This window comes from Thalassovita litoralis, from assembly GCF_900182725.1.
GTDB classification, from domain to species: domain Bacteria; phylum Pseudomonadota; class Alphaproteobacteria; order Rhodobacterales; family Rhodobacteraceae; genus Thalassobius; species Thalassobius litoralis.
Genome location: NZ_FXTO01000006.1, coordinates 115116 through 167912, shown reverse-complemented (window position 1 = coordinate 167912; position 52797 = coordinate 115116). Strand labels below are relative to the sequence as shown.

Below are 52797 nucleotides of genomic sequence, written 5' to 3'. Positions count from 1 at the left end.
GGGAAAGAACGGTCGCAGCCGCGCCATCTGTTCGTCGGTCAGCCAAAATAGATTGCTCATGATACCCCCTGAAAGTTTGGGGATTTGAAGCATGCGACCAATGCGATCTCAAGCCGATTAATGGGTCCTGAGCCTAGATTGACGGGAATATTGCCATGTCTAATGTTACAAATACTCTGGCCTCCGATTTAGACGGTCTGTCTCTTGCGGAACTAAAAGCGCTGGAGAAGAAGATCGCCAAGGCGATTGCCAGCTACGAAGACCGCCAGCGCGCCACCGCTTTGGCCGCGCTAGAGATGAAAGCCAAGGAAATGGGGTTTTCTTTGGCGGAATTGACCGGGGTGGCTGGTGTCCGTCGGGCCAAGTCTAAATCTGCCGGCATTCCCAAATACGCCAACCCGGCAGACCCCGCGCAAACCTGGACCGGCAAAGGCCGACGCCCCGATTGGTTCGTGGCTGCCGTGGCATCTGGAAAATCACCCGAAGATCTGGAGATTTAAGACCAATACCCAATTGGTTTTCAGGATTGCCCCCTATCAAAGGCGCGCTGCCATCGCAGCCCGCCTTTTTTATATTCAGATTATCAACGCACCGGGTCAAACAGCGCGTCTTTTTGTCGGCAATCCCGCACCGCATCCCGCCCACACGGAACCGGACGCAAATCTTTGGACAAACACAGCCGCGCTTCCTGAATGCGGCCATCCCGGCAGGTAATCGTCAACATATCCGGTTCCCAGCCCGGATTGGCCTTTAGGAATGCTTCTTCGACGACACTGGCGGGCAATTTCACGGCCCGGTCCAATTTGCGGAAAATCTGGGGGCGATTGACTTGCTCATAAGCCTTCCGCGCCAATGCGAAATATTGGGGGGCCGTCAATCCCGAACAGGTGCCGTGCTTTTCCCATTGATACCAAGCCAATCCCGCACTGCCCATAATGTCTTCCATATCGTTGGTCATGCGGCGGGTCGGTTCCAATTCAGTGGTCCGGCAAAATGCAGGCCAACCCCGGTGATATTGCGGCCACAGCCCATGCAGCACCCAACCATAGTCATGCCGCGCGTCACATTGCGGTGATTTCCGCGCATCCCCTTCCAGCGCACACCAATTGGGCGACCAGCTAAGCGACAGAACATAATAATCGAACTGCCCGGCCTTCTCTCCATCCGCACGCAACGCGGCGGGGGCGGCAAAACACAGCGCTAAAACAAGGGTTTTCAGGGCAAATCGCATAAACTCTTTCCTTCTGTCTTTATCCGCACTATATAGGCGCCAAGTTCCCCGACAACGGTAACCCGCCCGAAAAGGGCAGCCTGTTTCAGGCAACGGGGAAGATTTGCGTCAAGGAGAGATGACATGGCCAAACCCATTATGGCGAAAGCAACCGCCGTTTGGCTGATCGACAACACCACGATCAGCTTCAAGCAGATCGCCGACTTTGTCGGCCTGCATGAACTGGAAATTCAGGGCATCGCCGATGGCGACGTGGCACCGGGGGTCAAAGGGTTCGATCCGGTCGCCAACAACCAGCTGGACGAAGGCGAAATCGCCAAAGCGGAAAAAAACCCACTGCATAAGCTGAAGCTGAAAATCAACCCCGCCGCCGCAGGCGAGGAAAAACGCCGTGGCCCGCGCTATACCCCGCTGTCCAAGCGTCAGGACCGCCCGAATTCGATCCTGTGGCTGGTCAAGTTCCACCCGGAACTCAGCGATGGCCAGATTGCGAAACTGGTTGGCACGACCAAGCCAACGATCCAGTCAATCCGCGAACGCACCCATTGGAACATCGCCAACATGCAGCCGATTGATCCGGTCGCCTTGGGGCTGTGTAAACAATCCGAACTGGATGCCGCCGTTCAAAAAGCCGCAGCCAAACGGGCTGCCGATGGCGAAGCGATGTCGGACGATGACCGCCGCAAGCTGCTGTCGACCGAACAAAGCTTGTCGATGGACGCGGAACCCAAAATCCCGACCGCTATCGAAGGGCTGGAAACGTTCAGCCTGAAAGACGACAGCGACGAGGACGAAAAAGAAGTGGATTTCTCGGACGCCGACAGCTTCTTCAATCTGCCCGGCAGCGACTCGGGCGACGAACAACCCTGATCGTCATAAAGAAGACAGACACAAAAGGCCCGGACCATCGCGTCCGGGCCTTTTGCGTTCCGCCTGCCACCCGTCCGGTGCAGTGAGTATTTTTGGCAAGATGAAACAGATGGAATGCGTTCAACAAGCAAGGCCGCATTTGCCCGATGCCGCCTTACTTGCGCCCTTAAAACCTCAGAAGAAGCCCAGCTTGTTCGGGTTATAGCTAACCAGCATGTTCTTGGTCTGCTGATAGTGATCCAGCATCATCTTATGGGTTTCGCGCCCGATGCCCGACTGTTTATACCCGCCAAAGGCCGCATGGGCCGGATAAGCGTGGTAGTTGTTCACCCAGACGCGGCCCGCTTCGATATTGCGACCAAAGCGATAGGCGCGGGTGCCGTCGCGGGTCCAGACACCGGCCCCAAGCCCGTACATCGTGTCATTGGCTATCGCCAAGGCTTCGGCTTCGTCCTTGAAAGTGGTCACAGACACCACGGGACCAAAGATTTCCTCTTGGAAAACCCGCATTTTGTTGTGGCCTTTCAGGATGGTCGGCTGGATATAGAACCCATTCGCCAGATCGCCGTTGAACCGCGCGGCATCGCCGCCGATCAGCACCTCGGCCCCTTCTTCGACACCGATCGTCAGATAGGACATGATCTTGTCCTGCTGTTCCTGACTGGCCTGTGCGCCCACCATCGTGTTGATATCTCGCGGGTCGCCCTGTTTGATCGCCTTCACCCGCTCGATACAGCGGGCGATGAATTCCTCGTAAATGTCTTCCTGAATCAGCGCGCGGCTGGGGCAGGTGCAGACCTCGCCCTGATTAAAGGCGAACAGCACGAAGCCTTCGACCGCCTTGTCCAGAAACGCATCGTCCTGCGCCATCACATCGCTGAAAAAGATATTGGGCGACTTGCCCCCCAGTTCCAACGTCACCGGGATCAGGTTCACCGTAGCGGCTTCCATGATCTTGCGCCCCGTCGCGGTGGACCCGGTAAAGGCGATCTTGGCAATGCGTGGGCTACGTGCCAGCGGTGCACCCACTTCGGCACCATAGCCGTTCACCACGTTCAGCACACCAGCGGGCAGAAGATCAGCAATCAGCTCCATCAGAACCATGATTGCAGCCGGGGTTTGTTCTGCCGGTTTCAGCACGATGCAATTGCCCGCTGCCAATGCCGGGGCCAGTTTCCACGCCGCCATCAGGATAGAAAAATTCCACGGGATGATCTGCCCCACCACACCCAGCGGTTCATGGAAATGATAGGCCACGGTATCGTGGTCGATTTCCGACATCGTGCCTTCTTGCGCGCGCAGGACACCCGCGAAATAGCGGAAATGATCCACCGACAGCGGAATATCCGCCGCAGTGGTTTCACGGATCGGCTTGCCGTTATCCCATGTTTCCGCCGTGGCGATCAGGTCCAGATTGGCCTCGATCCGGTCCGCGATTTTCAGCAGGACATTCGCCCGCTCGGCCGGGCTGGTTTTGCCCCAAACATCTTTGGCGGCATGGGCAGCATCCAGAGCCAGTTCAATATCCGCCTCGTCCGAGCGGGCCACTTCGCAAATCTTTGCGCCGGAAATCGGGGTGATGTTGTCAAAGTAGCGGCCATTCACCGGGGCCACGAATGCGCCACCGATGAAATTGTCATAGCGGGCTTTGAAGGGCGATACGTATTGCGCCGCTTCGGGGTTGGTCATCTCGTTCATTCTGGTTTCTCCTCCTCACAGGCCGGTCCACCCGGCGATGCAAGAAAGGTCAGCCGATTCCGCGATGAAAACAGCCCCACCGGATCAGACTGCGCCCACAATCTGTCTCAGGACTGAGACAGATGGGACAGATCAGTTCAGCCCCACACGCTTCATCCGGCGGTACAGCGTCGCCCGGCCAATTCCCAGTTCGCGCGCCGCAGCACTGGCATTTCCCCCGGACCGCGCCAAGGCCCGGCGCAGGGCGGCGCGTTCAGCCTGTTCCAACCCGCTGTCATCCTGCGCCATGCCCAGCAGATCGGCCGCGGGCAATGGATCGGACAGGTTTGCCGCCTCCAGCCCCAGCTTACGACGGGCCGCACGGGTGGCCCCGATCACCAGATCGTCGCCATCCACCGCCAGCAGCAATGCCTCGGACGGGCGGTCTTCGCCGACATCCACAAACCGCGCACCCGGAAATGCCGCGCGAAAATGCGCGGTTTCAATCTGCCGCGCGGTCTGCGCCACGGCCCCGGCAATCAACCGGGTAAATCCTTCGGTCTGATCCGCCCGGCACGATGACACGTCCAACGCGGCCACGATCTCGCCCTCGGCACCGTAAATCGGGGCGTCCATGCAGCTCATCGCGGTGTTGCGGCTGTGGAAATGATCGTCGCGGTGGATAATGACCTGCCGCTTTTCCGCCAGACAGGTGCCAATGCCATTGGTGCCTTCGGTTTGTTCGCTCCAGACAGCGCCAGGCCACAGCCCCCAGCTTTCAAATACGCCCCGATCCGCGTCCGAGCAGCGTTCTTCCAACACGACACCTTCGGCGTCGGTCAGCAGAACGCAGCACCCGGTTGCCCCGACCATACGAAACAACTGATCCAACTGCGGGGTCGCCAGCGCCAGAAACGCGCCCATCGCATCGCGGCGTTGCGCGATTTCGGGCATCGCAATCCGTTCCGGGGCGCGACTGTTGCGCGGGTCCAGCCCATACGTCACCGCCGAACGCCGCCACGACGCCGCCAATCGCGACGTTGCCGCAGCACGAGGCGAAAGCGCACCCTCTAATATCTTGTCAGCGTGATGAAGCCACATCTGCCGGACCCTCCCTTGCCTGCCAGCGGACCGCGCGTTCCGCATCAGCCTGTGCCGCCCGTCACACCCCGTCTAGATAGACCAACGTCGTACCGCCCGCGCAATCCGCTGCCCGAACCGATGCGCCGTTTCCAAATCGCCCTGCGACACCATCAGCGTTTTGTCCCGCACCGTGGTGGCCGCCAGCCCCAACCATGTGCCGCTGGCATTGATCCCTTCGGCATCGGCATTCACCGGCGCACCAATCTGATCTTGCCCGACCCAGATCATCCCATGCTGCATGGCGAAGATGTTCAACTGCATCAGCGACGACAGCTTATCGCCCCCCGGAAAGGTCGCCACGGTAAACCCCGCAGCCAGCTTATCCGCCCAAAGCTGTTCAGACCAAATATCGCTGGTGGCATCCATGAAGCTTTTATATTCGGCGGCAATACTGCCCATATACGTCGGCGCACCCAACAGGATTGCGTCCGCCGCTTCCATCGCCTGCCAATCCGTCTGGGACAGGTCCGTGACATCAATCAGACGCGCGGCGCACCCTTCCTGCCCCAATGCCACGGCAATCTTGTCCGCCAGCTTGCGCGTGTGTCCACGTCCTGAAAAATAGGTGATCGCTACATTGCCCATGCCACTGCCCTTTTGCGGTTTTCCCCAAAGATGACAGAGGCCGGGGCCGCATTCCAGCCCGGATTATCGCCCTTATCGCGCTACCGCCAAAATCATATCGCTGGCTTTTTCTGCAATCATGATCGTGGGCGAATTGGTGTTGCCGCTGGTAATTGTCGGCATGATCGACGCATCGACGACTCGCAGCCCACCAATTCCGCGCAGCCGCAATTCGGCATCCAGCGGCGCGGCATGATCCGGCCCCATCCGTACCGTTCCGACAGGGTGGAAAATCGTGGTCCCCACATCGCCCGCCGCCTTGGCCAGATCGGCATCGCTATCGCCGACGATACCGGGTTTCATTTCCTCGGGGGTGTATTTCGCCATCGCGGATTGCCCCATGATCCGCCGCGCCAGCCGGATCGAATCCGCAGCTACCTGCCGATCGCCATCCGTTGACAGATAGCGCGGGGCGATACGCGGTTTCGCCTTGGGGTCTGGCCCCGTGATTTCCACCACGCCACGGCTTTCGGGACGCAAATTACAGACCGAGGCCGTCATCGCCGGGAAATCATGCAACGGCTGGCCGAAGGCTTCTAGTGTCAGGGGTTGGACGTGAAATTCCAGATCAGGGGTCGCCAGATCGGGCCGCGACTTGGCAAACGCCCCCAGTTGCGATGGTGCCATCGACATCGGGCCGGATCGTTTCATCACATACTCCAGCCCGATCATCGCCTTGCCCCACAGGCTGTTCGCCATCGTGTTCAGCGTTTTGGCGCCCTGTAGCTTCCACGCGCAGCGCAATTGCAGATGGTCCTGCAAATTCGCACCGATACCGGCCATGTCGTGCTGTACGCTGATCCCGTGCTTTTGCAGCAAAGCACCCGGCCCAATCCCGGACAATTGCAAAATCTGCGGCGAGCCGATGGCCCCGGCGGACAGGATCACCTCGCCCGCCGCGCGAGCGGTTTTCACCTGCCCGTTCTGTTCGTACTCCACCCCCACACAGCGCCCGTTTTCCAACAGCACGCGCCGCGTATGGGCGTGGGTTTCGACCTTCAGCGCCTGCCCCTTGCTGGTGCGCAAAAACGCCTTGGCCGTATTCATCCGCCAACCGCCCCGTTGGTTGACCCGGAAATAACCGACCCCTTCGTTATTCCCGCGATTGAAATCCGTAACCTTGGGCAGCCCTTCTTGTGCGGCGGCTTCCATCCAATCGTCCAGCACATCCCAATGCAGACGTTGATTATCCACCCGCCATTCGCCGCCAACCCCATGCAAGTCCGAAGGACCATCGACGTAATCCTCGGATCTCATGAAATAGGGCAGCACATCGTCCCAGCCCCAGCCGGTATTGCCCATTTGACGCCAACCGTCATAATCTGCGGCTTGCCCGCGCAGATACAGCATCCCGTTGATGGACGAACACCCGCCCAGCACCTTGCCACGCGGATACAGCAATTCGCGCCCGTTCAGGCCCGGATCGGCCTCGGTTCGGAACATCCAGTCCGTGCGCGGGTTGTTGATGCAGTACAGATAGCCCATCGGAATGTGGACCCAGTGATAGCTGTCGCTGCCCCCGGCCTCTAGCAGCAACACCTTCTTGTTGGCATCTGCCAACCGCTTTGCCAGAACACAGCCCGCGCTGCCCGCGCCGACGATGATATAATCCCACTGCATTGCACCCCTCCCGATTGGCGACGTATGCCGTGCAGAAACGTAGCCTTAAATGTCTGACATTTGCAAGACCCGGCATTCCGGCGCTCAGACCGGCAGGGCAGTCGTCTTGAACACCGTGCGCAGCGCGAACGAAGATTGCATCTGCGCCACCCCCGGCAACCGCGTCAGATGTTGGCGGTGGATACGGGCGAAATCTTCGGTATTTTCGGCCACCACTTTCAGGATGTAGTCCGCCGTCCCTGCCATCAGGTGACATTCCAACACATCGGGAATGCGCGAAACCGCCTTCTCGAACGCTTCCAGAATTTCGTCTGCCTGCCCTTGCAGGGTGATTTCCACGAAAACCGTGGTCGGGACGTTCATTTTGCGTGCATCCAGCAGCGCCACATAATCGCGGATATACCCGTCAGATTCGAGCCGCTGCACCCGCCGGTGACAGGCCGAGGGCGAAAGGTTCACCTGTTCGCTCAGGTCTGCATTGGACATCCGCCCCTTGCGTTGCAACACCCGCAGAATCCGCCGATCCGTGTCATCCAGCGCCATTTACGCAAAATCCTTCGAAGTTTTTCCCATTCTTGCGCAGGTTATTCACAAAAATCCAAGAATTGCGACCCAATTTTCAAAGCACTTGCGCCCAGCCAGCGACATTCTGATTAAAAAAGCATCAGGGAGAATTCACCATGAAAATCGGTTGTCCAAAGGAAATCAAACCGCAAGAATTCCGCGTTGGCATGACGCCCATCGCCGCACACGAAGCCGTAGCACACGGCCATCAGGTGTTCATCGAAACCGGCGCGGGCGCTGGGGCGGGGTTTGACGATGCGACCTATGTCGCCGCCGGTGCCATCATCCTGCCCACCGCAGCAGAGGTATTCGCCACTGCCGACATGATCGTAAAGGTAAAGGAGCCACAGGCCGCAGAACGCAAAATACTGCGCGAAGGGCAGCTTTTGTTCACCTACCTGCACTTGGCCCCCGATCCCGAACAAACCCATGATCTGTTGGCATCCGGTGCGACCTGCATCGCCTATGAAACCGTGACAGACCGGAACGGCGGCCTGCCCTTGTTGGCCCCCATGTCCGAAGTCGCGGGCAAACTGGCCCCGCAGGTCGGCGCATGGACCCTGCAAAAAGCCAATGGCGGGCGCGGCGTGCTGTTGGGCGGCGTCCCCGGCGTTGGACCGGCCAAGGTGGTCGTGATCGGTGGCGGTGTCGTCGGCACCCATGCCGCCCGCGTGGCCGCCGGGATGGGCGCGGATGTGACCGTTTTGGATATGTCCCTGCCCCGCCTGCGCTATCTGGACGATGCGTTCCGCAATGAATTCAAAACCGGCTATGCCTCCAAAGGGAACACTGCCGAGCTGATTGCTCAGGCCGATATGGTTGTGGGCGCGGTACTGATCCCCGGCGCGGCGGCGCCCAAGCTGATCAGCCGTGCGCAACTATCCACCATGAAACCCGGCGCGGCGCTGGTGGATGTCGCCATTGATCAGGGCGGCTGCTTTGAAACGTCGCGTGCAACCACCCATGCCGACCCGATTTACGAGGTCGATGGCATCATGCACTACTGCGTTGCCAACATGCCCGGCGCGGTTGCCCGCACGTCCACCATTGCGCTTGGCAATGCCACCATGCCGTTCATGCTGGCGCTGGCAAACAAAGGCTGGAAACAGGCCTGCGCGGATGATCCCCACCTGCTGAACGGCCTGAACGTCCATGCCGGTCAACTGACCTATGCCGCCGTGGGCGCGGCCTTGGGTATTGATGTGGTGTCACCCCAAACGCTGATCCAATAACCATTCGGGGTGCGGCCAGCCCGCCCCCCGTTCCGTGGGCGCTGCCATTTTCCGATTGCAGGCGGCGTCCCGATCCCCCGCACTTCGGTGCATCCTCCCTAGGCCCGGTGCTATCCCCTTGGATGCGCCGGGTTCTTTTTTTGCGAAGCAACCGATTGATTTTCCCACCCTCAGCGCCTACTGAATGCAGGCCGAAAAATGACAGACCGGTTCGGTTATTCCGGTCCTTGCAACGCAAGAATTAGTCCCTTGGGAACCCACGGCACCCTGACCCCAATCCAGCGGGAGGGTGCCTGATCATGGCCCCTTTTCGCGTTCTTGTGAAAGAATATCCCAATGCAGGACAAAAAGATCGTGATCGTTGCGCAAATTTTCATCTCGGGCATGATGGCCTTTTTGATGACCGGATTTTTCGGTGCGCTGAATATGGGGCTAACACGGGATTGGCTAAGCCATTGGCCGCTGGCATTTCTGACTGGCTGGCCCGTGGCTTTTGCCCTGTCCCTAATCGTCAGCCCCATCGCCTTTGGCCTGTCATGGCGGGTCAACCGCCTGCTGGGCCAAACGGATTGATCCCAATGCCCCCTCTGATCCCGCCAGAGGGGGCATTTTCCTATCTTACCCTTTTTTCAGGGCGTCACGAATTTCCAGCAGTACATCCAACTCGCTTGGGCCTTTCGGGGCTTCGGGGGCCGGGGCTGCCTCTTCCTCTTTCATTGCCGCGTCTTTGGCCCGATTCACGGCCTTCACCAGCAGGAACACGACAAACGCAATGATCAGGAAATTGATCACCGCCATCAGGAAACTACCATAGGCAAAGATCGACGCCCCGGCCTCGCGTGCGGCATCCAGGCTGGCACCATCCGGCACATCACCGGACAGCACCGCATAATTGTTCGTGAAATCAATCCCGCCGGTAAAAAGCCCGATGATCGGGTTAATCAGGTCTTTGACGACCGATTGCACAATGGCCGTAAAGGCCGCCCCGACGATAATCCCCACCGCCATATCCATCACATTGCCCTTGGCAATGAATGTCTTAAATTCCTGAAGCATCTGTCCCTCTTCCTTTAATAGCGCTGTCAAACGCCTGTTGTTCGCGCTGCGTCACAGCCATTCTGCAATTTTCCACAAAACCAAGCCTGTTGTATCGGGAAAAATCCGCTAATTTCCCCCCAAGGTGGATATAAGGAGCAAGCATGACTTTCCCTCAGGATTTCCCGATCAATACGCGCTGGCCTGCCAAAGACCCTTCGGTGTTGCAGCTATATTCTTTTCCCACACCCAATGGGATCAAAGTGTCGATCATGCTGGAAGAAACCGGCCTGCCCTACGAAGCGCATACCGTGACGCTGGCCGATAAGGATGTGAAGTCACCCGAATTCCTGTCCCTGAACCCGAACAACAAAATCCCCGCAATCATTGATCCCAATGGGCCGGGGGGCAAACCCCTGCCGCTATGGGAATCCGGTGCGATCCTGATCTATCTGGCGGAAAAAACCGGCCAGTTCTTGCCCACTGATCCAGCCGAACGCTACAAGGTCATTCAATGGGTGATGTTCCAGATGGGCGGCGTCGGGCCGATGTTTGGGCAACTGGGCTTCTTCTATAAATTCGCAGGCAGCGCCGTCGAAGACCCGCTTCCGCGTGAACGCTACATCACCGAAGCCAAGCGGCTTCTGGGCGTAATCGAACGGCAACTGGACGGGCAGAACTGGCTGTGCGGCGACTATTCGATTGCTGACATCGCCTTGGGCGGTTGGCTGCGGGCGCTGGATTTCTATGGCGCGAAAGAGGTGGTTGGCTGGGATAACTTCCCCAACACTGTCGCCTATCTGGATCGCTTTCTGGCCCGCCCCGCCGTACAGCGTGGCCTGAATATCCCTCCGCGCGAAGGATAATTCCCCCCGCAACCGTCCCCCAAGGGGATAGTGCGGGATTTGGATATTTGAACCAAGAAAGAGCAGCAGGGGCGTAATCACCCAACCGGCGCCCCTGCCGTGAACGATGACCTTGGGCGGCTTAGCCCGGTAATTGCCCTGTCAGCACATAGCGCAGGATTTGCACCACCTGTTGCGGGTCTTCCGCCACAGCCAGCGCGGCAGCGTCCACCTCTTTCAGGGCGTGCTGATGATCCGGGCCATGCAGCACGATCAGGGATTTACCCAAGGCCGCTGCATAACCGGCATCAAACGCCGCGTTCCATTGTTTGTATTTGTCACCAAAGCGCACCACCACGACATCCGCTTGTTCGATCAGGCGGCGGGTGCGGATGGCATTCAGCTTTGCACCTTTGTGATCGTGCCAGAATTTATTTGGCTCTGCCCCAAGGATCGCAACCCCGCAATCGTCGCTGGCATCGTGATCCGTGACCGGGGCTGAAAACGCAACCTCCAGCCCGGTCGATCCTGCGATGATCTGGTCGCGCCAATCGGTGTGAATTTCCCCTGACAGGTAGACGTTCAGCAATTCCTGTTCCTTTCCGGCCATGAAAAAGGGGCGTATCTCGCCCCTTTTTGGTTTATACGATATCGCCCCAGACCTTAGCCGCGCAGCACGCCGCCCGTGGCTTTGCCAACCTTTTCAACGATCTTGGCGGCGACCGCCTCGATGTCTTTTTCGGTCAGGGTCTTTTCGGTCGGCTGCATCCGCACGGTGATGGCGATGGATTTCTTGCCTTCGCCCAAGCTGCCACCGATGAACTGGTCAAAGACGCGCACATCTTCGATCAGCGCCTTGTCCGATCCAGCCGCCGCGTTGACCAGTGTCAGCGCCTCGACCTGTGTATCGACGACAAAGGCAAAGTCCCGTTCGACCGCCTGCAAGTCGCTGATCGTCAGCGCCGGGCGGGTCGATCCCACCTTGCGCGGCTCTGGCACCTCTTCGGGCCACAGGGTAAAGGCCACAACCGGCCCTTTTACGTCCAGCGCGGTCAGCGCCTTGGGGTGTACCTCGCCAAAGGTGCCCAGCACCTTTTTCGGACCCAGACAGATTTGCCCGTGCCGCCCCGGATGCCACCAGCCAGCGCCGTTGCGCATGACCTGCACCTTGGCGGGTGCGCCGATGGCGGCCAGCAGCGCCTCGGCATCTGCCTTGGCGTCGAACAGGTCCACCGGACGGGCCGCGCCATGCACGTCTTTCGGGCCAGTCCGACCCACCAGAATGCCCGCGATTTGCAACCGCTGTTCGCCCGGTTCCCCGCCGCTGAACACCGGGCCAACCTCGAACAGGGCCATATCCATGAAACCGCGTGCCTGATTGCGGGTCGCCGCTTGCAGCAGACCGGCCAGCAGATCGGGGCGCATATGGCTCATTTCCGAAGAAATCGGGTTTTCCAGCATCGTCGCATCGGTGCCACCGCCGAAAACCGCCGCGCTGGCCTGATCAATGAACGAATAGGTCACGCATTCATTATAGCCCAAGGCCGCAGCCGTGCGCCGTGCGATCTGTTCGCGTTTCTGACGGGTGGACAGGATCGGCGCGGGAACACCGGCCTGCGCACGCGGCAGCGGTTTACCCTGCAACTTGGTCAAGGATGCGACACGCGCCACTTCTTCGACCAGATCAGCCTCGCCCATCACATCGGGGCGCCATGACGGGACATAGGCCATGTCGCCGTCCAGCCGGAATCCCAGACTGGTCAGGATACGGCGCTGTTCGTCCTCGGGGATGTCCATGCCCACAAGCGACTGAATGCGCTGCGCGTCCAGACGATAGGCGCGGCTGACATCCGGCACCTGACCGGCCACCGTCACATTCGACGGCTCGCCCCCGCACAGATCAAGGATCATCTGCGTGGCATCATCCAGCGCCTGCATGTTATAATCCGGGTCGATCCCGCGTTCGTTGCGATAGCGGGCATCGGTGTTGATCTTCAACGCGCGGCCCGTGGTGGCGATCTGGATACGGTCCCAAACCGCCGCTTCAAGGAACACGTTCACGGTGTCATCGGTACAGCCCGACACTTCGCCGCCCATAATCCCGCCGATGGATTCCACGCCAGCATCATCGGAAATCACCACCTGACCCGCGCCAAAGGTGTAATCCTTTTCATCCAGGCCCAGCATGGTTTCGCCGCCCTGCGTGCGGTGGACGCGCAGATCGCCCTTTACCTTATCCGCATCGAACACGTGCAGCGGGCGGTTGCGGTCATAGGTGAAGAAGTTGGTCACATCCACAAGGCAGGAAATCGGGCGCAAGCCGATGGCTTTCAGCCGCGCCTGCAACCACGCGGGGCTGGGGCCGTTTTTCACGCCCTTGATCAGACGGCCCGCGAACACCTCGCAGCCGTTTTCACGAGTGTCTTCGTCAATCGTGACAGTGATCGGGCAGGCGAAGCCGCCGTCAATCTGTGCGGTTTTGGCGGGTTTCATTACACCCAAACCACGCGCCGCCAGATCCAGCGCCACACCACGCACGCCCAAGGCATCGGGACGGTTCGGGGTGATGGCGATTTCAATCACCGGGTCCACCTTGGCCGGATCGTTTTCCGCCAGCCAATCGGTGAATTTCTGGCCGACCTGACCGCTGGGCAGTTCGATAATACCGTTATGTTCGTCCGACAGTTCCAGTTCACGTTCCGAGGCCATCATCCCGTGGCTTTCGACGCCGCGAATGTTGCCAACGCTCAGCGTGACATCAATACCGGGGACATAATCGCCGGGTTTACACAGAACCACGGTGATCCCCGCGCGGGCGTTCGGCGCGCCGCAAACGATCTGTTTGTCGCCTTCGTCGGTTTCCACGGTACACACGCGCAGACGATCCGCATCGGGGTGCTGTTCGGCATGTTTGACCTTGGCCAAGGTAAAGCTGGACAGCTTCGCGGCGGGGTCTTCGACCCCTTCCACTTCCAGACCCAGATCGGTCAGGGCGTCAAGGATGTCATCAAGGCTAGCCTGAGTATCCAGGTGCTCTTTCAGCCAGGAGAGGGTGAATTTCATTTAATATCCCCTTCATAAGAATTTGGGAAAAACGCGGATACCGCTTGATCGTTTCCACTATTTTCGAAACCCAAAAGGTCACTTCGAATAGCAGATATTGTATTCGCCCGCGCCCGTTCGGTCGCTTTCTTTGCCTGTTGGACACCCTCATCTTTCCAAGAGACAAGGCTTCCATTGACTTTTTTAAACCGCTTTTGCCTGTAGTCCTGCATACAGTCTAAATAGTGGCGAGCGGAGGCCGCTACTTCCGGAGATGCGAAACACAAGAAATCACTACCCAAGGCGTGCAGTTCATGCGTGTTTAGCTTAGCTTTCTCAAAATCGGTTTGAACAATTGCCGTAAAAACGGCGTTCATTCCGCCGAGAAACTTCCTGTAAGCCTCCCGCTTTTCTTTAAGCATGTCATTTGCATGGTCTATCCGCTTTTGCTCTGGATATACCCGTTTCGCGACATAGAGAGCCGTTACAGAGGCTATGATCGCAGCCAGAACTGTTAGCAAACCCTGCAACACGCGTGGATCCGAGAGTAGTGTGAGTTTTAGATCGCGGCACACGTTTTCACATGCCGTGATTGTCTCGTGAGTACTCACCGCGACAGCCCACCATGCAAGGTCGGCACGTCCAGCGAAGCAAAGCCATAGTGGCGCAGCCAGCGCAGGTCGGAATCGAAGAAGGCCCGCAAATCAGGGATGCCGTATTTCAGCATCGCCAGACGGTCGATCCCGATGCCAAAGGCAAAGCCCTGATATTCGTTCGGGTCAATCCCGCCCGCTTCCAGCACCTTGGGATGCACCATGCCGGACCCCAGTACCTCTAGCCAGTCATCGCCTTCGCCGACTTTGACAGACCCGTTTTCCCAACGGCACTGAATATCCACCTCGGCGGACGGTTCCGTGAACGGGAAATGCGAGGCGCGGAACCGGGTTTTCACATGGGTTCCGAAGAAGGCCGAGAAGAATTCCTCTAGCACCCATTTCAGGTTCGCCATCGAGATATTCTTGTCCAGCGCCAGCCCTTCGACCTGATGGAACATCGGGGTGTGGGTCTGGTCATAGTCACAGCGATACACGCCACCGGGGCAGATGATGCGGATCGGCGCGCCCTGTTTTTCCATCGACCGGATTTGAACCGGGCTGGTATGCGTGCGCAGCACATGCGGCGGGCGATCGTCGCCTTCCGCGCGGTGCATATAGAACGTGTCCATTTCCGCCCGCGCGGGGTGGTGGCCCGGAATATTCAGCGCGTCAAAGTTATACCAATCGGTTTCCACGCGCGGGCCTTCGGCCACGCTGAACCCCATATCGGCAAAAATCGCGGTCACTTCCTCGGTCACTTGGCTGACCGGGTGAATCGTGCCCTGACGCCGCTGACGACCCGGCAGGGTCACGTCCAGCCATTCGGTGCGCAGGCGTTCATCCAGCGCGACATCGGCCAGCGCAGTTTTCTTGGCCGACAGCGCCGAGTTAATCTCGTCCTTCAGCGCGTTCAGCTTCGGCCCCATGACCTGCCGTTCCTCGGGGGTCATTTTGCCCAGTTCACGCATTTTCAGCGCGACTTCGCCCTTTTTGCCGACGGCTTGCAGACGAATGTCTTCCAGCGCGTTTTCATCCCCGGCGCCAGCAATCGCGCCCAGATACTTGTCTCTCAGATCGTCCATCCGACCCTCCGTTTCCGTTGGAACCCTGCTACCCAGCGCAGGCCCAAAACGCAAGAAGCCGCGAGACCCCAAAAGGTCCGCGGCTTCAATACTGTGTCACCCAGATTGGGCTTACGCGAGCGCGGCCTTCGCCTTTTCGACGATGGCTTCAAACGCGGCAGGTTCGTGTACGGCCAGATCGGCCAGAACCTTACGGTCGACTTCGACGCCAGCCAGATTCAGGCCGTTGATGAAGCGCGAGTAGGTCAGCGATTCATCATGCGCACGCACAGCCGCGTTGATCCGCTGAATCCACAGCGCGCGGAAATTCCGCTTGCGGTTCTTACGGTCACGGGTTGCGTATTGGTTTGCCTTGTCAACAGCCTGACGCGCCACCTTGAAGGTGTTCTTGCGGCGGCCATAATAGCCTTTTGCGGCCTTGATGACTTTCTTGTGACGGGCGTGGGTCGTGGTTCCACCTTTGACGCGGGACATTGATCAATCTCCTCTTAGCGGTCGTAGGGCATGTAGCCCTTGACGATCTTGGCGTCGGGTGCGGACAGCGTGGTGGTGCCGCGAGCGTCGCGAATGAATTTCTTGTGGCGTTTGATCATGCCGTGGCGCTTGCCGGCCTGACCAGCGATGACTTTACCAGTGGCCGTCACCTTGAAGCGCTTTTTGGCGCTCGATTTGGTCTTCATCTTGGGCATTTCCGTCTCCTTGTCTTTTTCAACGGTGAACACACGACTCGGCATGCCTCTTAGGCCGGTCGCGCAGACAGGGGGTGCGTATACTGGCGCTTTCCCCCTGTGGCAAGAGCAATTCAGATGAATTTTCCCGCAACTTTCACGATCAGATCGGGAATTTCATCGAAACTATAGCCGCCAACCTTCTGGGAATGCGCCCACACCATCATGGCACCCCCCAGAATCGCCACCACGGATGCCACGCGAGGCACATGCCCGTCGCTCCATGCTGACACCATCGACGGAACCGAAAAGATAGCGATAAACAGCCCCATTACAAAAACCGTATCCGGGTCCATAACTCTTACTCCCACATTTAAACCAGCGCAGGTTACTCTGGGTCAGAGGCGTAAATCAAACGTTCCTCGCATGGGGCAACGCGCAGGATATTCGTGGTCCCCGGCACGTTGAACGGCACACCCGCCACCACAAGAATCTGATCCTCGGCGGTGGCGAACCCTTCGGAGCGGGCCGCGCGGGCGGCGCTGACGACAGCCTGCTTAAACCGCGTCACCTCCTCCGACATGACGCAATTGGTGCCCCAGCTTAGTGCCAACCGCCGCGCCGTGCGCCGCAGGCTGGTCATGGCAATGATCGGCACGCGGGGGCGTTCCCGCGCGGTCAACAGCGCCGTAGTGCCGGATTCGGTGTAGCAGCAAATCGCTTTGATGTCGGTCGTTTCCGCAATCTCGCGCGCGGCGGCCACGATCCCGTCCGCCACCGTGCTGCGCTTGGCATGGCGCGAGGCTTCGATGATCTCCGTATAGGTCGGATCGCTTTCCACCTCGGTCGCGACATTGCTCATCGTGGTTACGGCTTCGATGGGGTATTGGCCCGCGGCCGATTCCGCGCTCAGCATCACCGCATCCGCGCCTTCGTAGATCGCGGTTGCCACATCGGACACTTCGGCCCGCGTGGGCATGGGTGATTCGATCATGCTTTCCAACATTTGCGTGGCCACGATCACCGGCTTTGCCGCCGCCCGGCATTTACGCACCAGCCGTTTCTGGATTGGCGGGACATGGCTGACAGGCAATTCCACCCCCAAATCGCCCCGCGCCACCATAACGCCATCACTGACCGCCAGAATATCGTCAAAACATTTCACCGCCGACGGTTTTTCAATCTTCGACAGGATCGCCGCCCGGCCTTTGGCCAGCGCCCGCGCTTCCTGCACATCCTCGGGGCGCTGCACAAAGGACAGCGCCAGCCAATCCACCCCTAGGTCGCAGACAAATTCCAGATCGGCGCGATCCTTGTCCGACAGCGCGGCCAGCGGCAGCACCACATCAGGGACATTTACGCCCTTGCGGTTGGAAATCGTTCCACCCGTGACCACGGTGCAATTGGCGTAATCCGCGCCGCAATCCGTGACCTTCAGGCGGATTTTCCCGTCATTCACCAACAGCGATGCCCCCGGTTCCAATGCAGCGAAAATCTCGGGGTGGGGCAGACAAACCCGCTGGCCATCCCCGTCAGCTGTATCCAGATCCAGCCGGAATGCAGCGCCTTCCGCCAATTCCTCGGACCCGTTGGCGAAAACACCTACCCGCAGCTTCGGCCCCTGCAAATCGGCCAAAACACCGATGGGGCTGCCCAAATCCTGCTCAACCTGGCGGATCATCGCGTACCGTTCGCGAATTTCGTCATGGCTGCCGTGGCTCATGTTCAGGCGGAACACGTCTGCCCCGGCCTCGTGCAGCGCCCGGATCATATCATATGTATCCGAGGCTGGCCCCAACGTAGCCACGATTTTCACATTCCGATGCCGCTTCATCCTGTTTGTCCGTCCTGGTGGCGCATGGCGCGCGTTTTCTTCTGTTACCGCTAACTTATACCCGCTGTATCCGCAGGAACAATTCCATTCCCGGCAAATTTATCCTAAAGCGTCAGGGAAACGTGTGAAATCATTATGACCTACGAACCCTATGAAATTATCGGGGCTGATCGCCCCTCGCGCTGGCTGGTCACATGTGACCATGCCGCCAACACCGTACCGCCCTTTGTCAACAACGGGTCGCTGGGGCTGGCCTCTGGCGATATGAACCGCCACATCGCCTTTGATCCCGGCGCGGCGGGCGTATCCAAGGCACTGGCACAGGCGCTGGATGGCCCCGCGATCCTGTCCAACTTCTCGCGCCTTGTGATCGACCCGAACCGGGGCGAGGATGATCCGACCCTGCTGATGAAGCTGTATGACGGCACCATCATCCCCGCCAACCGCCACGCCGGTCCAGAAGAATTGGAAAAGCGGCTGAACGCCTGTTATCGCCCCTATCACACGGCGCTGACAAAACTGGCGGCACGGCGGGACGATACCGTGATCGTATCCATCCACAGCTTCACCCGGCAACTACAGGGCCGCGAACCGCGCCCGTGGCACATCGGCATCCTCTATGCCGCCGATACGCGACTGTCCAAACCGCTGATCCAGCGGTTGCACGCCGAACCGGACCTGTGCGTTGGGGAAAACGAGCCTTATGGGGGCCACCTGCCCGGTGACGCCATCGCCCGCCACGCAATCGCATGGCAGCGCCCGAATGTGCTGATCGAACTGCGAAATGATCTGATCGAAACCCCGCAGCAACAGGCCGATTGGGGCGCACGTCTGGCCCCCATCCTACAAGCCGCGCTGCAAGATTGCGGAGCCTGAGCAAGTGCCCCATGTCATCATCGACCACGCCGCCGGATTGGAAAACAGCCACGATTTCCCGGCTCTGTGCCGCGCACTATTCGATGCGCTGGCGGCCCACCCGGCCATTCCGCATCCCGAAAGCCTGAAAATCCGCACCCGTCCGCATGATTGCTTTGTCATCGGCACCGAACCCCAAAGCTTTGCCCACGCAGATTTGCGCCTGCTGCCGGGCCGCGACGATCAGACAAAGGCGGACCTGACCGCACTTGTGCTAAACGTCATGAATGACGCCCTGCCCGACGTCGGCAGCCTGACCGTGGAATGCAACGACATGCACGGTCCCAGCTATGCCAAACGCGTGCTGTAAGGAGACAGATATGGACGACCAAACCCGGATTGAAATCGAAGCCGCCGCCTTTCGTGCGCTGCGCGAACACCTGATGGAAAAACGCACCGATGTTCAGAATATCGACCTGATGAACATGGCGGGCTTCTGCCGCAACTGCCTGTCCCGCTGGTATCAGGAAGCCGCCAATGCCCGCGGCATCGACATGACCAAGGACGAGGCCCGCGAAATCTATTACGGGATGCCGTATGACGACTGGAAGGCCCAATTCCAGACCGAGGCGGACGCCGATAAACAGGCCGCATTCAAAAAGGCCTTCGCCGAAAATGTCGGGGAACCGAAATAACGGCACCGCCCTGATTGGTGCGTGACCTCACGCACCAAACCACCCGGCGCGCAGAAACATTCAGCAAATTCGCACATGCCCTGTGGGTGCGTGTCCCTATGTAAACCTCCGCATTTCGCTTATCTTCCGTGTCAGACAAACGTTCCTCATTTCACCCAGAGGCCCAAATGACACAGACGCTTCCGACCTACTTTATCTCGCATGGTGGCGGCCCGTGGCCGTGGATTCCGCAAATGGCACAGGCCTTGGACCCGCTGGCACAATCGCTGGCCGCAATGCCCGCCGAAATCGGCACCACGCCCAAGGCAATCCTGATGATTTCCGGCCACTGGGAAGGCCCGGACTATGCCGTAATGCACTCTGCCCAGCCGCCGATGGTCTATGACTATTCCGGTTTTCCGCCTGAAACCTATCAGATCAAATACCCTGCCCCCGGCGCGCCGCAAATCGCTGAGCAGGCGGCTGACCTGATCCGCGCCGCCGGTCTGCCAACCCGGCTGGATGACAAACAGGGCTTTGATCACGGCACCTTTGTGCCTGCCTATGTGATGTATCCGCAGGCCAATATTCCGCTGTTTCAGGTGTCCATGCGGTCACATTACGATCCGGCGGAACATTTTGAACTGGGCCGCGCCCTAGCCCCGCTACGCGATCAGGGCGTGCTGATTGTCGGTTCGGGCCTGTCCTATCACAATCTGGGCCTGTTCGGACCGGGGGCCAAGGTTCCGTCAGATGAATTTGACAAATGGCTGACCACCACGCTGGCCCTGCCCCCCGCGCAACGGACCGAAGAATTGATGGGGTGGGAACTGGCCCCCTATGCTCGCACCTGTCACGCCCGCGAAGATCACCTTGTCCCGCTTTTCGCGGCCCTTGGCGCAGCGGAAAACGACCAGATGACCCAGACCTACCACCAGAAAGACATTTTTGGCGGCGTCACCGCATCCAGCTTCCGGTTCGATACCGCCCCGGCGGCCTGACCCCAAATACAAAAGGGCGCCCGCACCACGCGGACGCCCCTTTTTTCAAATCTACAGCAGACGATCAGATACCGGCCTTGCGGCTTTCATCCAGATAGATTTCGCGCAGGCGCGTTGCCACAGGGCCAACCTTGCCTTCGCCTACTTTCACGCCGTCCACTTCGATCACCGGCATCACGAATGCCGACGCCGAGGTAAAGAACGCCTCCTCCGCGCCTTGGGCTTCTTCGATGGTAAAGGGCCGCTCTTCGACCTCCATCTGTGCCTCGCGGGCGAATTTCAGCACCGCCGCGCGGGTGATCCCATGCAGAATGTCATTCGACAGGTTGCGAGTGATGATCTTACCGCCCTTGACAATATAGGTGTTGTTGCTGGTGCCTTCGGTCACGAAACCATCCTCGACCAGCCACGCATCATCGCAGCCCGCTTTCTTGGCCATCATCTTGCCCATCGACGGGTACAGCAATTGCACCGTCTTGATGTCCCGACGACCCCAGCGAATATCCTCGATCGAGATCACCTTGATCCCCTGCTTGGCCACAGGGTTATCGGCCAGACCGGGTTTGTTCTGGGTGAACAGCACCAGCGTCGGGCGGGTGGTTTCCGGGTCGGGGAATACGAAATCCCGGTCCCCCGGCGATCCGCGCGTGATCTGAAGGTAAACCATACCTTCCTCGATCCCATTGTCGGCCACCAGCTTGCGGTGAATTTCCAGCAGGTCGTCAAACTCGGCAGGCTTCTGAATGCCCAGCTCGTTCAGCGACCGCTCCAGCCGTTTCAGATGCCCATCAAAGTCGATCAGCTTACCGTCCAGCACGCTGGTCACTTCGTACACGCCGTCCGCCATCAGGAAGCCACGGTCGAAAATCGAAACCTTTGCTTCGGTTTCAGGCAGGTATTCACCGTTGACGAAAACGGTCCGGGTCATGGGCTTTCTCCTTATCCCCACAGGGCCGAAACAGGGGGATGGACCCCGTCGGCATCGAATTGCAAAGCATTATCGCGGTCTTCGGCCAACAAAAGCGGCCCGTCAAGGTCTGTTACCATCACACCCTGCGCCACCAGCGTCGCCGGGGCCATCGCCAGCGACGACCCGACCATGCAGCCCACCATCACCTTGTAACCCTCGCGCAGCGCCTGTTCGCGTAGCGCCAATGCCTCGGTCAGGCCGCCGGTTTTGTCCAGCTTGATGTTGACCACATCGTACTTGCCCTTCAGATGCGGCAGGCTGGCCCGGTCGTGACAGCTTTCATCGGCACATACCGGCACAGGCCGGTCCATCCCGATCAGCGCCTCGTCCTCGGATGCGGGCAGCGGCTGTTCCACCAAGGCCACCCCCAAACGCACCAGATGCGGAGCCAGATCGGCATAGACATCCGCGCTCCAGCCTTCATTCGCGTCTACGATGATCTGTGATTTCGGCGCACCCGCGCGGACCGCTTCCAGTCGGGGCATATCGTCCGGCGTCCCCAGCTTGATCTTCAACAGCGGGCGGAACGCGTTCTTTTCCGCCTGCACCCGCATCGCTTCGGGCGTGTCCAGCGACAAGGTATAGGCCGTGATCTCTGGTCCCGGCACCGGCAGCCCGGCCAGTTCCCAGACCCGCTTGCCTGTTTGCTTGGCTTCCAGATCCCACAAGGCGCAATCCACAGCGTTCCGCGCCGCGCCTGCGGGCAGCAATTCCTGCAACATGCCGCGCGTCACCTCTGACGGCAGGCCCAGAATTTCCTGCGTGACCGAATCCAGTGTTTCGTCATAACGCGCATAAGGCACACATTCGCCCCAGCCCGTCACGCCATCCCGCGTGATCCGAACCGTCAGCACCTGCGCTTCGGTCCGGCTGCCCCGGCTGATGGTGAACACCTGCGCCAGACGGAAAATATCGCGCTCCACGGTAATCGTCATGACACCGCCCCCTGCTTCTTTCTGATTCCAAATACTCAAACGGCCGAACCGCGCCCCGCGCGATCCGGCCGCCATTTCATCAGATCGCTTCCAAAGCGTCCACCAGCTTGCCTGCGCCAAACCGGAACGGATCGGTCGCAGGCAGGCCCAAGTCAGCCTCGACGCTTGCCAGATAAGCCTTGGCCTCATCCTCGGCCATGTGCTGCGTGTTGATCGCATAGCCCACCACAACACAGGCCGGGTTCGCCACCTGTGCCAGTGTCAGCGCCATATCACGCACAGCCGTCAGGCTGGGCAGGCGATAGCCCGGCAAACCGCGCATGTGGTCGCGGGTCGGTTCGTGGCACACGATCAGCGCATCGGGTTGACCGCCATGCACCAGCGCCATCGTCACACCGGAATAGGACACATGGAACAGGCTGCCCTGACCTTCGATGATATCCCAGTGGTTCGGATCATTATCCGGGGTCAGATATTCGATGGACCCGGCCATGAAATCCGCGATCACGGCATCCAGCGGCACGCCATCGCCAGTGATCAGAATGCCGGTCTGGCCGGTGGCGCGGAAATCCGCATCCATACCGCGGGCGCGCATTTCTTTTTCCACGCACAGCGCGGTGTACATCTTGCCAACCGAACAATCGGTGCCAACGGCCAGACAGCGCTTGCCGGTGCGCTTCACACCATTGGCGATCGGGTATTTCACCGACGGAATACGCACGTCATGCAGGGTCCGCCCGCAGGCTTCGGCCACGGCCACCAGATCGGGTTCGTCGCGCAGCAGGTTGTGCAGGCCCGATGCCAGATCGAAGCCTTCTTCCAGTGCTGCCACCAGCACTTTTTTCCACGCCGGGCTGATAATGCCGCCCCGGTTGGCCACGCCGATCACCAGCGTTTTCGCGCCTGCGGCTTTGGCCTCTTCCAGCGTCATATCGGTCAGTTTCATGTCGGCCTTGCAGCCTTCCATGCGGAACTGGCCTACGGCAAATTCAGGGCGCCAGTCCTTGATGCCCTGCGCCACTTTGGCCGCCAGTTGGTCGGGCGCATCGCCCAGAAACAGAAGATACGGTGTCTCGATCATGTCACGCCCTCAGCTTTGTGTGTCAGGCATCAGTCTTCCGCAGATTCTCTGGAAAATGCTTGCAAAAGCGACGATTGCGCCGCGCTGCACGCACATTTCTTCGAACATTACCTGATTTTTGCGCAGTTTCTTCCGTTCATGTCATGAATGCTGCCTCATATCTGCCGCGCCGCAGCAGGTCTTGCCGCAACCGCAAAATTCACTTGCGAACATTCACGCAATTTAATAACCCTCACCCCCAGAAAATCGTAATTTCCTTACCCAAGAGGACCGATCATGAGCTTCCGCCTTCAGCCCACGCCGATTGCCCGCCCGAACCGCTGCCAATTGTTCGGACCGGGGTCGAACACCAAACTTTTCGCGAAAATGGCCGCCTCGGCTGCGGATGTGATCAATCTGGATCTGGAAGATTCGGTCGCCCCCACGGACAAGGACATGGCCCGCGCCAATATCATTCAGGCGATCAGCGAATATGACTGGGGCAACAAAACCCTGTCGGTGCGGATCAATTCTTTGGACACGCCCTATTGGTACAAGGACGTGGTGGACCTGCTGGAACAGGCGGGCGAACGTCTGGATCAGATCATGATCCCCAAGGTTGGCTGCGCCGAAGACGTCTATGCCGTTGATGCGCTGGTGACTGCCATCGAACGCGCCAAAGGCCGCACCAAGAAAATCAACTTCGAGGTGATCATCGAATCCGCCGCCGGTATCGCCCATGTCGAAGAAATCGCTGCCGCGTCGCCCCGTCTGGTGGCGATGTCGCTGGGCGCGGCTGACTTTGCCGCTTCGATGGGGATGCAGACCACCGGCATCGGCGGCACGCAGGAAAACTACTATATGCTGCGCGAAGGCGCGAAATACTGGTCCGATCCGTGGCACTGGGCGCAGGCCGCCATCGTCGCCGCCTGCCGCACGCACGGCGTTCTGCCCGTAGACGGCCCGTTCGGCGATTTCTCGGATGACGAAGGCTTCATCGCACAGGCCAAACGTTCGGCCACGCTGGGCATGGTCGGTAAATGGGCCATCCACCCCAAACAAATCGCGCTGGCCAATCAGGTATTCACCCCATCGGACGAAGCCGTGGCCGAGGCCCGCGAAATTCTGGCAGCGATGGAACAGGCCAAAGCCAACGGCGAAGGCGCAACCGTCTACAAGGGCCGTCTGGTCGACATCGCGTCAATCAAACAGGCCGAGGTGATCGTGGCCCAGTCCGAGCTGATCGCAAACAGCTAATCGACGCTATACGATTTGGATTGGCGGCCCTTCCGGGGCCGCTTTTCTTTTGCGTCATCTACGGCCTATCAGGCCCGATCATCCTTGGGCGATCCCATCACCACATAGGATGTAATCGACGCCACCTGTGGCAATGTCCCCAGCACGTCGGTGTGGAACCGTTTATATGCTGCCAGATCCTTTGCTTCGACCCGCAGCAGATATTCCACAGTTCCGGTGATGTTGTGGCATTCCCGCACTTCGGGGGCCAGGGCAATCGAACGCTCGAACCCCTCTTGCGCGGCCTTGGTGTGCAGGCTTAGGCCCACCGCGATATAGGCCACGAACCCCACGCCCATCGCCTGCGGGTTCAGAACCGCGCGATAGCCTTGGATCACGCCAGATCGTTCCAATTCCTGCACCCGCCGCAGGCAGGCCGAAGGCGACAACCCCACCCGATCCGCCAGTTCCAGATTGCTGATGCGGCCATCGCGCGACAGTTCTCGCAATATTCGCTGATTTATCTGGTCTATTTTCATCATTTATTGCTCAGTTTCTATATTCACGCATCAAATAGCAATTTAACTGCGCTATACCCACAATATTTTCAGCGCATGAATACTGATCTCCTCTCTGCTTTGGCGGCTTTCGCCTTTGTGACCTCGATCACTCCGGGGCCGAATAACCTGATGCTGATGACATCCGGCGCAAATTACGGCTTCCGCCGCACGATCCCGCATATGCTGGGCGTCGGAATCGGGTTTACCGTCATGGTGGTGATTGTCGGGCTGGGCCTGATGCAGGTGTTTGACGCGGTCCCCATCACCCATACGATCCTGAAATATGCCGGAATGGCCTATCTTCTGTGGCTGGCGTGGAAAATCGCCCATGCGGAAATGCCAGACACCACCGCCCCCAAGGGCAAACCGATGACATTCATTCAGGCCGCGCTGTTTCAGTGGGTGAACCCGAAAGCGTGGCAAATGGCGCTGACGGCCATCACACTTTACGCCCCGGATCGCAGCCTGCTGTCCATTGTTCTGGTCGGGGTGGTGTTCGGGATGGTCAACCTGCCGTCGGTCAGCACATGGACGGTGTTGGGGCAACAACTGCGCCGCATTCTGTCCTCGCGCCGCCGTCTGATCGTGTTCAACTACAGCATGGCGCTTCTTCTTGTGGCGACTCTGGTGCCGGTGATGTAGGCTTGGGGTATGCACCTGACCTGCCTGCATACCGCCCATGTTCATTGCGCCACCTTCGATGGCCTGCGGGATCGGATTGCGCCCGAGACACCACTGACCCACATTGTCCGCAAGGATTGGCTGGCCCGCGCCCAGACCGGCATTGACGATGCGCTTCGGGCAGAAATCACTGAAACCATTCAGGGGATTGATACCCCGGTGATTTGCACCTGCACCACGCTGGGCGAAATCGCCGAAGCTGCGGGGGCCATTCGCATTGACCGCCCGATGATGCACCGTGCGGCGGAAAATACCGGGGATATTTTGCTGGTGTTCTGTCTGGCATCCACCGAAGCGCCCAGCCACACCCTGTTGCAACAGGAATTGGACGCCGCCGACAGCCCCCATACCATTGCCCCGCTACTGCTGGATCGGTTGTGGCCCCTGTTTGAACAGGGCCGCCCCCATGCCTTTGCCCGTGGTATCGCAGCCGAAATTCGCACAGCCCTCAGCCAACGCCCCGGCATCCGCACGGTGGTGCTGGCACAAGCGTCAATGGCCGGGGCCGCCAGCCTGCTATCCGATCTGCCGATCCCGGTCCTGTCCTCGCCAGTTCTGGCGCTGAAAGAAGGGCTGGCGCGGCTGTAAATGCACCATTTACCGCCGTTATATTTACCCCGAAAATCTTGCCATGTTGCATCTGGACGCCGGGGAAGCCATATATCCAGCCAAATATCGTGGAGACCGATGGATGACCAACTACCTCGACTTTGAACGCCCGCTTGCGGAAATCGAAGGCAAAGCCGAAGAGCTGCGGGCTATGGCCCGGCAGAACGAGGAAATGGACATCGAGGCCGAAGCCGCCGCGCTGGACAAAAAAGCCGGTGAACTGCTGAAAGACCTGTACAAGAACCTGACCCCGTGGCGGAAATGTCAGGTGGCCCGCCATCCTGATCGCCCCCATTGCAAAGATTACATCGACGCGCTGTTCACCGAATACACGCCGCTGGCCGGGGACCGGAACTTTGCCGACGACCACGCCGTTATGGGCGGTCTGGCGCGGTTCAACGATCAGCCGGTGATGGTGATCGGTCAGGAAAAGGGCAATGACACCAAATCCCGGATCGAACGCAATTTCGGCATGGCCCGCCCCGAAGGCTATCGCAAGGCCATCCGCCTGATGGAAATGGCTGACAAATTCGGCCTGCCCGTGATCACGCTGGTGGACACCCCCGGCGCCTATCCGGGCAAAGGCGCGGAAGAACGCGGCCAATCCGAGGCTATCGCCCGCAGCACGGAAAAATGCCTGCAAATCGGTGTGCCGCTGGTCAGCATCATCATCGGCGAAGGCGGATCAGGCGGGGCAGTGGCCTTTGCCACGGCAAACCGCGTAGCGATGTTGGAACATTCGGTCTATTCGGTCATCACACCCGAAGGCTGCGCCTCGATCCTGTGGAAGGATTCCGAGAAGATGCGCGAGGCCGCCGAAGCCATGCGCCTGACCGCCAAGGATCTGAAAACCCTTGCCGTAATTGATCAGATCATCCCCGAACCGCTGGGCGGTGCCCACCGCGACCCGCAGGCCGCCATCACCGCTGTCGGCAAAACCATCGAAACGATGCTGGCTGATCTGACCGGAAAGTCGGGCAAGAAACTAATTGCCGACCGGCGCAAGAAATTCCTGGATATCGGCGACAAGGGGCTGGCGGCCTAAACCGCCTTACCCCTGCCCTTCGATCACGGCTTCGATCCCCAGCGACGCAATCAGTTCGTAATACCCCAGCAGGACCGCGACGAAGAATACGATCAGGATCAGTTCGTATTTGAAATGATGCGCATGAAAGAACGACCTGTCCCGGTGGTGCAGCACGTCCATCAATTCATCCCCGAACCGGATGGACAGGAACGTTCCCACCCCGGACAGGGCGATCACCCCCCAATAGGGCCAAGGAGAAATCAGGATCTGGTGCAACAGACGCGTCAGGATCGTGGTGTCATAATACTGCGGCACCATTGCCAGAACCGTCCCGTTCAACCCGATGGCAAGCGCCCAAACGGCCACCTCGGACAGCACCATGCGAATGCCAAACAGTACGCGCAGCGGGAAATCCAGCAGGAACCCGGCATCCGCAATCGGCGTACACAGCACGAAAAAGCTCCATGTCAGGCCCGCGGCCACGCCGCCCGTGGCGAAATCATACTTGAGCCCCAGATACAGGAAATACCCCACCAGCACCGCGCATAGCAGCGCAAATTTAATAGTCACCTGTGATTTCGGATGTTTGGCCTGATGCAACATACACCGGATCATGCGCGTTTTGACAGCACACGCAAGCCGGATCAGCCCGCCAGCATCTTCAGCCCCTGCGTCACATCGGACCGCACTGCCAAGCGCAATCCCGGTTCATCCCCCGCCTTCAACGCGGCGATGATCAGTCTGTGATACTGTGGCGGGTCTTTGCGGCGCAAACGCCCGTATAGCGCCCGCATCGTTGGCCCCATTTGCAGCCAAACGGTTTCTGTCATCGCCAGCATCGCCGGAGCCTGCGCCCGCAAATACAGGGTCCGGTGAAATTCCAGATTGGTGCGGATATATCCGACCGCATCCTGCTGCACGACCATTTCAGACACGGTGTTGTTGATCATCTGCAAACGATCAATCAGCGCCAAATGCGCACGCGGCAGCGCCCGGCTGGCCAGTTCCACTTCCAGCAGCGACCGCAACACCGCCAGTTCTTCGATCCGTTCATTCGACAATTCCGGCGTCGACACCCGCCCGGACGAAGACATCTGCAATGCCCCTTCGGCCACCAGCCTGTTCACCGCTTCGCGGGCCGGGGTCATCGACACGTCAAATTCCCGTCCGACACCGCGCAAGGTCAGCGATTGTCCCGGCGCAATTTCCCCGTGCATGATACGGCTGCGCAGCCCGCGATACACACGATCATGGGCAGACGGGGCCGGGTCTTGTCTGGGGTTTATCAGCATGGCTTGCTTGTGATCACAAACATGCGCCCCGTCAATCACCAAAGCGATAGCGATGCAAATGCTGCCCATTCTGTCGCAGCCAATTCCGTGGCCCATCATAGGGACCATGCAATTGCACCACCATATCCCAGAACGCCTGAGAATGGTTCATCTGCGCCAGATGCGCGACCTCGTGCGCGGCGACATAATTCAGCACCTCGGGCGGGGCCAGAATCAGCCGCCAAGAATACATCAACCCACCGCTGGACGAACACGACCCCCAACGCGAGCGCGTGTCACGCAGCGTAATTCCACGATACGACCGCCCCAACCGCCCCGCATACAGATCAGAGGCCGCCAGCAATCGTTCACGCGCCAATTCACGCAGGAACCCGGCCAGCCGCGCCGAAGCGCGGGCCGGATCTCCGGGAACGCCAAGCCGTTCGTTTTCCAACAGCACCCGCCTGCCAGACACTGTTCCGATCCGTCGCAATTGTCCTTCGACGGGAATATCTACGCCGGGCGCTATCTCCACTAAATCGGGTTGTTTTTCCAGATGTGACCGAATCCATTCGGCCTTTTCATGGGCAAAATCCAACGCTTCACGCTCTCGGACACCTTTGGGCAGGGTCAGTACAACACGCCCATCCAGCCCCGAAACACGCAGCGAAATCCGCCGCGCACGGGCAGAACGGCGCAAATGCACCGGAATAGGGGGGTTGCCGGGCAGGACATGATGCCCCATATCGCCTCCTGTCTGCGAATCCGCCAAAGACCCGTGAAAGCCTTTGACACACGTGGCCTGTTATGGCAGTTGGCGCGGATTGTCGTAAAGACCACAAGGATAAAGGGGATTACCCATGCCCAAGGAAGAATGGGGCACGAAGCGCGTATGCCCGACCACTGGCAAGCGGTTCTATGACCTGAACAAAAACCCGATCGTCAGCCCATATACAGGCGAAGTCGTGGAATTGAATATCGGCAAAAGCCGTATGATCGCGGCAGATGCCGAAGATGCCGCAACCAAGAAAATGCGCGCGTCCGATGCAGATTCCGATTCGGATGTGTTGGATGATGATGTCGATGTCGATCTGGACGACGATCTGCTGGATGATGACGACGATGATGATAACGTCTCGTTGGACGAACTGGCCGATGTCGCATCGGATGACGACGACTGATTAACGCCTGTTCCGGGCCAGTTTGGCCCGGTTCAAAAAACTTTCACCGGGGCGGAATTTTCCGCTTGATCCCGCCCCCGGCATCCCATAGACAGCGGCGCACGGACTGGAACGGTCCGATGGTTTGGGGCCTTAGCTCAGCTGGGAGAGCGCTTGCATGGCATGCAAGAGGTCAGGGGTTCGATCCCCCTAGGCTCCACCAAATCGCACTTTTGTGTTGAAAAATCCGCTAACACCTTGAATGGAAAGGTGATTTTAGCGGTTCGATAACCTCCATCACGGCTGTACCGCAGAGGCTCTGCGAAAGCCAATTTCAGCACAGTTCTCTTGAAGGCGAATCCGCCTTTTTCATAAAGAAACCAAGGGTTTCCCAGAAAAGTTAGGGCGTGTTCGATAAATTCCTCTAGGCGTCCCTTCGGAGGCACAATTTGCGCCGCATGTTCTGAAAGCCTGATCTTCTGACGCTCTAGCTTTTCGATGCGCGCTTCATACGCCTGAATGACAGACGGGCTCGACGCTTCGACGATCCGATCAAGGAGCGCCTCGGTCTGGCAGTCGATGTCCTTGATCTGGGACTCTAGCGTCTTTCTGGCGCTACGCGCCTCAGTAAGACGCATTTCCCAAACGTCGATGAACATGGCCCTGACCAGATCGAAGAGCTGCGTGGCAGGTTGCAGAGAGCGAAGAATCGCTTCTGCTCCGTTTTCGATATCGGCACGCGGGATAGATTTACGTTTTGATACGCAATCGCGAGTGTCACAGAGGTAGTAGGCGTAGGGCTTATTGCGTCCCTTCGACCAGCAGGACGTCATAGGCTCCCCGCAATCGTCACACAGCACAAATCCGCGCAGCGGGAAGTCCTTGTTGATATCTTTGCGCGCGGGAGCGTTGGCATTGCCTTTGAGGCGCTCTTGGATGCGCTCATGGGTGGCGAAGCTGATAAGGGGTTCATGATGCCCTTTGCGCAGGCTGACGCCCCAATTGGGAGCCCCGACATATCCCGCATAGGTCGGACGTTCGAGGATTTCTCTGACCTTCGTGATACGAACGCTGCCATCTTTGGATGACTTCGGAAAATCCGGTTTGGATTCGAAAAAGCGCATCACTTCGCTCTGGGATGCAAACCGCCCGTCTGCATAGCCTTGCAGTGCCTCGGCAATGATCGAAGCAACAGGCTCGTCACGGACGAGCAGTTTGCCATGCACGCGATCCTTCGCGTAGCGGTAGCCTACAGGCGCAGGGAAGACGTTATAGCCTTTCTCGACCCGCGCCGCCATTTTTTGGATCACCTGCCGCCTGTTTTGCTCGCGTTCCAGCTCGCCTTGGGCCGCGAAGATCGTTTCGACGAATTTGCCCTCGGGCGTATCGTCGAGCTTGAAGTTCAAGCATTCGATCCGAGCGCCGCGATGCTGGAATTCGCGCCGCAACTTGATGTGAAACTCGGTGTCCCGCGCGAAACGCTTGAGATCATCGAAGATGACCACGTAATCCTTGTCAGGCTGTGCATCGAGGTAACTGAGAAGCGCGACCATGCCAGGGCGCTTCATGAAGTCCCCGCCGCCCGACACATCGTCGGGGAACACGGCTTCGACCTCGTAGCCTTGCGCAGCCGCATATTGGCGGCAACGATGCTCCTGACCTTCGAGGCCGCTGCCTTCGGTCTTCTGCTTTGTGCTGGACACGCGGCAGTAGATGACCGCGCGCGTGTCCCCTTGTTCAATGTTTTTGTTCGTCATTCTACCTCCAGACCGCCCATCGGGCCGGAATTTCTATTGGTTCCAAGATTGAGCTGCTCCTTCGATCCTACCCGATCCAAGGCCGCTTTGGGGCTCTGAGTGCGGTTTTCGACCTCTTTTCCACTGAATTCTTCCAGCGGACGCACCTCAAATCCCAGATCGCTGATTGCGAGGATGATAGACAGAAGCCCCCGCAGGAAGTTTTCTTTCTGCTCTGGCGTCAGGTCTGAGGCATCAAGGTGCGCTTGATACTTTGCGACGTCTATTTCCACGATGCGCTGCGCCGAAGAGGCGAAATTCTCAGATAGGCTGGTGCCGTTGCCGTTTCTGATATCGTCTTTCATCGTCTTACCTTTCTGGGCAGCGCAAGCGATGCCCTATCTTTAAGTATACAAGGTTTAGCGGTATTCCTGCAAAAACCGTATAGATTTTGTGGTTATTGGTTTGGTCGGCTCGGCGAGCGCTTCATCGAGTTTCAGCTTGAAAAGCGTCGGCCTGGTCAGGTCGCCGAAGATGCTGGCAAGGCGGGTCAGTTTGCCGTCATGCTGGAGCATCACGTCATGGCCCGTCTTGTGGTTCGGCAGGATCAGAACGTCCTGAATTCCGTCTCGCGCGAACCGTTTGGGCAGACCATACGTCCCGCGCCGCAGCGTCAGGGTTTCTCGATCCACAGCGATCCTGACGTGTTCCCGATTGGTCAGGTACGTGTAGAGGTCGAACAGCCCCGAATGGCGAAACACGGTGACGCCTCCGAGGAAGGCGAGCGCCAGTCCCCAGCCGTGCAGGCTTTCCAGCGGCACGTCGAGCGTACCCTGTTCAATCACGTCGCCCAGGCGGGCGACCGCATTCGAGAGGCCCGCAACGACCGTGTTGCCAAACTCCAGAAAGATATTGGCGTTCGGATCGGGCGGGGTGTCGGGGCGATACTGCGCCACAAGGATCGCGGCAGCGCCGCCAAACCCGATGATCCGAAACACGGTTTTCAATTCATCGCCGCTCGACGGAAGCCGATGAGCGGCAGTCAGTTTTGCGCCAGCGCCATCGCGGACGAGGCGCGGCGTGCCGCTGATCTGGTCTTTCAGGGTTTCAAGAAGTTTCATCGTCAATCTCCTTTGGTCATGGATCAGTTGAAGAGTTGTCTTTGCAGCGCGGCCCAATTGACGGGCAGCATGGTGATGACGGGACAGGTCCAATTCGGGCCGAGATGGCTGCGCATCCCTTGAACGCCGATGTAGCGGCACTCATCGCAGCGCAGCCCGCCGCACCGATAGGTGACGAGCATGTGCGGCGTACCGAACATGACGACCACGGCGACTATCGAGGCGAGCGCCCAGCTTGCCCGCCGAGGGTGTTCGATGGACTCCTCTTAGGTATGCGCCCCGAAATACCTGAAAGGACAACAAAATCGGGGTTAAGACTGCCTGCAAGGTGTGTGATGTCCTACATATTCCAAAATAGGAATATGACATCACCACCTTGGCAAGGGGGCTCGCTGCGCGCCCCCGTTGCATCCCCCAGGCCGTGGCTCTTCCAGGGCATTGAACCCATTCCAGAGCCAGAAGATCGTATCGCCGATCAACCACTCGCAGGGCTTGGAGAAGTGCCTCTCCACCTGCACCGAACCATGCACGAACGTCTGCACTAGGTCGTGTAGGACAGGCATCCAGTGCCAGCCTTTTGGGTGCGGCGACGGCTGCTCCTGCGTCCGCAAGCAATGAATACTCTTTCTCCAATGAACCAAGAAAACCCAAGGCTCCACGGGATTTCGCATGACGATTTGGTGGCTTAACAACATTGCACGTGCGAATTTCGAGCGAGAGGAGCTGGCCAAACTGGCAGAGCAGTCAGATTGGATGAAGAGTCTATCTGTGACCCTTGGCGACGGAAACCTTGCCGCAGAATTTGACATCGAACACGGTGCCGCCGTTTATGAGCTTGTGTTGACATAGCGGCTGCACGACAGGACAAGGTGAAGTATCGGGGCAAGAAACCGAGCTATGACCGAGAGGCGCTGGGCGTAGTCGTGGACATGCTGGGCCAAGGAGCGGGGACATCGGAGATTGCGAAGGTCACTGGGCTGACGCGACAGACCGTGCTACGTATCAGGAAAGACCCAGTATCTGCACAGGCAGCATTGAGAAGATGGGGGCTGTAGAGGCTTGAATTCTCTACCGGATTTGTCCGCTCGGGCAACTAGCGCAGGCGTGAAATATCTAATCTAAGCCGTAAGTCTCTGCAGGGACTTGAATTATGCGAAGTGAGAGATACGCTGGCGCCTAATTAGAATGATGGAGATTGAAATGGCTGTACTTGAGGCGTTCTTGGTGAGCTTGGCTGCAAACGCGACCTATGGGCTAACTAACTACACTGTATCGAAAGTAATGGATGCAGTCAGGAAAGAGAAACCAGAATTGGAAGCCAAAGCCGAACAGGCCGTGGCATCGGGTAACGTTGGTGAGCTTCCAGACTTGGCGGCCGGAGCATTGGAGGTTGCCGCCGCAAGTGGAACTGTCGAAATCAGATCGGCGGCAATAGAAGCAGTTCGATCAGCAGTTTTCGATCACCAACATGGACACATTACCATAGGAGGCTCTCGAGTATACGCGCCAACGCTCCAGACGGGCGGATCGCATGGCGCGACAGGGCAAACCTCGATCACCGAGAACACATCGTTGAAGAGTGCCGGTACAGAGATCAAGATTGGTAAAGGAGCGTCAATTCGGATCACCGGAAATGCAAACATACGGCAAAACTAGTGCCCCACTAGTCGCCTCCGCGCCCGCCTAAATCATGGGCACCACAGAACCCAATGTTAGAGGGGCCCACAAACGCGCCCTACAGTGTTACAGTGTTACAGTGTTACAGTGACATGTACCAGACGCCAAGCTGGTAAAATATCAACCCATTGAAAACAATAGGATAAGCCGACAGCCACTCGATCCCCCTAGGCTCCACCAAATCATCCATGAAATCGGTTGTTTATGTGCCCAAGCAAGGCAGCGTTTTCCCTGTCGCATACCCTTTGTGCGCGGCGTATCGCGCCAAAAACACATCGACCGCACCATTGACCACCCGCTCTACCTGTTCCGGGGGAAACCGGGTTTCTATCCCAAAAACCGCGCGTGCAAAAATATCCGCCTTGCACAATTCCAAAAACTGATCCGCAGCTAGTTCCACATCGCTTACGGCAACCTCCCCACGCGCCGCCTCCTCGGCCAGATATTCGACCAAATGCCGCCGCGCCGTAAGTGGGCCTGATTCATAAAATTTTCGCCCCAGTTCAGGGAAACGATCAGCCTCGGCCACGCAGACCCGAAAAATCTGCTGTGAAAATTCTGACGTAAAAATCCCAATCATCTGCCGGGCCGCCATTGCCAGAACTTCCCGCACCGGCGCTGCGCGGTCGATAAGCATCAGCGTTTCCTGCGCCTGTCGGTTACACTCGCTACTGGCCACTTCCATGAACAACAGTCGCTTATCTGGGAAATAGCTGTACAAGGTGGCCTTGGACACGCCCGCCGCCCGCGCAATGGCATCCACGCTGGCCCCTTCAAAACCATCCCGCATGAACACGTCCCGCGCCCCGGCAAGAACCTGATCGAACTTGCGTCCCGTTCGATTGATGGGCTTTTGCGCCTGTTCCATGCCTGCGTCCCTACGTTCTGTTGAAAAACTATAAACTGTCCGGTTTAGTTCCTTCAAGGCGAAGCGCGGGCTTGTACCTCTCTCCGTATCCGAATAAATTAGAATCGTTCTAAAAAGGAATAGCCATGCGTTTCTTCACCCAACGCCGCCACTTCCGGGATCTGAACGAACAAGAGATCCTGGCCCTTGCCATCTCGTCCGAGGAGGACGACGCCCGCATCTATCGCAGCTATGCGCAAATGTTGCGGGTGGATTTCCCCGACACAGCGCAAATTTTCGACGATATGGCGTGCGAGGAGGACGACCACCGCAAACGCCTGATCGAATTGCACCGCCGCCGCTTTGGCGATGTGATCCCCCTGATCCGCCGTGAACATGTGGCAGGTTACTATGCCCGCCGCCCGGTCTGGCTGATCGAAAATCTGGGGTTGGAACGTATCCGCGCCGAAGCCGAAGCGATGGAGCGCGATGCCGAACATTTCTATCTTGCCGCCGCCCAACGATCACAGGACGCCGATACCCGCAAACTGCTGGGCGATCTGGCCGCCGCCGAGGCCGGGCACCAATATACCGCGGGCAAGCTGGAACAGGAGCATCTGGACGATGACGCCCGCGAAACCGAAACTCGCGCCGCCCATCGCCAATTTGTGCTGACATGGGTGCAGCCGGGTTTGGCCGGGTTGATGGATGGATCGGTTTCAACACTGGCCCCGATCTTTGCCGCCGCCTTCGCCACGCAAAACACATGGGAAACCTTCCTTGTGGGGCTGGCCGCCTCCATCGGGGCAGGGATTTCAATGGGCTTTACTGAAGCCGCGTCTGACGATGGCGAACTGTCAGGCCGGGGATCGCCGCTGAAACGCGGTATCGCATCCGGGGTGATGACCACGGTGGGCGGGTTGGGCCACGCCCTGCCCTATCTGATTCCGGATTTCTGGACTGCCACGATTACCGCCATCATTGTCGTCTTTTTCGAACTATGGGCAATCGCGTGGATTCAGAACAAATATATGGAAACCCCGTTCTTCCGCGCCGCATTGCAAGTAGTGTTGGGCGGCGCGCTTGTTCTGGCCGCCGGTGTTCTGATCGGATCGGGCTAAGGGGGCGTTGCCCCCTCTGGCCTTCGGCCACACCCCCAGAGTATTTTGAACCAGAAAGAAACAAGCCAGACGCGCCGGGTTCTTTCTTGGTTCAAATATCCAAATCCAGCCCCGCCTTTGCGTCGCAGTCAACGATCAGCCAATCAGCCCTGCCCGTTTAAACAGGGCCTTCATATCGGCTTCGGGGCGGGCGCCAATGTGGCTGATCACTTCGGCGGCGGCGACACATCCCATGCGGCCCGCAACGTCCAGCGGGGCACCAGTGGCGTAGCCATACAGGAACCCGGCGGCGAACTGATCGCCCGCCCCCGTGGCGTCCACCGGCACGATTTCCGTCACCGGCACCACGGCTTCTTCGTCGCCGCGCACCAGCACCACATCATGCCCGGACCGGGTGCAAACCACCATTCCGGCATCTGCTGCGGCCTGTTCCAGCGCATTGCTCAGGTCGGTCTGGTACAGCGATTCCCATTCGTGCTGGTTGCCGATCACATAATCCAGCTCTTTGACCAGACGACGGAAATCATCGCGGTGGCGATCCACACAGAATGGATCAGACAGCGCGATCCCGGCCCGGCCACCACCTGCGCGGCAGGCCCGCGCTGCTGCCTCGAACGCGGCTTTGCCCTGTGGTTTGTCGTACAGATACCCTTCGAGGAACAGCACTTCGGCCTGACCCGCCACATCTTCGGATACGTCCAGCGGCCCCAGTTCCGATGAAATCCCCAGATAGGTGTTCATCGACCGTTCCCCATCCGGTGTCACAAAGATCATCGAGCGCGAGGTCGGCAAATCCCCCTGCCGCATATCCACCGGCGGGTTGACGAAATCCGTGCCGCCATTGGCCATTTCTTCTGCATAGAAGCGACCCAGCGCATCAGCCCGCACCCGCCCGATAAAGGCCGTGGACAGACCCAGATTGCCCAGCCCCGCCAGCGTGTTGGCCACCGATCCGCCCGGAATGCGGGCGCGGTCATCCATTGCGTCATACAGCAATTCGCCCCGGTCCTTTTCGACCAGTTGCATGATGCCCTTTTCAATGCCCATCTTCGACAGGAACCCGTCGTCGCAGCGGCTGATCACGTCGACAATCGCATTCCCGATGCCGACAACCTGATATTTCGTCATGGTGTTTTATCCTCGAATTGGCACAGGTCGCGGATCAGGCAGGCGTTGCATTTGGGTTTGCGCGCCACGCAGGTATAGCGACCGTGCAGAATCATCCAATGGTGGGCATGTAGTTGAAAATCCACCGGGATGTTATCCTCGATGGCGCGTTCCACCGCGACCACATCCTTGCCCGGACACACGCCCGAGCGATTACCGAAGCGGAAAATATGCGTATCCACCGCCTGCGCCGGGTAGCGCCACCACATGTTCAGCACCACATTGGCGGTCTTGCGTCCCACCCCCGGCAGGCTTTCCAGTGCGGCGCGTGAACACGGCACTTCGCCGTCATAGTCATCAACCAGAATACGCGACAGCTTGATCACGTTCTTGGCCTTGTTGCGAAACAGCCCGATCGTTTTGATATGTTCGATCAGCCCATCTTCGCCCAGATCCAGCATCTTCTGCGGCGTGTCGGCGATTTTGAACAATTCCGCCGTTGCCTTGTTCACGCCCTTGTCCGTGGCCTGCGCCGACAGCGCGACCGCCACCACCAGCGTATAGGCGTTGACGTGATCCAACTCGCCCTTGGGTTCGGGCTCGGATTGTTGGAAGCGGGTAAAGATCTCTCGGATCGTGTGATAATCAAGCTGCTTTGCCATGCGAAATCTATGCCCCGACCTGCGTGCAGGCTCAAGCCATTCCCGCAAGTTCCGGGTCGATTGGCCGCGCTGATCTGCGCTAAGATACCCACAACGAAAGGAACCACCATGTCGGACACCGAAGCAGGTTATCATTACCACGTCATGCGGCGCGCACTGGACTTGATTGATGCCGAACCGGGCCTGTCGCTGCCCGATCTGGCACAACGCATGAACATGAGCCCCGCCCATTTCCAGCGGGTGTTTTCGCAATGGGTGGGGGTATCGCCCAAGCGGTATCAGCAATATCTGGCGCTGGACCACGCCAAAACCCTGCTACGCGAAAACATGACCACGCTACAGGTCAGTCACAGCGTTGGTTTGTCCGGCAATGGCCGCCTCCATGACCTGTTCCTGCGCTGGGAAGCGATGAGCCCCGGCGATTACGCCCGCGAAGGCGAAGGCATCACCGTTTATTGGGGGTGGTTCGACAGCCCCTTTGATCTGGCACTGGTAATGGGAACGGACAAAGGCATTTGCGGGCTGGCCTTTGCCGCCGAAACCGGAACCGAAGCCGCGATGCAGGACATGCTATCGCGTTGGCCGAAGGCGCAATTTGTCGAAGACCCGATGGCGCTGAAACCGCTGGTCGACAGTGCCTTTGCCCAAAAGGGTGAAACCCGGCTGCATATGATCGGCGCTCCTTTTCAGATCAAGGTATGGGAGGCGCTGCTGCAAATCCCATCGGGTCATGTGACCACATATTCGGAAATCGCCCACAGCATCGGCAACCCCAAGGCCGTGCGCGCCGTTGGCACCGCCGTGGGCCGCAACCCGGTCAGTTGGCTGATCCCCTGCCACCGCGCATTGCGTAAATCGGGGGCTTTGGGGGGCTATCATTGGGGGCTGCCCGTCAAACGGGCGCTTCTGGCCTATGAAGCCGCCCGCGCCGAGGCCGAACCGTACGCCAAGGCCAGCTAAGCCCCATATGCGCGAAAACTTGCGCAAGTTTACATAAACGTGTTTTGGGCGGGCCATAATCCCCCCATATACTGATGGGACTCCGACGTAGCGGATCCATTTGATGAGGCACGACAATTATGACCCTTGCGAAAACGGCTATCATGGCTCTGGGCGGCACCGCTCTTTTGTTGACCACGGCCTGCACCAGCCCTGAATATGCTGGCACGGACCCGAACCGCAAAGCCAAAGAAGGCGCATTGATCGGCGGTTTCCTTGGCGCGATTTCAGGCGCGATGGTGTCTGACAACAACAAGAAAGGGGCCATCGTTGGGGCGGCTATTGGCGCAGGCGTTGGGGCGGCCATCGGCAACAATCTGGACAAGCAAGAAGCAGAGCTGCGTCAGCAACTGGACGGCAATGTCGGCATCACCAACACAGGCGACCGCCTGATCGTCACCATGCCGCAGGACATCCTGTTCGCAACCGACAGCACCTATGTGCAGGGCGGATTGCGCGATGATCTGCAAACTGTTGCCAGCAGTCTGAACCGTTATCCTGACACCCGCGTTCAGGTGGTTGGCCATACCGATAACACCGGATCGGCCCAGTATAATCTGGATCTGAGCCAGCGCCGCGCCGCAGCCGTGGCGAATATTCTGATCGGCGGCGGTGTGAATTCGGGCCGCGTACAGATCATTGGCCGGGGCGAGGATATGCCCATCGCCACCAACCTGTCCGCCGAAGGCCGCGCCCAGAACCGGCGCGTTGAAATCGTGATTTTGCCAAACTAAGCCTTGGGCAGATCATACCCCCTGAACGCCCCGTGCCACACAGCCGGGGCGTTTTGCTTTGTCCCGCGCCAACGATCTGTCAGACCTGATTGGACACCTCGATCAGGTTGCCATCCGGGTCACGAATATACAGCGACAAAATCGGCCCCATCGCACCAGTGCGCCGAACCGGGCCTTCGATTACCGCAACATCGTGATCGGCGAACCGCGCCAGCCATGCCTCTAACGGGGCGTCGGTCAGAAAACACAAATCGGCAGACCCCGGCGTTGCCAAACGCGCCTTGGGTTCAAATTCCTGACCGGACTGATGCAGGTTGATCTTTTGATGCCCGAATTTCAGCGCCCAGCGTTGGGTGCCGTCGGCAGCATTGAACCGATCAATTTCCATCCCCAGAACAGTTTCATAAAACCGTGCCGAGGCCGCAATATCCCCCACCGTCAACACCAGATGATCCAGCGATTTCAGCTTTGCCGTCATTTTCCCGATTGCCCCTTTTGCCATTCGTTTCTAACGTCGCGCCATGCAGAATGACGCCCCAAAACAAACCCGTCAAACCGATGTGATGGACCCCGCCCGCGCGGCTGCGCTTCAGGCTTCGCTGGGGATGCCCGTCACCATCACCGAAGGCACCCCGCTGCCGCCGTTTTTCCACCAGATTTATTTCTGGACCCCGGAACCGCCCGCCCATCTGGGCCGCGATGGCCATCCGAAAACCGGGCTGGGCATTATCCCCGATCTGGGACTGCCCCGCCGCATGTGGGCGGGTGGGCGGCTACAGTTTCACGGCCCGCTTCACGCCGGAAAACCGGCGGAAAAAATCACCACACTGGAAAAAATCGACCGGAAAGAGGGACGATCAGGCCCGCTGGGCTTTGTCGTGCTGCGCCATGATATTGTGCAGGATGGCATAACCCGCGTGACCGAATGGCAGGATATTGTCTATCGCGAAGATCCCGCGCCCGGCACCCCTGCCCCCACGCCACCACAGGCCCCCACCGATGAAACCGCCGCCGAACAGGCCAGCTTCGATACCACGCTGTTGTTCCGCTATTCGGCGCTAACCTTCAACGGTCACCGGATTCACTATGACAACCCCTATGCCCGCACGGTCGAGGGGTATGACGGCCTTGTCACCCACGGCCCGCTGCTGGCGCAATTGCTAATGCTATATGCCGAACGTCAGTTGGGTCAGCTTTCCGAATTCAGCTTCCGCGCCACCTCGGCGTTGATGGATCACGAAACCGCAACCCTGTGCTGGAAAGATGGCACGCTTTGGGTGCGTGGCCCGGACGGGCGGCAAAACATGACAGCCACGGCCCGCTAAACCCCAACCTGCGGCGTGGGTCGCAGGTTCTTTCTTGGGGCAAATACCCAATTCCGCACTTCCCAACAGCGCAGCGCCTATTGGGACTGCCGTTCCCGCCACAGGGTAAACAGCCCCGCCATCACGATCAGCACCGCCCCGATAATCACATTGGTTCGCAAGGTTTCGCCAAAGATCAAAATCCCAAGGGTAGACGCAAAGACCAGTTGCAGATAGGCAAAGGGCTGTACCGCGCTGGCTTCGGCCACCTCGTAGCATTTGATCAACAGAAAATGCCCGCCCGCGCCGGTCAGGCACAGCAGCCCCATCCACAGCCAATCAGACCCGGTCATCGGTTCCCAATACCACATGCCCACGGCGGTCATGGCCACCATGCCCACGGTCCCAGTCCAGAAAAAGCTGGTGGCAGAACTGTCCCGTCGCGCCACATAGCGCGTCAACAAGCCGTAAACGGCAAACATCAGCGCCGATACCAGCGGGATCACCGCGCCGGGTTGGAACACACCGAAACCGGGTTCCAGAATGATCAGAATACCAACAAAGCCCACGCCGATCGCCATCCAGCGCCGCCAGCCCACCTTTTCCCCCAGAACCGGGCCGGACAGGGCTGCAATCAACAGCGGGTAACAGGCAAAAACCGCGTGGCTTTCCACCAGCCCCAACACGGTAAAGCCCCAGATCGCCACGCAAATTTCCGCGACCAACAGTACCGCGCGAAACGCCTGTATCAAAGGCTGGCTGGTCGCCGCAGCGTTGCGCAATCCCCCCGCCTTGCGTGCGCCAACCGCAACAACAAAGGCCGCAAAGAACCAATAGCGGATCATCACCACCATCAGCACGTTATATTCCCCGGCCAAATGGCGTGAAATGCCGTCCTGCATCGCAAAGACAAAAGTCGTGGCGACCATCAGCCAAATGCCAAGCCGCGTGTTATTTTGATCCATTCAGCGGCCCTTTCGCGCAACCGTCATATGGCGTTTTCGTCCAAAACCAGCGCGGCGCGCCACGCTAAAACCGGCATCTTCCAGCCCGCGACGGACAAATCCCGCCGCTGTATAGGTGGCCGCTGTGCCCTCTGCTGCGGTATGGTCGGCCACCTGCTGCATCAACGCAGCTTCCCACAATTCGGGGTTCTTTGCCGGGGAAAACCCATCCAGAAACCATGCATCGGCCATCCCATCCCAACGCGGCAGGCTATCGCGGGCATCGCCCCGGATCATGTGAAATTCCAATCCCGGCAGGGACAGCCGTGTTGCTGGCCAATGCGGGGCAAATTCCTGTGCCAATTCGGCCAGTGCGGGAAACGCCTGTTGCGCCCGGATCATTTCCGGGCCGCTCATCGGAAAGGCCTCGAATGTGGTGAAGTGCAAGACCCCGGATTGCCCGCTGTCGCGCCACAGCTTTACCACCGCCAACAGGTTCAGCCCGGTGCCAAAGCCCAGCTCGGCAATCTGAAACCCATCCCGAAACCGATCCGGCAACCCGTTGCCATCCAAAAACACATAGGCCGTTTCCGCCAGCCCGTTATCCAGACTGAAATAAGGATCGTCAAACCGGGTAGACACCGGAATTTCCCCGTCCCGCCACTCCAGTTCGGCGCGCTGGTCTTGCATCCGCTGATCCCTTAGAAAGCCTGTGAAAACGCGCCGACAATGCAGAGGCACGGGGGAAATGGCAATGGTGGATGTAACGGTATATGGGGCGGGCGCTTTTGGTCTGTCCGTAGCATGGAGCTGCGCCAAACGCGGCGCATCGGTTCAGGTGATTGATCCATTCGGACCCGGCGCAGGCAGCAGCGGCGGGCTGGTCGGCGCATTGGCACCCCATGTGCCGGAAAACTGGAACGACAAGAAGCAGTTCCAGTTTGAAAGCCTGATCATGGCGGAACCCTACTGGGCCGAAATCGCAAAAACAGGCGGCAAGGACAGCGGCTATGCCCGGCTGGGCCGCCTGCAACCCATAGCGGACGATCATGCCCTGACACTGGCCCAAAACCGCGCCAGCGGGGCTGCCCAACTGTGGCAAGGGCTGGCCGATTGGCAGGTGATCCGGGCCGATGCTGCTGGCGACTGGACCCCAGACAGCCACACCGGTTGGCTGATCCGCGACAGCCTGACCGCCCGCATTCACCCGCGCATGGCCTGTGCCGCGCTGATTGCCGCCATTCGGGCCAAGGGCGGGCAAATCATCACCGAAGGCGACCCCGAAGGCCGCATCCTGCATGCCACCGGCGTTGCAGGGCTACAGGAAATTTCCGCCCACCATCGCCGCAGCTTCGGTAATGGGGTCAAGGGGCAAGCGGCGCTGCTGCAACTGGATCGCCGCGATTGCCCCCAGCTTTTTGCGGACAGCGTTCATGCCGTCCCCCACGCGGACGGGACTGTTGCCATCGGATCGACCAGCGAACGCGACTATAGCAGCCCCACCACGACTGACAGCCAACTGGACGCCGTACTGGACCGCGCCCGCGCCGCCATCCCTGCCCTGCGCGATGCCCCGGTATTGGAACGCTGGGCCGGTGTTCGCCCCCGCGCCCGATCCCGCGCCCCGGTTCTGGGGGAACATCCCCTGCGCCCCGGCGAATTCATCGCCAACGGCGGTTTCAAAATCGGCTTCGGCATGGCACCGAAAGTTGGCGAGGTCATGGCCGACCTGATCCTGACGGGCCACGATACCATCCCCCCCGGTTTCCGGCCCGAAGTCAGCCTGTAACACCCAACCACATCGCCTGCCATCCGGTCGGGATTTGGATATTTTTACCAAGAAAGAACCAAAGGGGATGCGCCCCACCTGACCGGCCGTTCGAACCGCCGCCGATGCTTACCAGGGGTGGGGCGGCTCTTCCTTGGGCGGTCATCGGCTTCCCAGCCTGTACCGCACAGCCAGAACATCCGATTCGGGTTAACAAACCCTTGTTTCTTTCTGATTATAAATACTCTTGCCGAAGGCATCCGCCCCCACGTCCCGCGCGGCGGCCTGACCGGGGACCATCAACGCCGCAGCATCGTTGCCCCCGTCAGTTCCCGGCTAAACGGCACGGGAAGCGGCGACAGCCCCAGTCGCGCCCGATACACCGGCAACGATTCCGCCACCCGCATCACGTAATTCTGGGTTTCCGTGAAGGGGATCATCTCGACCCAATCCACCACATCCACCGCCCCGGCGCGCGGATCACCAAAGCGTTCGATCCACTGATCCGGGCGGCTGGGACCGGCGTTATAGCCTGCGGCCATCATCACCACATTTCCGCCGAACCGATCCGCCAGCTTCGCCAGATAGGCGCCGCCCAGTGCCGCGTTATAGGACCAATCGCTGAGCACCCGCCCCGGTTCGTGATCCACACCCAATTCGCGTGCCATCTGCGCCGCTGTTCCCGGCATCAGTTGCATCAGCCCCTGCGCCCCCGCGCCACTGATCACCGTGGGGTCAAATTCGCTTTCGCGCCGCGCAATCGACAGGGCCAATTCCGTCGGCACCGGCAAGGCCAGCTTTCGCATCGGGTGCAGCGCGTAATAGGGGGCGGGCAGCGTGTAGCCCTTTTGCGCCGCTTCTTTGGCAATCATCACCTGCAAATGCGGCTGATCCAATTCCGCCGCCATTTCCCCCATTTCGCCCATTCCTGCCCGGTCCAGTCCGCTGGCCAGATGGGTGAAAAACTGCTCTGCCAAGGAAATTTCCCCGGCGTTCAGCGCCAAAACCCCGGCCTGATATACTTCGGACTTGGTGAACGCCGCCTGCCGCCAATCCGGGAACCGTTCGGTCCCGGCCAAGGACGCATCAAACGCCACCCCGCCGCGTTCCGCCGCCAGTAACCCGTAATAGCTGGTCTGATATTGCGCCCCTTCACCGTAGGCGATTTTCGCGGCCTCTATATCCCCCAGTGCCTCTTGGGTGCGGCCAATCCAATACCCGGCCCGGCCCAATGAAATCGGTGTTTCCACCGCAGCCCGGAATCGCTGGAAATGATCCAGCGCCCGTTCCGGTGCCTTCAGGAATCGCAGCGACAGATAGCCTGACAACCATTCCAGATCCGCATAGCCATACCCATCAGCCGGTTGCATGTAATGGGCCGATGCAATCCGATAGGCCGTGTCATAGCGCCCGTCGCGCATCAGATCGCGCACCAAGTAGCGACGCCAGCCGGACCATTGCGCCGGTTCCCCCAGCGCCTTGATCCCCGTGCTTTGCGCCGTGATCAGCGCCACGGCGTCATCGGTACGCCCCTTGCGGATGCGCCACAAAAACCGTTCATAGGCCAGCCCCGGATCCCCCTGCAATGCTGCGGGCACTGCCGCAATCAAACCATCCACGGCCTTGTCCTGCGCCCGCAAACCCAGCCGCGCCTGTCCCAGCTTGCTCCAGCTATCGCCGACCAGCGGCAACATCCGTTTGGCATCGCCCCGCAGCCCCCGCCACAGCGCCATATCCAACCGGGCCTGATGATGCGGGGCCAGCAGTTTGCCATATTGCGCCAGCAAGGCGTCATGCGATTCGTCATCCAAATCCATTGTCCGCCACGCCAGCACCACCCCCGCCTCGGCCTCACCCTTCTGGCCCAATTCGGTTTGCGCCTGTGCCAGCGCCAACACCCCCGCCCCGGTGGCAGGACGGTTCCCGCCAAAAAATGCGGCCACCTGTACAGCGGGAACGCCATCCAGCGCGGCCTCGGCCCGTTTGCGCATCAACGCCAGACCCGGCCAATCGGGATGATCCGCCAAAAACGTCTGTACCTGCGCGAAACTGCCCTCGCCCGCGCGCAGTTGCACCCAAGTCAGCAGATCGGCCCCAACCGGCCCCGCCCGCGCGGCAATCGCCTGCGCATTATCCCAGTTGCCTGCCCGCGCGGCCTGTAACGCATTGGCAATCGGCTGCGGCCCGTCGGCCCGCGCGCCCCCCGTGAAAAGGCTTAGGATCAAAAACAAGGCAAAACCTCGGAACATCTCTTGCCTTTCCAAAGGAACAAAGGATATGCAACCGCAGCTTAAATGTGCTTTCCCGCGCCTGCAAATCACGAACATGGCAGGCAGGCGAACCATCGCCGGGATGCACAAATTTTCTTCGGGTCTATACCCGCCACAACACGAAAGGAGCGTGTCATGTTTAAAGGGTCATTTCCTGCCCTGGTCACGCCGTTCAAGAACGGCGAGCTGGATCTGGAGACATTGAAGAAACTGATCGAGTGGCATATCGGCGAAGGCACCAATGGGTTCGTCCCCGTCGGCACCACCGGCGAAAGCCCCACGCTGACCCACCGCGAGCATGAGATCGTGATCGAGGAGGTGGTGAAAGCCGCCGCCGGGCGCGTTCCCGTGATCGCGGGCGCAGGCAGCAACAACACGCTGGAAGGTATCCGCCTGATTCAGCACGCCGAAAAGGTTGGCGCCAATGCCGCGCTTGTTGTGACCCCCTATTACAACAAGCCCACTCAGCGCGGCTTGATTGCACATTTCACCGCGCTGCACGATTGCTGCAATCTGCCGATCATCATCTATAACATTCCCGGCCGGTCCGTTGTGGACATGACACCGGAAACCATGGGCGAACTGGCGAAACTGCCCCGTATTGTCGGCGTCAAGGATGCCACCGGCAAGCTGGAGCGCGTCAGCCAGCAACGCGCCACCTGCGGCGCCGATTTCATCCAGCTTTCGGGCGAAGACGCCACGGCGCTTGGCTTCAACGCGCATGGCGGTGTCGGCTGCATTTCCGTTACGGCTAACGTGGCCCCGCGCCTGTGCGCTGAATTTCAGGCTGCCACGCTGGCGGGCGATTACGCCAAGGCGCTGGACTATCAGGACCGCCTGATGCCCCTGCACGAAGCTATCTTTGTGGAACCCGGTCTGGTCGGCGCGAAATACGCCATGTCCAAACTGGGCCTGTGCAGCGAAGAGGTCCGCCTGCCCCTGACCGGATTGCTGGACAGCACCAAGGCACAGATTGATGCCGCCATGCGTCACGCTGGCCTGATCTGACCCGGCCAACGCCAGCAGACCCAAACAAAGCCCGCCCAACCCGGCGGGCTTTTTCGTATCCCCACAAACGCAAAACGCGGCCCCGAAGGACCGCGTTCCGTATCATCTGACGCAAAAATTATGCGACCGAGATGTTCACTGCCGATTCACGACCGTCACGGCCAGCTTCGATGTCGAAGTTGACTTTCTGGTTGTCTTTCAGCCCGGTCAGGCCCGAACGCTCAACAGCCGAAATGTGCACGAACACATCTTTGCTGCCGCCATCGGGTGCGATGAAGCCATAACCTTTGGTGGTGTTGAACCATTTTACGGTGCCAGTGGCCATATCCGTAGTCTCCTGTTTAATACAGCCCGCGGAACTGCGGCTGTCCGGCGTAGTCAGTCAAGATCGAAGACTGATCGCCGCAAGAATCGGAGACAGTAGGTCGAAATAGAAAAACGTCTGCGCTGCTAGATATGGCTGCGCAGACGTTATTAATCAAGGCCCATGATGGGCCGCCAGATCGGCTTAGATGCCGGTATCTACGATTGCCTTGGCCAGAATCGGCACGGTTTGCGCATTCAGACCGGCAATGTTCAGCCGCGAATCGCCCACCATGTAAATCCCATGTTCAGCCCGCAGGCGTTCCACCATGTCCGGCGTCGTTCCCAGCCGCGAAAACATCCCGCGATGCTGCGACAGGAACCCGAAACGATCCGATCCCGAAAGCCGCTGCAATTCGTCCGCCAATTGCTGACGCAGGCCCAGCATCGACAGGCGCACCGCCTCCAGCTCGTCTGCCCATTCCTTGCGCAGGGCCGGATCATTCAGGATCATCGTCACCAGACGCGCACCATGATCCGGCGGGAAGGAATAGTTCTGCCGGTTCAGATAGTTCAGCGTACCTTGGGTCAGCCCTTTCAGGCCCTTGTCCTGCGCCACGGCCATCAGGATGCCGGTCCGTTCCCGGTACACGCCGAAATTCTTGGAACAGCTTGCCGCGATCAGACATTCCGGCACGCTGGACGCCACCAGACGCGTTGCTGCGGCGTCTTCTTCCAGCCCATCACCGAAACCTTGGTAGGCGATGTCGATCATCGGCACGCCGCCGGTTTTCAGCAGCACATCCACCACGGCCTGCCACTGGGTCAGGTTCAGGTTTGCGCCGGTCGGGTTGTGGCAGCAGCCATGCAGCAAAACCACATCGCCGGGTTTTACATCAGCCAGATCAGCCAGCATCCCTTCGAAATCCACGCCGCGCGATTCGGCGTCGAAATAGCGGTATTCCACTGTCGGGATGCCCAGATACTTCAGAATCGACAGGTGGTTCGGCCACGTTGGGTTCGACACAAACACCCGCACATCAGGGTTCGCCATCTTCACCATTTCAAACGCCTGACGGCAGGCACCCGTTCCGCCCGGCGTTGCCGCCGCCGAAACCGTATCCCGCGCCACGGCATCGCCCAGCACCAACCCGATCATTGCATCCGCGAAATCAGGATCGCCTGCCAGCGCCACATAGCTTTTGGTGGTTTCCTGTTCCCAAAGCTGCTTTTCGGCGGCTTTGACGGCCCGCATGACGGGGGTCACGCCCTCGGCGTTTTTGTAAACCCCAACGCCCAGGTCGATCTTGGTCGGGCGCGGATCGTCCTTGAACAGTTGCATCAGCGCAAGGATTTTATCCGCAGGTTGTTCTTTAAGGTTGCTGAACATTTTCAGGCTTCTCCGGTAGCAACGGGCAGCGTGGGGAAAGCCCCCCATTCAGACCACGACCCGTCATAAATCGAATGATCGGTTTTTCCCGTGCGTTCCAACGCAAGGCACAAAACCGCCGCTGTCACCCCTGACCCGCAAGACGCGATGACAGGCTTTGCCATGTCCACCCCGGCGGCTTCAAAAATGGCACGGCATTCTTCGGGGGATTTCATCGTCCCCTGAGCGGTCAAAACATCGGTGAACGGCACGTTGCGGGCGCTGGGGATATGCCCCCGGCGCAGCCCTGCGCGCGGTTCTTCCACCTCGCCGCGGAACCGTTCGGCGGAACGTGCATCCACAATGACATAATCGCCCAGCTTCGAGGCCGAAGACACTTGCGTTACGTCCTTTACCATGTGGTTCTGGCGACGCACGGTCATGTGGCGGTCACGCACGATGGGCGGCAAATCCTCGATCTCGCGGCCTTCGGCTTCCCATTTGGGCAGGCCACCATCCAGCACGGCGATATTGTCCTGCCCCATCAGGCGGAACAGCCACCACACGCGCGGCGCGGAATAAACCCCTTGGCTGTCGTAAACCACAACCTGATGGCCATCACCCACGCCCATCGCCCGCAGGCGGCTCATGAATTTTTCAACCGGGGGCACCATATGCGGCAGCTCAGACCGCTGGTCGCTGATCTCATCAATATCAAAGAATCGCGCACCGGGAATGTGCTTCGCTTCATACTCTGCCTTTGCATCGCGGCCAGTGCCGGGCAAAAACATCGAAGCATCCAGAATCCGCAGATCCGGGTCTTTCATATGCGCTGCCAACCAGTCGGTCGAAACAAGTGTCTTCGGATCATCCAATGCCATCCGTGGCCCCCGTTTTTTGCTTTGACCTGCCTACAATGCAGGGGGCGCAAGGACAAGTCTACCCGGCGTTAACCGTCCTTCAGCAATCGCTGTTTTTGACGGCTCCAGTCGCGCTTGGCCTCTGTCTCGCGTTTGTCGTGGTTTTTCTTACCCTTGGCGATGCCGATCTTCAGCTTCACCAGCCCCTTGTGGTTGAAATACATCACCAACGGAACCAGCGTCATCCCCTTGCGCTGGGTGGCATTCCACATCCGCGCCAGTTCTTTGCGCGACACCAGCAACTTGCGCCTGCGTCGCTCTTCGTGACCCCAGGTTTTCGCCTGTTCATAGGGGGCGATATAGCCGTTGATCAGCCACAATTCCCCCTCCTCGACCGAGGCATAGCTTTCCGCGATATTGGCCGAATTGACGCGCAGGGATTTCACCTCGGACCCTTGCAGCACGATCCCGCATTCAATGTCATCTTCGATGGCATAATCGTAACGCGCACGCCGGTTTTCGGCGATGATCTTGTAATTCGGATCTGATTTCTGCTTGGCCATGCGCCTTCCCTACTCTGCCCCGCGACGGCTGTCCATCGGAAGGCAGATATAGGCGCAGCGCGGCGCGAAATACAGGGGGGCAATCCTGCGGCGCGAATCGCGTCTTAGCTGCCCCGATAGGTCGACATCCCGAATGGCGAAATCAGCAGCGGCACATGGTAGTGGGCCGCGCCGTCCGAAATCCCGAACCGGATCGGCACCTCGTCCAGAAACCGCGGTTCCTCCTTGGGCGCACCGCTGGCATCCAGATACGCCCCAGCCTGAAACACCAGCTCGTAAACACCTGTTTTCATTTGCCCTTTCGGCAGGATTGGGCTGTCGGTCCGGCCATCTGCATTGGTCCGCATTCGCGCCAATTCGGCCCGTGCCTCGCCTTCCAGCCGGTACAGTGTGATTTCCAGATCCGCCGCCGGGCAGCCCTTGGCGGTATCCAAAACATGCGTTGTCAGATAACCTTCGGACATGAAAACGCTCCTTTTTCAGGCACTTATGCTAATCTTGCCGTCAGGATAAGCGCAGCGGCCCCGCGACACACCCCTGAAAGTGTTTCAAGAATTTCTTGAAAGTGGCAAGGGGGCCCGCTGCCGTATTAATCTTCACAAGTGAAAGAGGTCAAAAATGCAGCGTTACCCACGCAATATGATCGGCTACGGCCCCCGCATCCCCAACGTACAATGGCCCGGCGCGGCCAAGGTGGCCGTGCAATTTGTGCTAAACTACGAAGAAGGCGGGGAAAATTGCGTCCTGCACGGCGATGCAGCGTCCGAGGCTTTTCTGTCTGACATCGCCGGGGCCGCCCAATGGCAGGGGCAACGCCACTGGAACATGGAATCGATTTACGAATACGGTGCCCGCGCCGGATTCTGGCGCCTGCACCGCCTGTTTACTGGTGCGAATATTCCCGTCACCATTTACGGCGTTGCCACCGCTCTGGCCCGATCCCCCGAACAGGTCGAAGCGATGAAAACCGCCGGTTGGGAAATCGCCAGTCACGGGCTGAAATGGGTCGAACACAAGGACATGCCCGAGGAGGAAGAGCGCGCCGCCATCGCCGATGCCATCCGCCTGCATACCGAGGTTGTGGGCGAACGTCCTTTGGGTTGGTATACGGGGCGCTGTTCCGCCAATACCGTCCGTCTGGTCGCCGAGGAAGGCGGGTTTGATTACATATCAGACACTTACGACGACGATCTGCCTTATTGGCTGGAAGTCGGGGATCGGGATCAGCTGATCATCCCCTACACGCTGGAAGCCAACGACATGCGCTTTGCCACTGCGCCGGGGTACATCACGGGCGAACAGTTCTTTACCTACCTGAAAGACGCCTTTGACACGCTTTACGCCGAGGGACAGGCCGGATCGCCCAAGATGCTTAGCATCGGGTTGCATTGCCGCCTGATCGGTCGTCCCGGTAAAATCGCCGGGCTGAAACGGTTCATCGACTATATTCAGGGCCTCGCAGATGTCTGGACCCCGCGCCGGATCGACATCGCCCACCACTGGGCTGAATCGCATCCGCATATCCGCAGCGAACGCCCCAGCCAAATGGATCGCGAAACCTTTGTCGCGCGGTTTGGCGGCATCTTTGAACATTCCGCATGGATCGCGGATCGCGCTTTTGATCTGGAACTTGGTGCAGCGCACGATTCGCCAGCGGGCGTTCATAATGCACTGACCCGCATTTTCCGCGCGGCCACCCCGGATGAACGCATGGGCGTTCTGCGCGCCCACCCTGATCTGGCCGGAAAACTGGCGGCAGCCAAACGCCTGACTGCCGAATCCACCGCCGAACAGGCCAGCGCCGGGTTGGATGCGCTGACCGATCAGGAACATCAGGATTTCACCCAGTTGAACAATGCCTATACTCAGAAACACGGCTTTCCCTTCATCATCGCGGTGCGCGACCACACAAAAGCCACGATCCTCGAAAACTTTAAACGCCGGGTAAACAACGACTCGGACACCGAATTTGCCGAGGCCTGCAAACAGGTCGAACGCATCGCTCGCCTGCGGCTGGAGGATATGCTATGACCACCTACGCCTTCCCCCCCGGCGGTCTGCCGGATCAATCGGTCAATCCCGAAGGCACCGCTGTTTTTACTGACGCATACGCCGTTATCCCCGCCCTGACGATGCGCGATATCGTAACCAGCTTCCTGCCCGGCTGGATCAATACACGGGCGTGGATTATGGCCCGCCCTCTGACCGGATTTGCCGAAACCTTCGCGCAATATGCGGTGGAACTGCAACCGGGCGGCGGCAGCAACGCCCCGGAACCCGATCCTGACGCGCAGGCCGTGAT

At 59.2% G+C, this 52797-nt stretch carries 62 protein-coding genes, 1 tRNA gene and 1 pseudogene (1 of these 64 cut by a window edge); 26 read left to right on the top strand and 38 right to left on the bottom strand.

The annotated features are described in order from the left end of the window. Positions 1 to 155: 155 nt before the first annotated feature. On the top strand, positions 156 to 500 hold the full coding sequence (locus tag FN828_RS07495; protein WP_142492788.1) for an H-NS histone family protein: 345 nt from the start codon (positions 156 to 158) through the stop codon (positions 498 to 500). 83 nt (positions 501 to 583) lie between these two features. Here the strand turns inward: FN828_RS07495 and FN828_RS07490 are convergent, their stop codons facing one another. Next, complete coding sequence (locus tag FN828_RS07490; RefSeq protein ID WP_142492787.1) at positions 584 to 1231, bottom strand: ribonuclease T2 family protein; 648 nt, start codon at positions 1229 to 1231, stop codon at positions 584 to 586. A 123-nt stretch (positions 1232 to 1354) separates the two neighbouring features. On the opposite strand from FN828_RS07490, the gene FN828_RS07485 reads away from it, so the two are divergent. Continuing rightward, entirely contained in the window at positions 1355 to 2101 is a 747-nt protein-coding gene (locus tag FN828_RS07485; protein ID WP_142492786.1) for a DUF1013 domain-containing protein, read from the top strand. A gap of 174 nt (positions 2102 to 2275) precedes the next feature. On the opposite strand, the gene exaC is transcribed toward FN828_RS07485, so the two are convergent. The 5 genes from exaC to FN828_RS07460 all read right to left on the bottom strand — a co-directional run bounded on the left by exaC (position 2276) and on the right by FN828_RS07460 (position 7708). After that, a complete protein-coding gene (exaC, locus tag FN828_RS07480; RefSeq protein WP_142492785.1) occupies positions 2276 to 3799 on the bottom strand; it encodes an acetaldehyde dehydrogenase ExaC in 1524 nt (507 codons plus the stop codon). A gap of 132 nt (positions 3800 to 3931) precedes the next feature. Beyond that, complete coding sequence (locus FN828_RS07475; protein WP_142492784.1) at positions 3932 to 4879, bottom strand: GAF domain-containing protein; 948 nt, start codon at positions 4877 to 4879, stop codon at positions 3932 to 3934. 72 nt (positions 4880 to 4951) lie between these two features. Next, positions 4952 to 5506 carry a flavodoxin family protein gene (locus tag FN828_RS07470; protein WP_142492783.1) on the bottom strand — a complete coding sequence of 185 codons (555 nt, stop codon included), beginning with the start codon at positions 5504 to 5506 and terminating at the stop codon, positions 4952 to 4954. A gap of 72 nt (positions 5507 to 5578) precedes the next feature. After that, positions 5579 to 7165, bottom strand: a complete 1587-nt coding sequence (locus FN828_RS07465) for a GMC family oxidoreductase (protein ID WP_142492782.1) — start codon at positions 7163 to 7165, stop codon at positions 5579 to 5581. A gap of 84 nt (positions 7166 to 7249) precedes the next feature. Further along, entirely contained in the window at positions 7250 to 7708 is a 459-nt protein-coding gene (locus FN828_RS07460) for an Lrp/AsnC family transcriptional regulator (protein ID WP_142492781.1), read from the bottom strand. Between the two features lie 137 nt (positions 7709 to 7845). Here FN828_RS07460 and ald point away from each other — a divergent pair, with 137 nt between their 5' ends. After that, on the top strand, positions 7846 to 8961 hold the full coding sequence (gene ald, locus FN828_RS07455) for an alanine dehydrogenase (RefSeq protein WP_142492780.1): 1116 nt from the start codon (positions 7846 to 7848) through the stop codon (positions 8959 to 8961). A 336-nt stretch (positions 8962 to 9297) separates the two neighbouring features. Beyond that, positions 9298 to 9534, top strand: a complete 237-nt coding sequence (locus FN828_RS07450; protein WP_142492779.1) for a DUF2798 domain-containing protein — start codon at positions 9298 to 9300, stop codon at positions 9532 to 9534. 45 nt (positions 9535 to 9579) lie between these two features. On the opposite strand, the gene mscL is transcribed toward FN828_RS07450, so the two are convergent. Then, positions 9580 to 10017, bottom strand: a complete 438-nt coding sequence (mscL, locus tag FN828_RS07445; RefSeq protein WP_142492778.1) for a large conductance mechanosensitive channel protein MscL — start codon at positions 10015 to 10017, stop codon at positions 9580 to 9582. 143 nt (positions 10018 to 10160) lie between these two features. Here mscL and FN828_RS07440 point away from each other — a divergent pair, with 143 nt between their 5' ends. Then, complete coding sequence (locus tag FN828_RS07440) at positions 10161 to 10862, top strand: glutathione S-transferase family protein (protein WP_142492777.1); 702 nt, start codon at positions 10161 to 10163, stop codon at positions 10860 to 10862. Between the two features lie 121 nt (positions 10863 to 10983). Here the strand turns inward: FN828_RS07440 and FN828_RS07435 are convergent, their stop codons facing one another. The 8 genes from FN828_RS07435 to pyk form a co-directional block, all read right to left on the bottom strand. Further along, a complete protein-coding gene (locus tag FN828_RS07435; protein ID WP_142492776.1) occupies positions 10984 to 11451 on the bottom strand; it encodes a YtoQ family protein in 468 nt (155 codons plus the stop codon). Positions 11452 to 11504: 53 nt separating this feature from the next. Next, complete coding sequence (pheT, locus tag FN828_RS07430) at positions 11505 to 13904, bottom strand: phenylalanine--tRNA ligase subunit beta (protein ID WP_142492775.1); 2400 nt, start codon at positions 13902 to 13904, stop codon at positions 11505 to 11507. Continuing rightward, positions 13901 to 14416 (bottom strand): hypothetical protein, encoded by a 516-nt coding sequence (locus FN828_RS07425; RefSeq protein WP_142492774.1) that lies wholly within the window; start codon positions 14414 to 14416, stop codon positions 13901 to 13903. The genes pheT and FN828_RS07425 overlap by 4 nt, the downstream gene beginning before the upstream one ends. Before the next feature lie 74 nt (positions 14417 to 14490). Continuing rightward, a complete protein-coding gene (pheS, locus tag FN828_RS07420; protein ID WP_142492773.1) occupies positions 14491 to 15561 on the bottom strand; it encodes a phenylalanine--tRNA ligase subunit alpha in 1071 nt (356 codons plus the stop codon). Positions 15562 to 15672: 111 nt separating this feature from the next. Beyond that, positions 15673 to 16035, bottom strand: coding sequence for a 50S ribosomal protein L20 (gene rplT / locus FN828_RS07415; protein ID WP_142492772.1), 363 nt, complete (start codon positions 16033 to 16035; stop codon positions 15673 to 15675). 14 nt (positions 16036 to 16049) lie between these two features. Next, positions 16050 to 16250 carry a 50S ribosomal protein L35 gene (rpmI, locus tag FN828_RS07410; RefSeq protein ID WP_142492771.1) on the bottom strand — a complete coding sequence of 67 codons (201 nt, stop codon included), beginning with the start codon at positions 16248 to 16250 and terminating at the stop codon, positions 16050 to 16052. A 113-nt stretch (positions 16251 to 16363) separates the two neighbouring features. Further along, complete coding sequence (locus FN828_RS07405) at positions 16364 to 16585, bottom strand: hypothetical protein (RefSeq protein ID WP_142492770.1); 222 nt, start codon at positions 16583 to 16585, stop codon at positions 16364 to 16366. Positions 16586 to 16617: 32 nt separating this feature from the next. Beyond that, positions 16618 to 18063 carry a pyruvate kinase gene (gene pyk / locus FN828_RS07400; RefSeq protein ID WP_142492769.1) on the bottom strand — a complete coding sequence of 482 codons (1446 nt, stop codon included), beginning with the start codon at positions 18061 to 18063 and terminating at the stop codon, positions 16618 to 16620. A gap of 135 nt (positions 18064 to 18198) precedes the next feature. Here pyk and FN828_RS07395 point away from each other — a divergent pair, with 135 nt between their 5' ends. The 4 genes from FN828_RS07395 to FN828_RS07380 all read left to right on the top strand — a co-directional run bounded on the left by FN828_RS07395 (position 18199) and on the right by FN828_RS07380 (position 20593). Next, positions 18199 to 18939 carry an N-formylglutamate amidohydrolase gene (locus FN828_RS07395; protein ID WP_142492768.1) on the top strand — a complete coding sequence of 247 codons (741 nt, stop codon included), beginning with the start codon at positions 18199 to 18201 and terminating at the stop codon, positions 18937 to 18939. A gap of 4 nt (positions 18940 to 18943) precedes the next feature. After that, complete coding sequence (locus tag FN828_RS07390; protein WP_142492767.1) at positions 18944 to 19288, top strand: 5-carboxymethyl-2-hydroxymuconate Delta-isomerase; 345 nt, start codon at positions 18944 to 18946, stop codon at positions 19286 to 19288. Positions 19289 to 19298: 10 nt separating this feature from the next. Beyond that, positions 19299 to 19613: a DUF1244 domain-containing protein gene (locus FN828_RS07385; protein ID WP_142492766.1), complete on the top strand. Its 315-nt coding sequence runs from the start codon at positions 19299 to 19301 to the stop codon at positions 19611 to 19613. 167 nt (positions 19614 to 19780) lie between these two features. Continuing rightward, complete coding sequence (locus tag FN828_RS07380; protein WP_142492765.1) at positions 19781 to 20593, top strand: DODA-type extradiol aromatic ring-opening family dioxygenase; 813 nt, start codon at positions 19781 to 19783, stop codon at positions 20591 to 20593. A 64-nt stretch (positions 20594 to 20657) separates the two neighbouring features. On the opposite strand, the gene FN828_RS07375 is transcribed toward FN828_RS07380, so the two are convergent. From FN828_RS07375 to dgcN, 3 genes are all read right to left on the bottom strand, one after another. Next, entirely contained in the window at positions 20658 to 21521 is an 864-nt protein-coding gene (locus FN828_RS07375) for a D-amino-acid transaminase (protein WP_142492764.1), read from the bottom strand. An 11-nt stretch (positions 21522 to 21532) separates the two neighbouring features. Next, positions 21533 to 22498 (bottom strand): N-acetyl-D-Glu racemase DgcA, encoded by a 966-nt coding sequence (dgcA, locus tag FN828_RS07370; RefSeq protein WP_142492763.1) that lies wholly within the window; start codon positions 22496 to 22498, stop codon positions 21533 to 21535. Between the two features lie 79 nt (positions 22499 to 22577). Further along, complete coding sequence (gene dgcN, locus FN828_RS07365; RefSeq protein WP_142492762.1) at positions 22578 to 23579, bottom strand: N-acetyltransferase DgcN; 1002 nt, start codon at positions 23577 to 23579, stop codon at positions 22578 to 22580. A gap of 276 nt (positions 23580 to 23855) precedes the next feature. Between dgcN and FN828_RS07360 the strand changes: the two genes are divergently transcribed. Beyond that, a complete protein-coding gene (locus tag FN828_RS07360) occupies positions 23856 to 24815 on the top strand; it encodes an L-malyl-CoA/beta-methylmalyl-CoA lyase (RefSeq protein WP_142492761.1) in 960 nt (319 codons plus the stop codon). 68 nt (positions 24816 to 24883) lie between these two features. Here the strand turns inward: FN828_RS07360 and FN828_RS07355 are convergent, their stop codons facing one another. Further along, positions 24884 to 25336 carry an Lrp/AsnC family transcriptional regulator gene (locus tag FN828_RS07355; protein WP_142492760.1) on the bottom strand — a complete coding sequence of 151 codons (453 nt, stop codon included), beginning with the start codon at positions 25334 to 25336 and terminating at the stop codon, positions 24884 to 24886. 72 nt (positions 25337 to 25408) lie between these two features. On the opposite strand from FN828_RS07355, the gene FN828_RS07350 reads away from it, so the two are divergent. From FN828_RS07350 to FN828_RS07340, 3 genes are all read left to right on the top strand, one after another. Then, positions 25409 to 25996: a LysE family translocator gene (locus FN828_RS07350; RefSeq protein WP_142492759.1), complete on the top strand. Its 588-nt coding sequence runs from the start codon at positions 25409 to 25411 to the stop codon at positions 25994 to 25996. Between the two features lie 9 nt (positions 25997 to 26005). Then, complete coding sequence (locus tag FN828_RS07345; protein WP_142492758.1) at positions 26006 to 26623, top strand: hypothetical protein; 618 nt, start codon at positions 26006 to 26008, stop codon at positions 26621 to 26623. 103 nt (positions 26624 to 26726) lie between these two features. Then, positions 26727 to 27689 carry an acetyl-CoA carboxylase carboxyltransferase subunit alpha gene (locus FN828_RS07340; RefSeq protein WP_142492757.1) on the top strand — a complete coding sequence of 321 codons (963 nt, stop codon included), beginning with the start codon at positions 26727 to 26729 and terminating at the stop codon, positions 27687 to 27689. 6 nt (positions 27690 to 27695) lie between these two features. Here FN828_RS07340 and FN828_RS07335 read toward each other — a convergent pair whose 3' ends face one another. The 3 genes from FN828_RS07335 to FN828_RS07325 all read right to left on the bottom strand — a co-directional run bounded on the left by FN828_RS07335 (position 27696) and on the right by FN828_RS07325 (position 29687). Beyond that, positions 27696 to 28241 (bottom strand): hypothetical protein, encoded by a 546-nt coding sequence (locus FN828_RS07335; RefSeq protein WP_221930536.1) that lies wholly within the window; start codon positions 28239 to 28241, stop codon positions 27696 to 27698. Positions 28242 to 28315: 74 nt separating this feature from the next. Next, a complete protein-coding gene (locus FN828_RS07330) occupies positions 28316 to 28963 on the bottom strand; it encodes a GntR family transcriptional regulator (RefSeq protein ID WP_142492796.1) in 648 nt (215 codons plus the stop codon). 31 nt (positions 28964 to 28994) lie between these two features. Further along, positions 28995 to 29687: a M48 family metallopeptidase gene (locus tag FN828_RS07325; protein ID WP_142492755.1), complete on the bottom strand. Its 693-nt coding sequence runs from the start codon at positions 29685 to 29687 to the stop codon at positions 28995 to 28997. Positions 29688 to 29802: 115 nt separating this feature from the next. Between FN828_RS07325 and FN828_RS07320 the strand changes: the two genes are divergently transcribed. Then, positions 29803 to 30123, top strand: coding sequence for a TIGR02300 family protein (locus tag FN828_RS07320; RefSeq protein ID WP_142492754.1), 321 nt, complete (start codon positions 29803 to 29805; stop codon positions 30121 to 30123). 126 nt (positions 30124 to 30249) lie between these two features. Next, positions 30250 to 30325, top strand: a tRNA-Ala gene (locus tag FN828_RS07315). Between the two features lie 511 nt (positions 30326 to 30836). Here FN828_RS07315 and FN828_RS20805 read toward each other — a convergent pair. The 4 genes and pseudogenes from FN828_RS20805 to FN828_RS20465 all read right to left on the bottom strand — a co-directional run. Beyond that, positions 30837 to 31859 (bottom strand): annotated as a pseudogene (locus FN828_RS20805) (recombinase family protein); the annotation flags it as partial. Next, positions 31856 to 32203 carry a hypothetical protein gene (locus FN828_RS07305; protein ID WP_142492753.1) on the bottom strand — a complete coding sequence of 116 codons (348 nt, stop codon included), beginning with the start codon at positions 32201 to 32203 and terminating at the stop codon, positions 31856 to 31858. The gene FN828_RS07305 and the pseudogene FN828_RS20805, both read right to left, overlap by 4 nt. Positions 32204 to 32257: 54 nt before the next feature. Next, positions 32258 to 32959, bottom strand: coding sequence for a hypothetical protein (locus FN828_RS07300; protein WP_142492752.1), 702 nt, complete (start codon positions 32957 to 32959; stop codon positions 32258 to 32260). 23 nt (positions 32960 to 32982) lie between these two features. Continuing rightward, on the bottom strand, positions 32983 to 33159 hold the full coding sequence (locus tag FN828_RS20465; protein ID WP_185958964.1) for a hypothetical protein: 177 nt from the start codon (positions 33157 to 33159) through the stop codon (positions 32983 to 32985). Between the two features lie 469 nt (positions 33160 to 33628). Here FN828_RS20465 and FN828_RS07295 point away from each other — a divergent pair, with 469 nt between their 5' ends. The 3 genes from FN828_RS07295 to FN828_RS07285 all read left to right on the top strand — a co-directional run bounded on the left by FN828_RS07295 (position 33629) and on the right by FN828_RS07285 (position 34615). Beyond that, on the top strand, positions 33629 to 33808 hold the full coding sequence (locus FN828_RS07295) for a hypothetical protein (RefSeq protein ID WP_142492751.1): 180 nt from the start codon (positions 33629 to 33631) through the stop codon (positions 33806 to 33808). 20 nt (positions 33809 to 33828) lie between these two features. Then, a complete protein-coding gene (locus FN828_RS20985; RefSeq protein WP_268987204.1) occupies positions 33829 to 34014 on the top strand; it encodes a helix-turn-helix domain-containing protein in 186 nt (61 codons plus the stop codon). 145 nt (positions 34015 to 34159) lie between these two features. Beyond that, positions 34160 to 34615, top strand: a complete 456-nt coding sequence (locus FN828_RS07285; RefSeq protein WP_142492750.1) for a hypothetical protein — start codon at positions 34160 to 34162, stop codon at positions 34613 to 34615. A gap of 223 nt (positions 34616 to 34838) precedes the next feature. On the opposite strand, the gene FN828_RS07280 is transcribed toward FN828_RS07285, so the two are convergent. Further along, on the bottom strand, positions 34839 to 35504 hold the full coding sequence (locus tag FN828_RS07280; protein ID WP_142492749.1) for a TetR/AcrR family transcriptional regulator: 666 nt from the start codon (positions 35502 to 35504) through the stop codon (positions 34839 to 34841). A gap of 125 nt (positions 35505 to 35629) precedes the next feature. On the opposite strand from FN828_RS07280, the gene mbfA reads away from it, so the two are divergent. Then, positions 35630 to 36604 (top strand): iron exporter MbfA, encoded by a 975-nt coding sequence (gene mbfA, locus FN828_RS07275; RefSeq protein WP_142492748.1) that lies wholly within the window; start codon positions 35630 to 35632, stop codon positions 36602 to 36604. A 135-nt stretch (positions 36605 to 36739) separates the two neighbouring features. Here mbfA and FN828_RS07270 read toward each other — a convergent pair whose 3' ends face one another. Together FN828_RS07270 and nth are read right to left on the bottom strand one after the other, a co-directional pair. Next, positions 36740 to 37732, bottom strand: a complete 993-nt coding sequence (locus tag FN828_RS07270) for an adenosine kinase (protein ID WP_142492747.1) — start codon at positions 37730 to 37732, stop codon at positions 36740 to 36742. After that, positions 37729 to 38373 (bottom strand): endonuclease III, encoded by a 645-nt coding sequence (gene nth / locus FN828_RS07265; protein ID WP_142492746.1) that lies wholly within the window; start codon positions 38371 to 38373, stop codon positions 37729 to 37731. The genes FN828_RS07270 and nth overlap by 4 nt, the downstream gene beginning before the upstream one ends. A 108-nt stretch (positions 38374 to 38481) precedes the next feature. On the opposite strand from nth, the gene FN828_RS07260 reads away from it, so the two are divergent. Beyond that, positions 38482 to 39333 carry a methylated-DNA--[protein]-cysteine S-methyltransferase gene (locus FN828_RS07260; RefSeq protein ID WP_142492745.1) on the top strand — a complete coding sequence of 284 codons (852 nt, stop codon included), beginning with the start codon at positions 38482 to 38484 and terminating at the stop codon, positions 39331 to 39333. Between the two features lie 119 nt (positions 39334 to 39452). Next, positions 39453 to 40106 (top strand): OmpA family protein, encoded by a 654-nt coding sequence (locus tag FN828_RS07255; protein WP_142492744.1) that lies wholly within the window; start codon positions 39453 to 39455, stop codon positions 40104 to 40106. Between the two features lie 79 nt (positions 40107 to 40185). Here the strand turns inward: FN828_RS07255 and FN828_RS07250 are convergent, their stop codons facing one another. Further along, the gene (locus FN828_RS07250) at positions 40186 to 40584 is read right to left on the bottom strand and encodes a VOC family protein (RefSeq protein ID WP_142492743.1); all 399 of its coding nucleotides are present in this window, start codon (positions 40582 to 40584) and stop codon (positions 40186 to 40188) included. A gap of 43 nt (positions 40585 to 40627) precedes the next feature. On the opposite strand from FN828_RS07250, the gene FN828_RS07245 reads away from it, so the two are divergent. Continuing rightward, complete coding sequence (locus FN828_RS07245) at positions 40628 to 41431, top strand: acyl dehydratase (RefSeq protein ID WP_142492742.1); 804 nt, start codon at positions 40628 to 40630, stop codon at positions 41429 to 41431. A 77-nt stretch (positions 41432 to 41508) separates the two neighbouring features. Here the strand turns inward: FN828_RS07245 and FN828_RS07240 are convergent, their stop codons facing one another. Together FN828_RS07240 and mnmD are read right to left on the bottom strand one after the other, a co-directional pair. Further along, complete coding sequence (locus FN828_RS07240; protein ID WP_142492741.1) at positions 41509 to 42375, bottom strand: DMT family transporter; 867 nt, start codon at positions 42373 to 42375, stop codon at positions 41509 to 41511. Beyond that, positions 42376 to 43044 (bottom strand): tRNA (5-methylaminomethyl-2-thiouridine)(34)-methyltransferase MnmD, encoded by a 669-nt coding sequence (mnmD, locus tag FN828_RS07235; RefSeq protein ID WP_142492740.1) that lies wholly within the window; start codon positions 43042 to 43044, stop codon positions 42376 to 42378. A 64-nt stretch (positions 43045 to 43108) separates the two neighbouring features. Here mnmD and FN828_RS07230 point away from each other — a divergent pair, with 64 nt between their 5' ends. Beyond that, entirely contained in the window at positions 43109 to 44143 is a 1035-nt protein-coding gene (locus tag FN828_RS07230) for an NAD(P)/FAD-dependent oxidoreductase (RefSeq protein ID WP_142492739.1), read from the top strand. A 278-nt stretch (positions 44144 to 44421) separates the two neighbouring features. Here the strand turns inward: FN828_RS07230 and FN828_RS07225 are convergent, their stop codons facing one another. Next, complete coding sequence (locus tag FN828_RS07225) at positions 44422 to 46371, bottom strand: lytic transglycosylase domain-containing protein (RefSeq protein ID WP_142492738.1); 1950 nt, start codon at positions 46369 to 46371, stop codon at positions 44422 to 44424. Between the two features lie 156 nt (positions 46372 to 46527). Between FN828_RS07225 and dapA the strand changes: the two genes are divergently transcribed. Next, positions 46528 to 47400: a 4-hydroxy-tetrahydrodipicolinate synthase gene (gene dapA, locus FN828_RS07220; protein ID WP_142492737.1), complete on the top strand. Its 873-nt coding sequence runs from the start codon at positions 46528 to 46530 to the stop codon at positions 47398 to 47400. Positions 47401 to 47518: 118 nt separating this feature from the next. Here dapA and FN828_RS07215 read toward each other — a convergent pair whose 3' ends face one another. The 5 genes from FN828_RS07215 to uraH all read right to left on the bottom strand — a co-directional run bounded on the left by FN828_RS07215 (position 47519) and on the right by uraH (position 50959). Next, the gene (locus FN828_RS07215) at positions 47519 to 47725 is read right to left on the bottom strand and encodes a cold-shock protein (RefSeq protein WP_142492736.1); all 207 of its coding nucleotides are present in this window, start codon (positions 47723 to 47725) and stop codon (positions 47519 to 47521) included. Between the two features lie 183 nt (positions 47726 to 47908). After that, on the bottom strand, positions 47909 to 49093 hold the full coding sequence (locus tag FN828_RS07210; RefSeq protein ID WP_142492735.1) for an amino acid aminotransferase: 1185 nt from the start codon (positions 49091 to 49093) through the stop codon (positions 47909 to 47911). Positions 49094 to 49095: 2 nt separating this feature from the next. Then, the gene (gene sseA, locus FN828_RS07205) at positions 49096 to 49953 is read right to left on the bottom strand and encodes a 3-mercaptopyruvate sulfurtransferase (protein WP_185958963.1); all 858 of its coding nucleotides are present in this window, start codon (positions 49951 to 49953) and stop codon (positions 49096 to 49098) included. A 68-nt stretch (positions 49954 to 50021) separates the two neighbouring features. Then, positions 50022 to 50495: an SsrA-binding protein SmpB gene (smpB, locus tag FN828_RS07200; protein WP_142492734.1), complete on the bottom strand. Its 474-nt coding sequence runs from the start codon at positions 50493 to 50495 to the stop codon at positions 50022 to 50024. 104 nt (positions 50496 to 50599) lie between these two features. After that, positions 50600 to 50959, bottom strand: coding sequence for a hydroxyisourate hydrolase (gene uraH / locus FN828_RS07195; protein WP_142492733.1), 360 nt, complete (start codon positions 50957 to 50959; stop codon positions 50600 to 50602). A 154-nt stretch (positions 50960 to 51113) separates the two neighbouring features. On the opposite strand from uraH, the gene puuE reads away from it, so the two are divergent. Continuing rightward, positions 51114 to 52526 carry an allantoinase PuuE gene (puuE, locus tag FN828_RS07190; RefSeq protein WP_142492732.1) on the top strand — a complete coding sequence of 471 codons (1413 nt, stop codon included), beginning with the start codon at positions 51114 to 51116 and terminating at the stop codon, positions 52524 to 52526. Then, a protein-coding gene (locus tag FN828_RS07185) for a bifunctional allantoicase/(S)-ureidoglycine aminohydrolase (RefSeq protein ID WP_142492731.1) crosses the window boundary here: on the top strand, positions 52523 to 52797 show its 5' portion. The gene runs 544 nt beyond the window's last position; the window shows 275 of its 819 coding nt (coding positions 1-275); it begins with the start codon at positions 52523 to 52525; its stop codon lies beyond the right edge, outside the window. Before puuE ends, FN828_RS07185 begins: the two co-directional genes overlap by 4 nt.

What these genes read in the sequence shown, in the direction of transcription:
- smpB (WP_142492734.1), bottom strand. Translation starts at nt 50,495, where the DNA reads ATGGCCAAGCAGAAATCAGATCCGAATTACAAGATCATCGCCGAAAAC.
- FN828_RS07300 (WP_142492752.1), bottom strand. Translation starts at nt 32,959, where the DNA reads ATGAAACTTCTTGAAACCCTGAAAGACCAGATCAGCGGCACGCCGCGC.
- FN828_RS07375 (WP_142492764.1), bottom strand. Translation starts at nt 21,521, where the DNA reads ATGACCCGGACCGTTTTCGTCAACGGTGAATACCTGCCTGAAACCGAA.
- FN828_RS07320 (WP_142492754.1), top strand. Translation starts at nt 29,803, where the DNA reads ATGCCCAAGGAAGAATGGGGCACGAAGCGCGTATGCCCGACCACTGGC.
- exaC (WP_142492785.1), bottom strand. Translation starts at nt 3,799, where the DNA reads ATGAACGAGATGACCAACCCCGAAGCGGCGCAATACGTATCGCCCTTC.
- FN828_RS07210 (WP_142492735.1), bottom strand. Translation starts at nt 49,093, where the DNA reads ATGTTCAGCAACCTTAAAGAACAACCTGCGGATAAAATCCTTGCGCTG.
- FN828_RS07280 (WP_142492749.1), bottom strand. Translation starts at nt 35,504, where the DNA reads ATGGAACAGGCGCAAAAGCCCATCAATCGAACGGGACGCAAGTTCGAT.
- FN828_RS07395 (WP_142492768.1), top strand. Translation starts at nt 18,199, where the DNA reads ATGACCTACGAACCCTATGAAATTATCGGGGCTGATCGCCCCTCGCGC.
- puuE (WP_142492732.1), top strand. Translation starts at nt 51,114, where the DNA reads ATGCAGCGTTACCCACGCAATATGATCGGCTACGGCCCCCGCATCCCC.
- FN828_RS07325 (WP_142492755.1), bottom strand. Translation starts at nt 29,687, where the DNA reads ATGGGGCATCATGTCCTGCCCGGCAACCCCCCTATTCCGGTGCATTTG.
- mbfA (WP_142492748.1), top strand. Translation starts at nt 35,630, where the DNA reads ATGCGTTTCTTCACCCAACGCCGCCACTTCCGGGATCTGAACGAACAA.
- FN828_RS07345 (WP_142492758.1), top strand. Translation starts at nt 26,006, where the DNA reads ATGCACCTGACCTGCCTGCATACCGCCCATGTTCATTGCGCCACCTTC.
- FN828_RS07385 (WP_142492766.1), top strand. Translation starts at nt 19,299, where the DNA reads ATGGACGACCAAACCCGGATTGAAATCGAAGCCGCCGCCTTTCGTGCG.
- rplT (WP_142492772.1), bottom strand. Translation starts at nt 16,035, where the DNA reads ATGTCCCGCGTCAAAGGTGGAACCACGACCCACGCCCGTCACAAGAAA.
- dapA (WP_142492737.1), top strand. Translation starts at nt 46,528, where the DNA reads ATGTTTAAAGGGTCATTTCCTGCCCTGGTCACGCCGTTCAAGAACGGC.
- FN828_RS07260 (WP_142492745.1), top strand. Translation starts at nt 38,482, where the DNA reads ATGTCGGACACCGAAGCAGGTTATCATTACCACGTCATGCGGCGCGCA.
- FN828_RS07470 (WP_142492783.1), bottom strand. Translation starts at nt 5,506, where the DNA reads ATGGGCAATGTAGCGATCACCTATTTTTCAGGACGTGGACACACGCGC.
- pheT (WP_142492775.1), bottom strand. Translation starts at nt 13,904, where the DNA reads ATGAAATTCACCCTCTCCTGGCTGAAAGAGCACCTGGATACTCAGGCT.
- ald (WP_142492780.1), top strand. Translation starts at nt 7,846, where the DNA reads ATGAAAATCGGTTGTCCAAAGGAAATCAAACCGCAAGAATTCCGCGTT.
- FN828_RS07435 (WP_142492776.1), bottom strand. Translation starts at nt 11,451, where the DNA reads ATGGCCGGAAAGGAACAGGAATTGCTGAACGTCTACCTGTCAGGGGAA.
- FN828_RS07340 (WP_142492757.1), top strand. Translation starts at nt 26,727, where the DNA reads ATGACCAACTACCTCGACTTTGAACGCCCGCTTGCGGAAATCGAAGGC.
- FN828_RS07465 (WP_142492782.1), bottom strand. Translation starts at nt 7,165, where the DNA reads ATGCAGTGGGATTATATCATCGTCGGCGCGGGCAGCGCGGGCTGTGTT.
- FN828_RS07440 (WP_142492777.1), top strand. Translation starts at nt 10,161, where the DNA reads ATGACTTTCCCTCAGGATTTCCCGATCAATACGCGCTGGCCTGCCAAA.
- FN828_RS20465 (WP_185958964.1), bottom strand. Translation starts at nt 33,159, where the DNA reads ATGTTCGGTACGCCGCACATGCTCGTCACCTATCGGTGCGGCGGGCTG.
- FN828_RS07215 (WP_142492736.1), bottom strand. Translation starts at nt 47,725, where the DNA reads ATGGCCACTGGCACCGTAAAATGGTTCAACACCACCAAAGGTTATGGC.
- FN828_RS07450 (WP_142492779.1), top strand. Translation starts at nt 9,298, where the DNA reads ATGCAGGACAAAAAGATCGTGATCGTTGCGCAAATTTTCATCTCGGGC.
- sseA (WP_185958963.1), bottom strand. Translation starts at nt 49,953, where the DNA reads ATGGCATTGGATGATCCGAAGACACTTGTTTCGACCGACTGGTTGGCA.
- FN828_RS07355 (WP_142492760.1), bottom strand. Translation starts at nt 25,336, where the DNA reads ATGATGAAAATAGACCAGATAAATCAGCGAATATTGCGAGAACTGTCG.
- FN828_RS07285 (WP_142492750.1), top strand. Translation starts at nt 34,160, where the DNA reads ATGGCTGTACTTGAGGCGTTCTTGGTGAGCTTGGCTGCAAACGCGACC.
- FN828_RS07350 (WP_142492759.1), top strand. Translation starts at nt 25,409, where the DNA reads ATGAATACTGATCTCCTCTCTGCTTTGGCGGCTTTCGCCTTTGTGACC.
- FN828_RS07360 (WP_142492761.1), top strand. Translation starts at nt 23,856, where the DNA reads ATGAGCTTCCGCCTTCAGCCCACGCCGATTGCCCGCCCGAACCGCTGC.
- FN828_RS07330 (WP_142492796.1), bottom strand. Translation starts at nt 28,963, where the DNA reads ATGCTGATAAACCCCAGACAAGACCCGGCCCCGTCTGCCCATGATCGT.
- FN828_RS07230 (WP_142492739.1), top strand. Translation starts at nt 43,109, where the DNA reads ATGGTGGATGTAACGGTATATGGGGCGGGCGCTTTTGGTCTGTCCGTA.
- dgcA (WP_142492763.1), bottom strand. Translation starts at nt 22,498, where the DNA reads ATGACGATTACCGTGGAGCGCGATATTTTCCGTCTGGCGCAGGTGTTC.
- rpmI (WP_142492771.1), bottom strand. Translation starts at nt 16,250, where the DNA reads ATGCCCAAGATGAAGACCAAATCGAGCGCCAAAAAGCGCTTCAAGGTG.
- FN828_RS07495 (WP_142492788.1), top strand. Translation starts at nt 156, where the DNA reads ATGTCTAATGTTACAAATACTCTGGCCTCCGATTTAGACGGTCTGTCT.
- FN828_RS07245 (WP_142492742.1), top strand. Translation starts at nt 40,628, where the DNA reads ATGCAGAATGACGCCCCAAAACAAACCCGTCAAACCGATGTGATGGAC.
- dgcN (WP_142492762.1), bottom strand. Translation starts at nt 23,579, where the DNA reads ATGATCGAGACACCGTATCTTCTGTTTCTGGGCGATGCGCCCGACCAA.
- uraH (WP_142492733.1), bottom strand. Translation starts at nt 50,959, where the DNA reads ATGTCCGAAGGTTATCTGACAACGCATGTTTTGGATACCGCCAAGGGC.
- FN828_RS07250 (WP_142492743.1), bottom strand. Translation starts at nt 40,584, where the DNA reads ATGACGGCAAAGCTGAAATCGCTGGATCATCTGGTGTTGACGGTGGGG.
- FN828_RS07295 (WP_142492751.1), top strand. Translation starts at nt 33,629, where the DNA reads ATGACGATTTGGTGGCTTAACAACATTGCACGTGCGAATTTCGAGCGA.
- pyk (WP_142492769.1), bottom strand. Translation starts at nt 18,063, where the DNA reads ATGAAGCGGCATCGGAATGTGAAAATCGTGGCTACGTTGGGGCCAGCC.
- mnmD (WP_142492740.1), bottom strand. Translation starts at nt 43,044, where the DNA reads ATGCAAGACCAGCGCGCCGAACTGGAGTGGCGGGACGGGGAAATTCCG.
- FN828_RS07305 (WP_142492753.1), bottom strand. Translation starts at nt 32,203, where the DNA reads ATGAAAGACGATATCAGAAACGGCAACGGCACCAGCCTATCTGAGAAT.
- pheS (WP_142492773.1), bottom strand. Translation starts at nt 15,561, where the DNA reads ATGGACGATCTGAGAGACAAGTATCTGGGCGCGATTGCTGGCGCCGGG.
- nth (WP_142492746.1), bottom strand. Translation starts at nt 38,373, where the DNA reads ATGGCAAAGCAGCTTGATTATCACACGATCCGAGAGATCTTTACCCGC.
- FN828_RS07255 (WP_142492744.1), top strand. Translation starts at nt 39,453, where the DNA reads ATGACCCTTGCGAAAACGGCTATCATGGCTCTGGGCGGCACCGCTCTT.
- FN828_RS07490 (WP_142492787.1), bottom strand. Translation starts at nt 1,231, where the DNA reads ATGCGATTTGCCCTGAAAACCCTTGTTTTAGCGCTGTGTTTTGCCGCC.
- FN828_RS07460 (WP_142492781.1), bottom strand. Translation starts at nt 7,708, where the DNA reads ATGGCGCTGGATGACACGGATCGGCGGATTCTGCGGGTGTTGCAACGC.
- FN828_RS07270 (WP_142492747.1), bottom strand. Translation starts at nt 37,732, where the DNA reads ATGACGAAATATCAGGTTGTCGGCATCGGGAATGCGATTGTCGACGTG.
- FN828_RS07475 (WP_142492784.1), bottom strand. Translation starts at nt 4,879, where the DNA reads ATGTGGCTTCATCACGCTGACAAGATATTAGAGGGTGCGCTTTCGCCT.
- FN828_RS07380 (WP_142492765.1), top strand. Translation starts at nt 19,781, where the DNA reads ATGACACAGACGCTTCCGACCTACTTTATCTCGCATGGTGGCGGCCCG.
- FN828_RS07240 (WP_142492741.1), bottom strand. Translation starts at nt 42,375, where the DNA reads ATGGATCAAAATAACACGCGGCTTGGCATTTGGCTGATGGTCGCCACG.
- mscL (WP_142492778.1), bottom strand. Translation starts at nt 10,017, where the DNA reads ATGCTTCAGGAATTTAAGACATTCATTGCCAAGGGCAATGTGATGGAT.
- FN828_RS07225 (WP_142492738.1), bottom strand. Translation starts at nt 46,371, where the DNA reads ATGTTCCGAGGTTTTGCCTTGTTTTTGATCCTAAGCCTTTTCACGGGG.
- FN828_RS07405 (WP_142492770.1), bottom strand. Translation starts at nt 16,585, where the DNA reads ATGGACCCGGATACGGTTTTTGTAATGGGGCTGTTTATCGCTATCTTT.
- FN828_RS07485 (WP_142492786.1), top strand. Translation starts at nt 1,355, where the DNA reads ATGGCCAAACCCATTATGGCGAAAGCAACCGCCGTTTGGCTGATCGAC.